A 56,172-nucleotide genomic window follows, 5' to 3' on the forward strand; every position below is an offset into this window, starting at 1 on the left:
CGCCTCCGCGTATTCCGGAGCGTCCGGAGGTGGCTTCAGACTATGAACGTCCTCCGCGGACGGAGTTCCGCTACGTTCCTGATCTGGCCTCCAGTCTGGAGCAGGGAAAGCACCAGAAGAAAAAGAAGCGGAAGAAACAGTAGCGCTCCGCCCGGTACTCACTCGTAGTGGGCGGCGATCTCCTGGGCGAAGTGGTCATGGATCACTTTGCGACGGAGCTTCAGCGACGGCGTGATCTCCTGGTAGTCGACCCCGAGGTCACGGTGCAGGATGGTGAACTTCCGGACCTGCTCCCACCGGTTGAGGTGGCTGTTGAGCTCGTCGATGTAACCCTGCACCATCTCCCTGGTCTCCGGCGCGCGGACGATCTCACGGTAGTTACCGGAGACGCCCTGCCGTCCCGCCCAGGCAGTCACGGCATCCTCATCGAGGGTGACCAGGGCGGACACGAACGGGCGATCATTGCCGACCACCACCAGCTGGCTGGCGACCGGGCACAGTCCCTTGAACTTCGCCTCGACCTGGGCAGGGGCGACGTACTTGCCGTTGGAGGTCTTGAACAACTCCTTCTTCCGGTCGGTGATCTTGACCCGGCCTTCACTGTCCATTTCACCGATGTCGCCGGTGTGGAACCAGCCGTCGGGTTCCAGGACCTCGGCGGTCGCTTCGGGGTTGTTGTGGTAGCCGTCCATCACGCCCGGTCCCTTCACCAGGACTTCACCGTCGTCGGCGATGCGGACCTCGATACCTTCCAGCGGCCTGCCGACGTAGCCGACACGGTAGATGTACGGTCGGGTCAGACAGGTCGCCGCACTGGTTTCGGTGAGCCCGTATCCCTCGAGGATCGGCATCCCGGCTGCGCCGAACCATCGGGCGATATCGGTGTTCATCGCAGCCGAACCGGAGATGAAGTAGTTCACGTTGCCGCCGAACCGCTCACGGATCTTCGACATCACCAACCGGTCGCCGATCTTCGCCTGCAGTCGGATCCACGGGCTGGCTGAGCCGACGCCGTTGTCGGCGTCGAAGACCTGGACGCCCACACGGCTCGCCCAGTGGAAGAGCTTCTCCTTCACGCCACCTTCGGTAGCCATCATCGTGGCAATGCCGTTGTAGGCTTTCTCGAAAATACGGGGGGCCGAGCCCATGAACGTCGGTTTGACGATGCCGAGGTTCTCGATGATCTTGTCGATCCGCCCGTCGATCGCGGTCTCGTACCCGATGTGAATGGGCAGGACGAGGAGCAGTTTTCCCATCACATGCGCCAACGGCAGCCAGAGGAACTGTTTGTCGTCGATGGTGAGGAGCTTCTCCGGGCCGGAGTTCGAGGTGACCTCTGAGGCGTGTGCCTCGAACACCCATACCCGGTGGGGCAGTCGGACGCCTTTCGGCCGTCCGGTGGTGCCTGAGGTGTAGATCAGCGTCGACAGGTGTTCGAGACGGGTCGCGTCGATGCGGTCGTCGACGGCTGACGGGTGGGCCTCCAGGTGTTCGCGTCCGCGTCGACGGAGTTCCTCCAGGGTGATCACCCATCCTGAGGTGCTGGTCTCGACCTCGTCCGGCACCTCGCCGCTCACCAGGACGACGGTCTGGACGCCGGGAATGCTGTCGCGGAGTCCGAGGAGCTTGTCCACCTGTTCCCGGTCCTCTGCGAACACTACGCGGGATCCTGAGTCGTCGAGAATGAACGCGACGTCATCGGCGACGGTGGTGGGGTAGACCGTCACCGTGGCGGCGGAGGCGTACATGATCCCGTAGTTCGCCAGGGCCCACTCGTACCGGGTGGAACTGGCGATAGCGACCCGTTCTTCGGCCTCGATGCCCAGTGACATCAGTCCGCCGGCCACTTCGGACGCCTGTGATCCGAGTTCCGCCCACGTCACAGACTCCCAGGTTTCCTCCGAGGCACCGTGTGACACCGGGAAGCTGTAGGCCCGTCGGTCCGGTGTCTCCCTGATCCTGTTGCGGAGCATGTGACCCACGGACTGTATCGAGGGATCGATCGGCACGGCGGTGGACGGGGTGCTGCCTGCGGACGCGGTTGTCATTTCTTCTCCATCCGGACGGTGGTGGGATCGTCTCGACGATCATCCTTTCTGTCACGATACCAAATGAATCGTGTTTCAGTTCACAGTTGTACGTGATTTACCTCGGCATCAGCAGTGCCCCCGGTGCCGCGCTCCGCCGTTTCGTGCCACCATGGCAGACATGAACACCGCATCCACCTCCCAGTCACCTGCCGTCCGTGTTGAGAATCTCCACGGTACCGGCGTCATCACCCTTGATCGTCCGAAAGCGCTCAATGCCCTGAACCACGAGATGATCAGTGCGATAGCCGCAGCGCTGGACACCTTCCGCGACGATGACGCGGTCCAGCGGGTGTTGCTGTGCTCGGCAGGGGAAAAGGCCTACTGTGCCGGCGGTGACGTGCGGTCGGTCCGCGAATCTGACCTCACCGGGGATTTCACCCCGGGAGACGATCTCTTCCGCGACGAGTATGACATGAACCACGCTCTCGCCACCTTCCCGAAGCCTACGATTGCCGTCGTGGACGGAATCGCCATGGGGGGTGGGCTGGGCGTCTCCGCCCACGCCGGGATCCGCGTGATCACCGAGAGGACCTGGGAATCCATGCCGGAGATGGCCATCGGTTTCATCACCGACGTCGGCATCTCCCACGCATTCACCCATCTGCCGCATGTCCCCGAGGAGTCGCGCACTGCCCTCGGACTGTTCCTGGCGACCACCGCTTACCGGATCACGGCCGACGATCTCCTGTGGACCGGTCTGGCCACCCACATCCTGAGGGACGGCGACACCGTCGGATTCCGGGAGTCACTCGTGAACGAAGGGCTGGAGGCGGCGCTGGGGCGAACCGGTGGACGGGACTCCGCAGGAACGTCGGCATTGGCCGAGAATCTGGAGTGGATCACCGCCACCTTCGCGGGGGAGGACTGGGCAGCGATCGAAGAGCGGATCGCAGAGGCCGAGGGGGAGTTCGCCGAAAGCGTGCGCGAGATGCTGGCTCCCGCCAACCCGCTGTCCCTGGTCGCGGCGACGGCACTGTTGAACTACTCAGCGCACAGCACACTGCGGCAGGCGCTGGACGCAGAGTATGCACTGGGGCGGCTGCTGCGTCGTCAGCCTAATTTCCCTGAGGGGGTACGTGCGGTGCTGGTCGACAAGGACCGGCAGGCGAGCTTCTCGCCGGCCGCCGTCGCTGACGCGACCCCGGCGCAGGTTGAGGAGATCAGGCGGACTGTGTCGGAGAGCTGACCCGCTCGGCCGCAGCGCGCCGCTGTACCCTCAGCCACACCACGAAACCCCAGGCGACGAAGACGCCGTAGACGAGGTAGAGCACGGCACTGGGGTAGTAGCCGGCGGTGAAGAGCAGGGGCACGCCGACGATGTCCACCGCGATCCAGATGAGCCAGAACTCCGTCCATCCCCTGGCCATGCCGAAGGTGGCAAGGAGCGACCCGGTGAAGATCCACGCGTCCGCCCACGGTCCCCAGGAGCCCAGGGCGCTGAAGACCCAGGCGAATCCACAGGTGCCGATGACGGCGACGAGGAGCATGAACAGCCGTTCCTGTCGCGTCGCCCAACGTGGTTGCACTGCCTCGTACGTGTCTGCCGGCTCGGAGAGTATCGAGCGGGACGGGTCGGTGTCTGCGGGCTCCCGCATGCCGGCGGTCGTCGCCCGGTGCCACTGCCACCATCCGTAGACGCTGACGATGAGGAACATGACCTGGCGTCCTGCCTGACCGTAGAGGTCGAGGTCCTGCGGTGTGTGGAACATGCCACCGAGGAAGACGGTGAACAGGAGGATGTTTCCCGCGATGCCTACCGGCCAGGCCCAGACGACTCTCCGCATGCCTCCGATGGCGGAGGCGATGCCGAAACCATTGCCGATGATTTCACGCCAGAGGACCGCAGAATCGCCGATCGACCACTGCGCGTTGAGGAATGTTGTGAGGGCGTCGTTGACCGACGCCAGAATTCCGGACATGAGGTGTCCAGCCTTTCTCTCCCGTCCGGACTGTAACCGTCGGCTCCGGAATTACACCGGATCTGCTTGACCCACCTGGTGGAGGTGGCGCTCGCGGGCTTTCACCGCCGGTGGGGAATTTCGCCCCGCCCTGAGAATGCGTACAGGACGTCACGTTACACCTGCCGCGACGGCGTGTCGGAGGTTAGGCTCATTCGGACTGATACTCTCTGAGAATATGTCGGCGGAATCACACGAAAAACCTCGGAAATCGGACTACCCGCCGGTAACGATGCCGGGGTACCTCTATCTTCTGGCAGTGCTGCCGCCCGTTGTTGCCGCGGTGGCACTGGTTGCGTCCTATGACGCCCTGCCTGATCCGATGCCGACGCACTGGGGCTTCACCGGGGAGCCGGACTCATGGTCCCCGAAGTCGTTGGGGACGCTGCTGTTCGGTGTACTCCTCGGCCCGGTGATATGTGTGTTGACCATGGGGTTCGTCGGACTGTTCGTGCGGGTGCACTCCGGCTCCCTGTTTGAACGTGGCGGGGCGAAGTCGACCGTGGACGCCCAGCGCAGTTGGCACGAGCTCAAGGTGATGCAGCCGCTGATGGGCTGGTACTGCGTCATGCTTTCTACGTCGATGACCGTGATGATGCTCGGTCTGAACGGGCCGTGGGGGTGGGTGAGGGGCATGTCCGGCTGGCTCCAGGCGTGTGGGATGCTCGGCATTCTCGCCGGTACTGTCTGGCTGCTCGTGGTGATGGGACGACACGGTGACGCCATCGCGGAGAGGTTCCCCCACCCGGACGGACGCCGACGCCGGTGGCTGATATTCATGGACATCCCGGCGAGTGACAGGGTGATGGTCGACACGGGATCGGGAATGAACTTCACCTTCAATGTCGCGACCCGTGGTGGACGGATCGGCGCAGCGGTCATGCTGCTTCTCCTCGCGGCCACGGCCGTGATGTTCCTGTCTATGGCGGTCACGGCGTTGTTCTGAGGGGCTGATACCGTAGATTCTTATGGATACACAGCGGACGCCCAGGGTACGGACACGATGGCCTGTGCATTTCCTGGCCTTCATCCCGCCGGTGGTCCTGGCCGTGGGGTTGTTCGCCGCCTATGGGTCCGTCCCGGATCCCATGCCTATTCACTGGGGTGCCGACGGTACTCCGGACTCTTGGGTGGGGCGGTCACTGCCGTTGCTGATGGTGGTTGGCCCTTTCGCGGCGACGGTGTGAGCTGCGCGGTCCCACAGACACGAACGACGGTTTCTGTCCGAGATTGCGGTCGAAGTGGGTCCTTCGTCCGGTGAATCCGACAGAAACCGTCGACCAGTGCGTGTCCAGTTGCCTCAGCGCCCGAAGCCGGTGCGCAACAGCGAGAACCCTTCGTCGAGGACCTCGGCCGGTGACTGGTCGGTCGATGCCCAGCTGGGGAACATGACCATGCAGTCGCTCCCTTTTTCCGCTGCCCGTGACTCCACCGCGATAGCGCCTGCGGTCAGACAGGACACCATCATCAGAGCACTGGCCTGACGGCTCATCGTCCCTCGGGCCCGCTGGTGGAGAGCATCCAGCAGACCGTCGGCGATGTGCATCACCCGCTCCTTATCACCGGGCCCGGTGATGTAGCTCAGATGGTCGGCGATGGAACGCAGGTTCAGCAGTGTGCCGGGGTCATCGGAGACCGTGCCGTCATCGTCCACACGGTCGGTCACCAGACGCTGCATGATGTCCAGCGGGTGTTCGTCCTCGGGAGCGTCTTCAACCTGCTGGCGCAGTTCGTCGATGGTCTCCTCGATGAAGAACAGCAGCGCGTCCTCCCGGCGGGGGAAGTAGTTGTGGAACGTCCGGGTGGACACCCCTGCCCGTTCTGCGACGGCGGCAACGGTCATCCCGTCGCTGCCTTCGCTGAGCAGGAGTTCCGCAGAGGCGCGGGCGAGCGCACGGCGGGTCTCCTCCTTCTTCTGCTCGCGGTGCGAGAGTGCGTCGTTAACGGCCATCTGTCGTGGGGCTGTCGTCGGACGGGTCGGTGTCGGCGGAGTGTTCGCCGTGGGTGCCGTCCGGGGTGTCGGCCCCGACGGTGGCGGGCTGCTTCTCGTGCTTGCCGGCGGTGTCGTGTTCCGGCGCCTCGAGTCCGACGAGGCCTTCGCCTTCGACGTCGACCGACGGGATGATCTTGTCCAGCCAGCGGGGCAGCTTCCATGCCCGGTCACCGAGCAGGAAGAGTACGGCAGGCACGATGGTCATGCGCACCACGAAGGCGTCGATGAGCACGGCCATGGCCAGGGCGGAGCCCATCACGGCGATGAAGGGCTCGTCCATCAGGATGAAGGCGGCGAACACCGAGATCATGATCAGTGCGGCGGCGGTGACCACACGGGCGCCGTGCTTGAAGCCGTTCGAGACGGCGTTGCCGGCGGTCTTGCCGTGGACGTACCCCTCGCGCATGCGGGTCACCAGGAAGACCTGGTAGTCCATCGCCAGGCCGAACACGATGCCGATGAGCATGATCGGCAGGAAGGAGATGATCGGCTGCGGGTCATTGGTGATACCGAGCCAGCCCCACTGCCAGATGCCCACGGTCAGGCCGAAGGTGGCGGCGACGGACAGGGCGAAGCCCAGCGCGGCGATCAGCGGGACCCACAGGGAGCGGAAGACCACGACGAGTAGGACGAAGGCGAGGACGACGACGATCGCGACGTACGGGACGAGCACGTCGGAGAGCCGGTCGGAGATGTCCTCGAAGATCGGCGTGACACCGGTGACGGAGTACTCGCCGCCGGTGTTGTCGTGGAAGGTGGACTCGGCGTCGCGCAGCGCCTGCAGGGTGTCGTTGGTGGCTTCGTCGGTGGCACCGGTGGTGGGGGTGATCATCACCTGCGCCGCCGTACCGTCCTCGGAGACCTGGGCGATCTGGGCGTTGGATACGCCGTCGATCTGGCTGATCTCCTCGACGGCGGCACCGAAGGTGGCCGTCCCCTGCTCGGGATCGTCGGCCTTCACCAGTGCGACCATGGGGGCGTTGCGACCCGGGCCGAAGTCCTCGTTGACCCACTCGGAGGCTGTGCGCTGTGGGCTGCCGAGCTTGGCGGAGTCATCGGTGGGCATGGCGAGCTGCAGGCCCAGGGCGGGGATCGCCAGGATGACCAGCAGGAGCACGGAGCTGAGCGCGAACACCAGGGGGCGCTTGCGAATCTGGCGGACCCACTTCAGGCCCATGGTGGGCTTCTCGTCTTCGGGGTCCGGGGCCTTGACGACCGGCGCACGTCCGGCGAAGGACTTCGTGCCGAAGGCGCCGAGGATGGCGGGCAACAGCGTGACGGCGACGATGACGGCGATGAAGACGGTCAGTGCTGCAGCCAGCGCCATGGCGGTGAGGAACGGAATGTTGATGATCGACAGCGCTGTCAGGGCGATGATCACCGTGAGACCGGCGAAGCAGACCGCGGAGCCCGCCTTGCCCACGGCGAGCCCGGCAAGGTGGGCCCGTTGGCGGTGACTCGTCTTCTTGATCGCCTGGGCGAGTTCCTTCGGCGTCATGTTGTTGCCGCCGGCGAAGGCGACGAGTTCATTTCTGAACCGGGACACGATGAACAGCGCGTAATCGATACCGACGGCCAGGCCGATCATGGAGGCCAGCGTCGGGGTCATGTTGTTGATCGAATCGGTCAGCGCCGTCCCGGCGTAGATCAGCATAATGCCGGTGCCGACGCCGACGACGGCGGTGATCAGTGGCAGGCCGGCGGCCACGAAGGACCCGAAGGTGATGATCAGCACCAGGGCCGCGACAGCCATACCGATAAGCTCGGCGGTGCCGCCGATTTCCTGCATCTGGAAAACGTTGCCGTTGTAGGAGACGTCCAGGTTGTCTGTCGTGGCGTTATCGAGGACGTCGGTGACGCTGGTGATGTCCTCGGCGGAGACGTCCTGGGAGGTCTCACCCTGGAAGGTCACCGTGAAGGTTCCGGTGCGCTCGTTCTCACTGACGGGGGAGAGGGCCTGCAGGTCGGCCTGGATCTGCTCTTCCGGCATGCCCTGCTGGGCCTTAGCCTCGGTGAGCTGCTGTTCCATGCCTGCGGCGGCCGTGACCGGGTCAACGATGGACTCGGGGTCGACCAGGGCATCCTGCCCCTGCAGCTCGGAGATGAGGTTGTCGAGGTCGGTCTTTGTCGCCTCGTCGGTCAGCGAGCCACCTTCTGGAGCACGAACGACCACGGTGCCCGTCGGGGCCTCCATGTCGTCGCCGCCGCCGGGGAAGAGCTCGCCCATCTCTTCCTGGGTCTCCACGGATTCGAGGCCGGGGATGGTGAAGGTCATGGACGTGGGCTTCATCATGGTCGCGGCTGCGGTGCCCGCACCGATGAGCAACAGCAGCCAGACGGCGATGAATCGCCACCTGTACAGGTATGCGGATCGTCCGATCCGGTAGAGGAGTTTAGCCATGCGCGATATTATTGCATCGCTTGCGCAATATTGCACGATCAGTGCACAGCTATGTTTTTAGCCGTGCTGGCGGACGGTATGCCTGCGCAGTCACCGTGTAGGATCAGCCGGTGTGCTGTACGTGCTGAGTTTCGCCCTTGCGGACACCGTCAACTTCCTGCTGATCGGTGTTCTTGTCGCGGTCGGAATCGCGCAGCCCCTGAAGGACAAGGGTGGCCGATACGGCGCAGTGGCCACCCGTCTCGTGTTCGGTGACTGGCTCGGAGTGCTGGTGCTTTCCCTGCTCACCATGGTCGTCTTCGACGGCCTCGGGGAGAAGATCAAGGCCCTCGTGGAATCCCCGATCCTCGGCATCCTGCTGATTCTCACCGGCGTCGTGGGGGCGGTGCTGGCATGGCGCGGCGGCGGGGACGGATCGTCCGGCCTGGTCCGACGGATCATGAAGCCACTCAAGACACCGTCATGGGCGACCGTCGGCACCGGCGTGGTCCTGGGGCTGGTGCAGTCGGTGACCTCTATACCATTCTTCACGGGTATCGCTGTGATGAGTGCCGGCGACTTCGCCACCGTCACCCGCTACGTCGGCATGATCGCCTATGCATCGGTCGCACTGAGCCTGCCGTTCCTGTGCGCCCTCGTCGTCGGGTACATCCGGATGCGTCCCTACAGTGCGGTGGGCCGTGGATTCGGGTGGATGCGTCAGAACCAGGCGACCGTCGCCCGCGCCGGGGGCTATATCGTGGCGGTGTTCCTCATCCTGCTCGGCATCATTCACATGGTGTGACGCAATGGACCTGACCTTCAGTTACCCCGGCCGTGCTGAGCACGTCTTCCTCCACATCGACGGTATGCACGACCACCACACCCCGGATCTGCACCGTATGACGCCAGACGGTGGGGGATGGACGTCCACACTCTCCGTGCCGGACGACCTCGTCTCGTCCTACCGGGTGGTCCCGCTGGACGCGAGTGCGGCGGCACGGTTCGACACCACCGCCGACCCTCGGTCACGGTGGCTGGGGCTGATGGACTCCGTCGTCCCGCACGTCCTGGACCATCCAGCCTGGTACCCGCCGATGCCCGGCAGTGGTGCCTCGGGACGGCTGATCATGCCCGGTGCCCCGGAACAACCCGGGTGGGCCGAGGATGATCCTGTCACCTGGGACGAGGCGGAACTGGACGGGCGACGGTTGTGGACCAGCGGACTCCGCGACGCGGAATGCCTGCTGGTGATCAGCGACGGGGTGACCTGGGCGCAGACGTCGCTCCCGGCAGCGCTGGAGCGGTTGCGCGCGTCCGGACGTCTTCCGCGCCTCGCGGTGGTGGCGGTGGACACTCGTGCTGACCGCGTTACCCTCCTGTCCCGCTCGGAGGCCTACCGCACCCTCATCTCCGACCGTGTCCTGCCGTGGGCGCGCACTCTGGTCGACGTCCCACCCGGTCGCACAGTCATCGCCGGCGAGAGTCTCGGCGGCCTCTCCGCGGTCGACCTCGTCCTGCGTCGTCCCGACGCCGTCCAGCTCGCTGTCGCGACCTCCGGTTCCTTCTGGTTCGACGACGTTGCCTCCGAGGTCCGGGCGTCCGGCGCACCGTCCGGCGTGCGGGTGCACCTCAGCGCGGGACGAGGTGAGGGGAGGAATATGCCCGACCATGCAGCGGCAGTCGCGGACGCACTGCGCGGGGCGGGCGTGCCGACCAGCCTCGACATCGGCACCCACGGTCACGAGATGGCCGGCTGGACTGGCGCGCTGACCCGCGGGCTGGTGGAACTGCTCAGGCGAAGTACGCGCTGACCTCGTCCTCGAACGCCTGCGGATCCTCCAGCAGAACACCGTGGGAGTAACCGTCGAGAGTCAGGAGGTCGCCGCCCATCGCGCGGTGCATGTCGGTGGCGCCGTCGGCGGTGACCGCGGTGTCGTGGGAGTAGCCGATGTTCAGCGGTGCGTGCTCCAGTTCCATGCCCGACGGGTCGGTCGGCACGGTGGTGGCGGACCATCCGTCGCAGTAGAGGCCGGAGCCGATCAGGTTCTCGTTGTACCGGATCAGGTCGCCCCCGGTGTACTGCGTGACGAGGGTCGGCACCACGAGCGAGGGGTCCGGGGCCGTGGTGTTCTCGTTGCAGATGATCGCGCGGTCGACGTAGGCCATCTGGGTCTGCATCAGTTCCTGGCCGGCGGCCTCCTCCTCAGTCAGCTGCGGTTGCTCGGCCTGTTGGGCTCCAGGGTTGCTGAGTTCCTCCCCGATGACCGGCCACAACTTCTGGCTGTAGAGTCCCTGCATCAGGCCGGACTGTCCGGCGGTCACACCGACCAGTGCACGCTCGTCGCCGAGGAGCATCCGTGTGGTGTCGGACAGGGTTCCGGCACGCCACTGGGCGTAGACGACGGCGTCGACGACCCGGGTGGCCAGTTCACCGGGGAGCGGGGTGTCCCCGTCAGTGGATGCGGGTGGGGTGGTCGGCAACTGCACACCGTAGGGTCCGGCGACGACCGTGGCCCACCGTTGGTAGACCTGCAGGGGCGTGGTGCCCAGGTGGTACTCGTCGTCGCGCTCGGCGAGCCACGAGAACATGGCGTTGAGGCCGTCCACCCGGGCCTGCTTCCGGGCTTGGCCCAGTCCGAACCAGCGCTGATCCGGGGAAGCGGAGGAATCGAGGAGGACCCGGCCGGTGTTCCCCGGGAAGAGCGTGGCGTAGGTCGCCATCAGTGGGCCACCGTAGGAGACACCGTAGAGGTTCAGCGTGTCTTCACCCAGTGCCTGGCGTGCCTCGTCGAGGTCGCGGGCGGTGTTGTCGGTGGTGATGGTGGAGGCGTATCCCGGATCGTTGGCCTCGCACCCGGCGAGCATGTCGCCTGCGGGCGCGGCCGGGCCGGCGGGTGTCGAGCAGTCCAGTGGTGTTCCCCAGGCCAGCCCGCGGGGCTCGACGGCCAGGAGATCGTAGCTTTCGCGGACATCGGCGGGCAGGACGATCCGGCCTTCGGCCTCTGCGTCGTCACTGCCGGCGAACATGCCGAGTGCGTCGCCGCCGGGACCGCCCGGGTTCCCGGCGATGATGCCCTTGCGCTCGCCGGTGGCGGCGATCCTGCTCATGGTGAGCGTGATGGTGCCGGCGTCCGGATCCGAATAGTCCCTCGGGACCTCGATGTCGGCGCATTCGGCGGCGGGGTCGGCGAAGGATCCGGTGGGGCAGATTCCCCAGTTCAGGGGATCGGGGGTCGCTTCGCCTGCGACAGCCGTGGGGGCGGTGACGGCACTGGCGACGACGACGGCGAACGCTGTTCGGAGGAGCCGGGATGACACGGGGGAGCACTACCTTTCACTGAGACGTCCCGCCGCACCTTACCTCATTTCCAGGGTAAAAGCAGGTGCTAGTCAGCCACCAGGGGCTCCATTGTGAGATCGGGGTGTTCCTTCTCCACGAAGGCGAGCTTCCACTTGTCGCCGAACAAGGCGATGAGGGCCCCGTCGGAGCGGGTGAAGATCTCGACCCCCCGCTGACGTCCGAGCTCGGCGGCACTGGCGGCGTCGGTGCGCCGGGCCACGGAGTAGGGCACGGGTTCGGTGACGGTCTCCACGTTGTACTCGGCCATCATCCGGGCCTGCATGACCTCGAACTGCATCGGGCCGACGGCTGCCATGACCGGGCTGGCGTCGCCACGGGCGTCGTTCTTCAGGATCTGCACCACGCCCTCGGAATCGAGCTGGTCCAGCGCTTTGCGGAACTGCTTGTACTTGCCCAGCGTCTTCGCACGTAGCGTACGGAAGTTCTCCGGGGCGAATTGCGGCATCGGGCGGAACTGCACCTTCCGTCCGGCGTAGATCGTGTCGCCGGGGGCGAGGGTGCCGGCGTTGACCAGTCCCACGATGTCGCCGGGGTAGGCCGCTTCGACGGTGTTGCGGTCACGGCCGAAGACGGTGAGGGCGTACTTCGTGGAGAATGACCGCCCCGACTGCGCATGGCTGACCTGCATGCCCCGGGTGAACTCGCCGGAGACGACCCGCATGAAGGCGAGCTTGTCGCGGTGATTGGTGTCCATGCCGGCCTGCACCTTGAACACCACGCCGGCGAAGGCGTCGGTGACCCCGCGCACGGTGTCGATCGCCGCGCCTGCAGAGGACGCCGCAGCCTCGACCACGGTGGGATCGGATTCGCGGGGGCCCGGCTGCGGCGCCAGGGCGCAGAGGGTGTCGAGGATCTGGTGCACGCCGAAGTTCAGCATCGCCGAGGCGAAGATGAGGGGAGAGGTCGTGCACTCCAGGAACAGCTCCTGGTCGTGCACGGCGCCGTCGGCGGCGAGGAGCTCGGCCTCCTCCGCCGCGGTGTCCCAGGCGTCGTCCTCCTTCTCCGACGCCTCGTCGGGGGAGTAACGCTCCTCGGGGGCGATGGTGGACCCGCCGGCGGTGCGCAGGAAGTGGATGTACTCCTGTACCTCCCCGTCGCGGTCGAGGCGGGCCAGCCCGCGGAAGTCGCCGGCGGGGCCGACGGGCCAGAACAGCGGGGTCGGCTGCAGACCGATCTCCGTGACGATCTCGTCCACCAGCTCGAGGGGCTCCTTGCCTGGGCGGTCCCACTTGTTGATCACGGTGATGATCGGCAGCCCGCGGGCCTTGCACACGCGGAAGAGTTTCAGGGTCTGCGGTTCCAACCCCTTGGCACCGTCGACAAGCATCACGGCGGCGTCGACGGCGGTGAGCACCCGGTAGGTGTCTTCGGAGAAGTCGGCGTGGCCGGGGGTGTCGACCAGGTTGATCATGTACGGCTCGCCGGTGTGGCCCTCCGGGGCGTACTCGAACTGCAGCGCAGAGGAGGCCACGGAGATGCCGCGGTCCTTCTCCATGTCCATCCAGTCGGAGACCGTGGATTTGCGGCCGGCCTTGCCGTGGACGGCGCCGGCCTCGTTGATGACACGGGCATGCAGCGCCAGCGCCTCGGTCAGCGTGGATTTACCGGCGTCCGGGTGGGCGATGACGGCGAAAGTACGCCGTCGCTGCGCTTCGGACGCGACGGTGGAGGTGCTGGATGGGGAGGCGGCTGCGGTGTCTGACACGTCTGGACACCTTACCTGCGTTGCAGGCGCTCCGGAAAAGGGGGACGACCTACTTGTTCACGATCTGAAACATGTTCGTCGCCGGCGTAGCGTTGAGGGCACGCGATAAAGGAGGTGTGCCGTATGGAGACTGCACAGCACGAGAAGAGGAATGTCGCACAGAAACTCATCGCCGACCACCTGGTCGGCAGTGACATGGCAGACATGGCCGGTCTGGCCCCGGGGAGTGAGATCGGCCTGACCGTCGATCAGACGCTCACCCAGGATGCCACCGGAACCATGGTGATGCTGGAACTCGAGTCGATGGGACTGGACCGGATCCAGACGGAACTCTCCGTCCAGTATGTCGACCACAATCTGCTGCAGACCGATGAGAAGAACCCCGATGACCACGTGTTTCTTCAGTCCGCGGCCCAGCGTTTCGGTCTGTGGTTCTCGAAAGCGGGGAACGGGGTGTCGCATCCGGTCCACCAGGCCCACTTTGGACGGCCCGGCGCCACGATGATCGGTTCGGACTCCCATACCTGCGCCGCCGGTGCGCTGGGCATGCTGGCCATCGGGGTCGGTGGCCTCGAGGTTGCCATGGCCATGGCGGGACAGCCGCTTTATGTGTCCATGCCGGAGGTCTGGGGTGTCGAGCTCACCGGCGAGCTTCCTCCGTGGGTGTCGGCGAAGGACGTCATTCTCGAGATGCTGCGCCGTCACGGGGTGAAGGGAGGCGTCGGGCGGATCATCGAGTACCACGGTCCGGGGCTGGACAATCTCACGGCGATGGACCGTCACGTGATCGCGAACATGGGCGCCGAGCTCGGTGCCACCGCCAGCGTCTTTCCCGCGGATGACGCGGTACGTGACTACCTCGCCGCCGTTGGACGTCCCGGTGACTTCACCCGCCTGGTGGCGGACGAGGGTGCAGAGTACGATGTCACCGAACACATTGAACTCAGCGATCTGGAACCGTTGATCGCCCGCCCGTCGTCACCCGGAAATGTCGTTCCGGTCCGTGAGGTGGCGGAGGAGAACGAGGAGGTCTCCCAGGTGGTCGTGGGTTCGTCCGCGAACCCCGGGGTCCGTGATTTTGCCGTGGTCGCTGAGATCCTGGACGGACGCCAGACGTCGCAGAGGGTCTCCGTGGACATCAACCCGACGTCCCGCGAGGTGCTGGCTGACCTGATCGCCGGCGGATGGCTGACGTCGCTGGTGACATCGGGGGCCCGTATCCACCAGTCCGGCTGCATGGGTTGCATCGGGATGGGGCAGGCGCCGGCCAGTGGACGGAACTCGCTGCGCACCATGCCACGGAACTTCCCGGGACGCTCCGGGACGGAGGAGGACGCCGTCTGGCTGTGCTCGCCGGAGACCGCTGCCGCTGCTGCGCTGACCGGGAAGATCACCGACCCGCGCGAGCTGGAGTCGTTGTACGACATGAGCTGCCCCGTGCCACAGATGCCCGAGCGTTTCAGTTCCGTCGACGACATGCTGCTGGCACCTCTGGACCCGGAGGAGGCGGCCAAGGTCGAGCTTGTCAAGGGGCCGAATATCTCGTCCCTCCCGGAGTTCGCGCCCCTGGACGACGACCTGAAGGCGCCCACGCTGCTGGTCATGGGCGATGATGTCTCGACCGACGAGATCATGCCGGCCGGCTCACGGGTACTGCCGTATCGCAGCAATATCCCGAAGATCTCGGAGTTCAGTTTCTCCCGCATCGACGACACCTACTTCGAGCGCGCCCACGCGACCGACGGGGGACACATCGTCGTCGCCGGCGAGAACTACGGTCAGGGTTCGTCCCGTGAGCATGCGGTGATCGCACCGCGGTATCTGGGGCTGCAGGCCGTGGTGGCGAAGTCTTTCGCGCGGATCCACTGGCAGAACCTGGCGAACTTCGGGATCCTGCCGCTGGAGTTCGTCGACCCCTCCGACCACGACGCGATCTCGCAGGGCGACGAGTTCGTGGTCACCGGGTTGCGTGACGCGCTCCGTGAAGGAAATCAGGTCACCGCGACGATCGGTGGTCGGGACGTGACGCTGCGCCATCGCCTGTCAGACCGGCAGGTAGAGATGCTGATCGCAGGTGGGCGTATCCCCTACACGGCGGGCGGTTCCGGTGCCTGAGCTCCCTGAGGTGGAGGCGCTGGCCGCGGATCTGGGACGTTGCATCGGCGGAAGCATGGTCGACCGTGTCGATCTGACAGCATTCTCCGCACTCAAGACGGTGGCCGCGGCTCCGTCCTCCCTCGTGGGAAAGACGGTCAAGGATGTCCGTCGCCACGGAAAGTTCCTCGACCTCCACGTTGACGACGTCCATCTGATCATTCACCTGGCGAGGGCGGGGTGGATCAGATGCCGTGACTCTGTTCCGGTAAGCCGCCCCAAGCCCGGCAAAGGACCACTCGCCGTTCGGCTGGTGCTGGGCGACCGGTGTCTGGACGTCACTGAAGCGGGGACGAAGAAGAGGCTGGCGCTCTATATCGTGAACGAGCCGTCCGAGGTGTCAGGAATCGCGGCGCTCGGCGCCGATCCACTGGGGTCGGAGTTCACCTTCGAGGCGTTCTGCGGAGTTCTGGACGAGGCGGGGCGCGCGCGGATCAAGGGGGTTCTCCGCGACCAGACGCTCATCGCAGGTATCGGCAACGCGTACTCGGACGAGATCCTGCACCGGGCACGGATGTCGCCGTTCGCGTCCGCGGCGATGCCAACTGAGGAGCGGCAGCGGCTGTACGAGGCGGTCACCGCGACGATCACCTCGGAGATCCGGCGTCTCTCGGGGCTCGACGCTGCCGACATCAAACAGGCGAAGAAGGACGGCATGCAGGTGCATGGTCGTGCCGGGGAACCCTGCCTGGCCTGCGGCGACACCGTACGGGAGGTGGTGTTCAGCGATTCGTCGTTCCAGTACTGTCCCACCTGTCAGACCGACGGGAAGATACTCGCCGACCGGGGGATGTCGCGTCTGCTGAAGTAACCGCTACTCTGCCCGGCGGAACCTGATCACCGACAGGGGAGCGAAGATCGCCACCAGCAGGATTGCCGCGGCAAAGACGGCGAGCACCGGGTTCTGCATTGTCCAGATGTCCGGGGCCGGTGCGTCCCCGGTGTTGCCGAAGAGCTCGCGGGTGGCCTGGACCAGTGCGGACACCGGATTCCACTCAGCGAAGACACGCAGGGCGGTGGGCATCGTCTCGGACGGGACGAATGCATTCGACAGGAAGGTCAGGGGGAACAGGACCATGAAGGTTGCCGAGTTCATCACCTCAGGGCTGCGCACGACCTGACCAAGCAATACCATCACCCAGGAGAATGCCCAGGAGAACAGCAGAAGCAGGCCCATCCCGGCAAGGAAGCGTCCGACCCCGTCCTCGAACCGCCACCCGACGGCGACGCCGGACAGAACCATCACGATCAGCGTGAGCGTATTGAGGACAAGATCGGCCAGCGTCCTGGCGACGAGGACGGCGGATGGTGCCATGGGCAGGGTCTTGAACCGGTCGATCAGGCCTTTCTTGCGGTCTTCGGACATGAACATGCCGGAGAACGTGGACCCGAAGACCACGGTCTGCACGAAGATTCCGGCCATCAGGAAGTCGGTGTAGTCCTGCCCGGGGACCTGGATGGCGCCGCCGAAGACCTGGCTGAACAGCAGGACGAACATGATGGGTTGGACCATGCCCCACATCAGCACGTCCGGGGTGCGGCGGAAGTGGATGAGATTGCGCAGGGTCACTGCCCGGACATCGGTGAACCAGTTGCTGAGAGTGCTCATCATGCGTCCTTCCCGGCGTCGTCTCCGGTGAGGGAGAGGAAGACATCATCGAGGGTGGGGCGGGCCAGGCCGATGTCGTGGACGTCGATGTTGTGCGACCGGATGTCGTGGACGACACGTTCGAGGGCGGCGGGCCCGTCATCGACGGCGAGGGTGAGGGTGCGTTCCTGCCGGGTGACACTCTCCTGACCGAGGGCGAGAGGCTGGAGAAGTTGTGTTGCGGCGTCCACATCGGCGGGGTCGGCCAGGGTGACGGTGACACGTTGGCCACCCACCTGGGTCTTGAGTACGTCGGCGGTGCCTTCGGCGATGACGGTTCCGTTGTCGATGACGCTGATCTCGTCGGCGAGTTGGTCGGCTTCCTCCAGGTACTGCGTGGTCAGCAGAAGCGTGGTCCCGGCGGCGACGCGTTCCCGGATTACGTCCCAGAGACTGAGACGGGCCGCCGGGTCGAGACCTGTCGTCGGCTCGTCCAGAAAGAGGATTCTCGGATTGTTGACCAGGGAGGATGCCAGGTCAGCACGCCGACGCATGCCGCCGGAGAAGCCTTTGACCGGACGGTCAGCGGCGTCGGTGAGGTTGAACAGTTCGAGGAGTTCGTCCGCCCGTTTCTTCGCCGTACGGTCACCGAGGTGGAACAGTCGTCCGATGAGCATGAGGTTCTCCCGGGCGGAGAGGTCCTCGTCGATGGTGGCGTACTGGCCGGATGCGCCGATGATCTCCCGGACGCGCGCAGACTGCTTCACCACGTCGAGCCCCGCCACGGTGGCGGTGCCGGAGGTGGGGCGGATGAGTGTGGTCAGTACTTTGACGGTGGTGGTTTTTCCCGCACCGTTAGGTCCGAGGAGCCCTCGGACGGTGCCTTCCTCGACGGCGAGGTCGAGGCCGTCGAGGGCCCGGACTTCTCCGGAGGAGGATCGGTAGGTTTTTCGGACGCCATGCAGCTCGATGAGGGGCATAGCCTCGGATAGTACTGGACGGGGCGTGTGGTGAACAGCGCTCAAGCAGGGTGCCTCACCGGGGACAGTGGGCCGGCGGCCACCGTGGTGACCCGGGCCCCGCCGGGGCCGTGCCAGTGCAGGGTGACCGCGTCATCCTGGCTGGCTGGCTCCCAGATCCCGGCGGTCTTGAGAACATGGTGGTTGCGGCACAGGCAGATTCCGTTGGACACGCTGGTCGGACCGTCACTGTCGGGGTCAGTGTGTGGCGAGTTGACCAGGTGGTCGTGTTCGCAGTTGTCGGCGGGGACCTCACAACCGGGGAACCGGCAGCGCCCGTCGCGACCTTCGATGTGCGTCCGCTGCACTGCCGTGAACCGGTAGGCCGTGGTCTCCGGGACCTGGTCGAGCGCGGGGAGTTCGCGGATATGTCGGGCGATGGCGGCGAATTCTGCGCCGGTAGCGGGGGAGACCCAACCGGAACCGAGGACGTAGGCCGGGGCGTCGTCCTGCACACGGTAGGTGTTTACGGTGACCTTCAGCTGGTCACGTCGACCGCCGAGTGCGCCGAGAGCGACGTTTCCACGGCACAGGGACATCGGTGGAGGCGCAGTTGCTTCGTCCTGGTCGGCCAGAAGGTCGCGACGCGCGTCCAGCGCCGCTGAGGTGAGCGAGGACCACAGGGAGTCTGCGACAAACTCGCTGCCGCAGTCCAACGTGAACCGGTTCCCGCGGCGGGTCAGGGAGACGGCCGCGGCCTCCTCTTTTTCTGTCGACTCGACAATCAGTGGTGCGACCGTGGCCAGGACCTCATCGGTGACGTCGGCGATCGCGGTCAGTGCGGTGATGCCGGTGGTGCGAATCCAGGTGGCGATGCCGAGGGCGACGGCGGCGTCGAGGCACTGTGGTACATCGGCCCCGGCCGCGCTGAGCGCCGTGGCGTGTCGGTTGATGCGGCTCCAGATGGCGTCGAGATGGTCGACGGAGTAGCGGCCGTCGTCCCGGAAGTGGCGGAACAACGTCGGCATGCGCTGGGCGATGTCCGCGGCATGCGCGTAGCGGTAGGCCTCGCGGGTAGTTCTGCGACGCACCGCCTGCGCAGTGGCGAGTCGGCTGTCGTCTGGGATACCCACGAGGAAAGCGACGAGTTCGAGTTCGGCGCTGTTGATCTGGACGGAATACGTTGTGGCGAGGGTGGTGTAGCTCTCGCCGGTGGTGGGTTCGGTGGTGTAAGTGCTGGTCATGGTCCCCTCCTTCTGATACGAACACTGTATCGGATGGGTTGGACATGAAAAAGGCAAAAGAGTCAAAAAACGAACAAGTGATCGAAAATAGGCGAGGGGCTACGCGGCCCGCCGCGGCTTCGCGCCGGAGAAGAACTGCCGCACCCAGGCCTCGTCCTTGTACTGTGCGGGTACCGCGCCGCCGAGAAGCTCGCGGGTGGCTACGGCGTGGGCGGTCGACCCGGCGTCCAGTAGAGGAGCGTCGGAGGCGAGCAGGATGATGTTGCCGTACCGGCGTCCCTTGAGCATCGGTGGATCGGCGATGACGGCGAGATGCTCCCACACCTCGGCCATGCCCGCGAGTTCCTCTTTCGCACCGCGCAGGTCGGAGTGGTCGCCACAGTTGGCGATGTACACGCCGCCGGGGGCCAGGCCCCGGTGGCAGTCAGCGAAGAACTCCACCGACGTCAGGTTGGTCGGGGTGACCGCGCCGGCGAACGCGTCCCGGATGATCACGTCGCGGCTGGCCGGGCTGAAGTCTGCGGCGACGTCCCTGGCGTCGTCCACCCGGATCTTCACCCGCGGGGAGCGGGGGATGTCGAACCACTCGCGCGACAGGCGGGCAAGCTCGCCGTCAAGTTCGACGACGGTACTACGCGACTCCGGGTAGACGTCCGCCACATAGCGCGCCAGCGTGCAGGCGCCCCCGCCCAGATGAGTGACCCGCAGGCTGGCCGGATCCAGGTGATCGGCGACGTGAGCCCGTAGTCCGGTGGCGATCCACTGCATGTACTCGAATGCGAGCGTCCGGGGCTCGCCGAGGACCACGTGGCTGCTCGGCACACCGTTGACGCTGATCAGCCACCCGTCGGTGATGTGCGGGTCCGGTTCGAGCTCGAGGATGCCGTAGTCTCCCTCGTATGTCCCGGCGACGGGGGACGGGAGGCGGGAGGCCTTCTTCTTCGCGTTGCTCACGCCCGGGAGTGTATCTCGTTCTGGGCTGCGGAGAGTCCGCGGGTGACCGTGATGTCGACGGCATCGGCGGCTGTGTCGGTGGCGACGTCCCAGTCGGTGTCGTCGTCGAGGGGGGTGAGGACGTGGTCGATCACGCCAGTGCCCGCGGCAGGACGTCCGATGCCGACCCGGACGCGCACGTAGTCCCGGGTACCCAGTTCCGCGGAAATCGACTTCAGGCCGTTGTGACCGTTCTCGTTGCCGCCGAGCTTCACCTTGACCTTCCCGACGGGCAGGTCAAGTTCATCGTGGATGACGATGACGTGGTCCGGACTGATCCCGTAGCTGGTGGCGAGAGGGGCGACGGCTTCCCCGGAGAGGTTCATATACGTCGTCGAGCGCACCAGCAGCACACCGTGACCGTCGATCTCCACCCGTGCGACCTGAGCCTTCGTTCCGGGGACACCGCGCAGAGCGTCGGCGTCGGTCCGCTCCACCAGACGGTCGGTGACGAGATAGCCGATGTTGTGGCGGGTTCCCGCGTACTTCCCGCCGGGATTGCCCAGACCGATGACCAGCCACTGTGCGGGTGCCAGGGCGTCGGCACCGGGGTCGGCAGGTCGGCTGCGGAACGGCGCCATCAGGCGGGAGAGCAGGCTCATGCCGCTGAGTCTACCGACCGTCCGCCAGGTCGAGAATCCGGTCTGCGGCATCGGCGAGGGTGATCGGCAGCTCTGCGCGCTCGCTCTTCGCGAAGGGTTTGAGGACGTAGGACGCCGGGGCCATGCGTCCGGGAGGGCGTCCGATGCCGACCTGTACGCGCTGGAAGTCGCGGGTGCCCAGGGATTTCGCGATGTCACGCAGGCCGTTGTGCGAGTTCAGTCCGCCGCCGGACTTCATCTTCACCGTCCCCGGGTCGAGGTCGAGTTCATCGTGCACGACGAGCACGGAGCCGGCAGGCACCCGGTAGTAGGAGGCCAGAGCCTTCACCGGACCGCCCGACTGGTTCATGTAGCTGCGCGGGACGGCGAGAATGACCTGTCGGTCGCCGATCCTGGTTTCCGCGACACGTGCATTGAGTTTCCGGTTCGTGCTGAACGTCGCCGGGCCCGCAGGTCCGCCACAGCGTCCTGCCACCTCGTCGAGGACCATGGCACCGACGTTGTGTCGCGTGCCCTCGTACTGCGCCCCGGGGTTCCCGAGGCCGACAACGAGAAAGGGAGACCGGTCAGTGTTTTTCACTGATCCAGTCTCCCATACCGCGGTGCGGCGTAAAACTACTCCGCGGACTCGGTGGACTCCTCGGACTTCGCGTCGTCCTCGGTGGTGACGGCGTCGTCGGTCTCCTCGGGCTCCGGGGCAACCTCGGGCTCGATGATGTTGACGATCAGGGTGTCGGCGTCGGACACCAGGGAGGTGTTGCCCGGCATCTTCAGGTCGCCGGCGGTGATCTGGTCACCGATCAGCTTGCCCTCGATGGAGAAGGTGATCTCCTCCGGGATGGACAGGACGTCGGCCTCGATGGTGACGGTGTCGGCGTCCTGCACGACCTGGGTGCCCGGGGCGGCCTCACCCTCGGCGACGACGGGGACGTCGACCTCGACGGTTTCGCCGCGCTTGACGGAGAACAGGTCAGCGTGGTCGATGTCCAGGGTCAGGACGTTCTGGTCGACGGCCTTGATCATGCAGAGGTTGTCCTCGCCGTCGATCTCGACCTCGAGGATCGCGTTGGCGCCGTGGTTACGGACGATGCCCTGGAACTCGAGCAGCTCGAAGCTCACGTGGATCGGCTCGTGGAAGGATCCGTAGAGGACGGCCGGGATGCGCCAGTCGCGGCGCAGACGGCGGGACGCGCCCTTGCCGAACTCGGTGCGCGGCAGGCCGCTGATGCGGGTGATGTTCGTTGCCATGGTGATCTCCTAGATGTCGGAACTGATCGGTCTCACGAAAAAAAGCCGCAGACTCTGCTGCGGCTCATGGTGCGGTGACCGTCCCGTGGTGAAAGAACACCGTGGAACGAATGCGCGCCGATAACGGCCGGTATGAACCAGCCCTCGCCGAGACGGTCAAGAGTGTATCACTCGAAGAGGGTTGTGACCGAACCGTTCTCGAAGATCTCGTGGATGGTCTTGGCGACCAGCGGGGCGATCGGCAGGACGGTGAGGTTGTCCCAGCCCTCGGTGCTCTGCGGGAGCGTGTCGGTGGTGATGACCTCGCGGGCTCCGCAGTTGTCGAGCCGCTCACGGGCGGGATCGGAGAACACGCCGTGGGTGGTGGCGATGATGACGTCGCCGGCGCCGGCCTCCCGCAGGACCTTCACGGCGCCGGCGATGGTTCCACCGGTGTCGATCATGTCGTCGAGCAGCACACAGGTACATCCTTCGACGTCACCGACGACGCGGTTGGCGGTGACGCTGTTGGCCACGTCGATGTCGCGGGTCTTGTGGACGAAGGCCAGCGGAGCGCCGCCGAGCACGTTCGACCACTTCTCGGCGACCTTCACCCGACCGGCGTCGGGGGAGACCACGCAGAGGTTGTCTTTGCCGTACTTGTCGATGATGTAGTCGGTGAGGATCGGCATGGCGTGCATGTGGTCGACCGGTCCGTCGAAGTAGCCCTGGATCTGGTCGGTGTGCAGGTCCACGGAGACGATGCGGTCGGCACCGGCGGTCTTGAGCAGGTCGGCGATCAGGCGTGCGGAGATCGGCTCACGGCCGCGGTGCTTCTTGTCCTGACGGGCGTAGGGGTAGAACGGCAGGATCGCGGTGATGCGCTTGGCGGATCCGCGCTTGAGTGCGTCGATCATGATCAGCTGTTCCATCACCCACTTGTTCAGCGGCTGGGGGTGGGACTGCAGGACGAAGGCGTCTGAGCCGCGGACCGACTCCTCGAACCGGACGAAGATCTCGCCGTTGGCGAAATCGTGTGCCGTGGTGGGGGTCAACGCGATCCCCAGCTCACGGGCGACGGCTTCGCCGAGCTCTGGGTGGGCACGACCGGAGAAGAGCATCAGGTTCTTCTGGTTGTCGATCCAGTGGGACACGGATTCTACGACCTTTCCGACTTGGGGAGGTGTGGGGTACAGGGCGTTAGTGAGCTTATCGCTGCTGTGAGTGTAAGACGGGGGCTTCGCACGAACCAATCCGGTTAACCCCGCCGGGGTCAGGACTCCCGGGGTGTCTCAGCAGCCTCGGCTGCTTCAGCGGCGGCACTTCCGGGACGCTTGCGCTGGACCCAGCCCTCGATGTTGCGCTGTTGGCCGCCGGACACGGCCAGCGCTCCGGCCGGGACGTCATCCTTGATCACGGTCCCGGCTCCCGAGTAGGCACCGTCCCCGACGGTGACGGGGGCGATGAACATCGTGTCGGAACCGGTGCGGACATGGGAACCGACGGTGGTGTGGTGCTTGTTCACGCCGTCGTAGTTGACGAAGACGCTCGACGCGCCGATGTTGGAGTATTCGCCGATCGTCGCGTCGCCGACGTAGGTCAGATGGGGGACTTTCGAGCCGCGCCCGATGGTCGCGTTCTTGGCTTCGACGAAACCGCCGAGCTTCCCCTCCTCGCCTAGTACTGTCCCGGGACGCAGGTAGGTGAAGGGGCCGACCTCGGCGTGCGCGCCGATCGTGGCGCCGACGGCATGGGTGCGCACGACGGAGGCACCCTCGCCGACCGACACGTCCTGCAGGGTGGAATCCGGGCCGACGGTGACGCCGGCGGCGATCGAGGTACGCCCCTTGAGCTGTGTACCCGGCAGTACGGTGACGTCGACACCGACGGTGACTTCGACGTCGATCCAGGTGGTGGCGGGGTCGACGATGGTGGCTCCGCCACGCATTGCGGCCTCGACCGTACGACGGTTGAGTTCCTTGCCGGCGGCGGCGAGCTGGACCCGGTCGTTGACACCGGCGAGTTCGCGGTAGTCCTCGGAGCGGTAGGCGCGCACCGGGTGGCCGTCGTGCCGGGCGATGCCGAGGACGTCGGTGAGATAGAGCTCGCCCTGGGAGTTGTCTGTGCGCAGGCGGGTGAGCGCGTCACGCAGGATCGCGGCGTCGAAGGCGAAGACGCCGGAGTTGATCTCAGTGACCTCGCGCTCGGTCTCCGTCGCGTCCTTCTCCTCGACGATGGCGGTGACCTCGTTCTCGTCGTTACGGATGATGCGGCCGTAACCGTACGGGTCCGTCAGGTCCGTGGTCAGCACTGTTACCGCCGTCGGTACCTCGGTGTGTGCGGCGTGCAGGTGACCGAGCGTGTCACCCGTCAGGAGCGGGACATCAGCGTTCGTGACGATGACCGTGCCCTCGAACCCCTCGAGCGAGGGCATGGCGCACTGGACGGCGTGGCCGGTGCCGAGCTGTTCCTCCTGAACGGCGAGGTCGACGGGGGCGGTGAGCTCGCCGGCAATCGCCTCAGCGGCGGGACCGACCTGGTCGCGGCCGTGGCCGACGACGGCGACGATGCGCTCGGGGGAGACGGTGTCGGCGGCGTGCAGACTGTGCGCCAGCAGGGTCCGTCCACCAATGGAGTGCAGGGTCTTCTGCGTGGCGGATTTCATGCGGGTCCCGGCACCGGCGGCGAGTACGACGACGGCGACCGGCTTGTTCTGTTCAGTCACGATGGGCGGTGTCCTTACACATTGGCGGTCGACTGCGGAGGTGGATCACGCGAATGACCGACAGTCTAACGCCGCGGCGGCGAGATTCAGTGCACGGGCCGCCCCTCCGGAACACAGAAAGCTCCCCCACCAGGACTCGAACCTGGAATGACGGTACCAAAAACCGCAGTGTTGCCTATTACACCATGGGGGAACATCCGGGGCTGGGGCTCAGTTGCCCGTCCCGGTCAACCGGTCACTCTACCTGATGACGGTCAGACTACGATGGTTGCCCATGAGTGTCACCCACACAACCCCGACACCTCCGCTGTCCGGGGTGCTGCGTTCTGTCGCCTCCGATCCGAAGCTGAGGGGCATGGTCACGCACGTCGGCGACCTGCGTCTGCACCTGCAGGGGCCGGAGGCGGCGTGGCCGTTCGCCGTTGGTGCGCTGGCACAGCAGGCCCCGGTGCTGCTGGTGACGGCAACGGGACGCCAGGCGGAGGACCTGACGGCTCAGCTCACCGCAATGCTGGGGGACACGGTGGCGATGGTGCCGTCCTGGGAGACGTTGCCGCACGAGCGGCTGTCGCCGGGGGTGGAGACGGTGTCGCAGCGTCGCCAGGCGCTGTACCGACTCGCCCACGGCGAGGTGCAGGTACTGGTGGCACCGACCCGGTCGGTGGTTCAGCCGGTGATGGCCGGTCTGGGCGACGTGGAGCCGGTGCGGTTGGTGGAAGGCGAAGAACTCGACTTCGCCGACGTGCAGAAACGTCTCGTGGAATTCGGTTATGCGCACTCCGATGTCGTGGGTCGACGCGGGGAGTTCGCGACCCGCGGCGGGATTCTCGACATTTTCCCGGCGACGGCGGAGATGCCGGTGCGCGTCGAGTTCTGGGGTGACGAGGTCAGCGAGGTCCGTGCGTTCTCGGTGGGGGACCAGCGGACGATCCCTGAGGCGGTCACACAGGCGGTCTCCGTCCATCCTGTCCGGGAGCTCCTGATCACGGATGACGTCGCCCGGCGCGCGGAGTCCCTGGCGCGGGAGAACGCGGGGAACCCGGAGCTGGCAGAGGCCTTCGACAAGATCAGCCAACACACTCCGGTGCAGGGCATGGAGTCGTTGATCCCGTTGCTCTACGACGGGCCGATGCAGACACTGCCCGAGCTCATGCCCGACGGCGCTCATACCGTGGTGCTCGCACCGGCCGCGGTGCAGCGGCGGGCCGAGGACCTCATTGCGACGGGGCGGGAGTTCCTTGCCGCGGGGTGGGAGGTTGCGGCGATGGGTGGTGCGGCGCCGGTGGACGTCACTGCCATTGCCGACAGTTCCGAGGCCGGGGTGCAGGACGTGGACCGGGCGGGGTACCGGAGTCTCGCATCATTGCAGAAGACGCAGGACGCTCTGGGGGTGCCGTGGTGGACATTGTCGCCGACCGGCGTCGCAGACTGGGACGACGGCGATGACGGCGATGCTGAGCCGTTGCTGCTCGATTTTGACGTCGCGCCGGCGCCGCACGGCGAGATGGAGGCCATCGGCCAGCTGATGTCCACGATCCGGCGTCGGGTGGAGGACGGTGGCAGGGTGGCGTACGCGGCACCGTCGCCGACGATCGTGGCGCGGATGCTGCGCCGGTTCCGGGAGGCAGGGATCGCCGCGGAGGCCGTGGGCGTGGACCTTGACGGCATTACCGGGCAGGGCAGGATGCGGCGCTCGAAGCGCACCCCTGACGAGGTTCCCGCCACCGGGACGGTCAGTATCTACCAGGCTGCAGCGCACGCCGGGCTGGACACCCGGGAGCTGCTGTTTGTCACGGAGTCCGATGTCACGGGCAACCGTGTCGAGGCCAGCGCGACCGGTCGGCGCAAGCCTGCGAAGAAGCGCAACCGGGTGGACCCGCTGGCGCTGGCTCCGGGCGACCTCGTCGTCCACGACCAGCACGGTATCGGCAAGTTCGTCAAGATGACCGAGCGCACGATCGGCAAGGGGCCGGACGCGTCCCGACGCGAGTACCTGGTGCTGGAGTACGCCCCGTCGAAACGGGGTGGTCCTGGCGACCAGCTCTACGTCCCGATGGACCAGCTGGACCTGTTGTCCCGCTATGTCGGCGGCGAGAAGCCGTCGCTGTCGAAGATGGGTGGGTCGGACTGGAAGAACACCAAGAAGAAGGCCCGGGGAGCGGTACGGGAGATCGCGGGCGAGCTGGTGCAGCTTTACGCGGCCCGGCAGGCGGCACCCGGTTACGCCTTCGATCCGGATTCGCCGTGGCAGCGGCAGATGGAGGAGGCGTTCCCTTTCACGGAGACCGAGGACCAGTTCAACGCCATCGAGGCGGTGAAGGGTGACATGGAGAAGCCGGTGCCGATGGACCGGGTGATCGTCGGTGACGTCGGCTACGGCAAGACCGAGGTGGCGGTACGTGCGGCGTTCAAGGCCGTGCAGTCCGGTAAACAGGTCGCTCTGCTGGTGCCGACCACGCTGCTGGCGCAGCAGCACTACCGCACGTTCATCGACCGGATGCAGGATTTCCCCACACAGATCCGGGAGTTGTCGCGTTTCACCTCGCCGAAGGAGTCCACGGAGGTCTTCGAGGGCATGGCCGACGGCACCGTCGACATCGTGATCGGCACCCACCGACTGCTGGGGACCGGTATCCGGTGGAAGAACCTGGGGCTGATCGTCGTCGATGAGGAACAGCGCTTCGGCGTGGAGCACAAGGAACACATCAAGTCGCTGCGTACCCATGTCGACGTGCTGACGATGTCAGCCACACCGATCCCGCGCACCCTGGAGATGTCGATGGCGGGCATCCGTGAGATGTCGACGATCCTCACCCCGCCGCAGGACCGGCACCCGGTGCTGACCTACGTCGGCTCACAGGACGAGAAGCACGTGGCCGCGGCGATCCGTCGGGAGCTGCTGCGCGACGGGCAGGTCTTCTACGTCCACAACAAGGTCAAGAGCATCGAGGACACCGCCTCGCGGATCCGGCAGCTCGTTCCCGAGGCGAGGGTGGTCGTTGCGCACGGGCAGATGAGTGAGGAGCAACTGGAGACCACGGTGCAGGGGTTCTGGGACCGGGAGTTCGACGTGCTGGTGTGCACGACCATCGTGGAGACCGGGCTGGACATCGCCAACGCCAACACCCTGATCGTGGAGAATGCCCACCATATGGGCCTGTCCCAGCTGCACCAGCTGCGAGGTCGGGTCGGGCGGTCGCGTGAGCGGGCTTACGCCTACTTCCTCTACCCGAAGGGGGAGACGCTCACGGAGACGTCCTATGACCGGTTGACCACCATCGCGCAGAACAACGACCTGGGTGCGGGTATGGCGGTGGCGATGAAGGACCTGGAGATGCGTGGTGCGGGCAACGTCCTGGGTGCCGAGCAGTCCGGCCACATCGCCGGGGTCGGGTTCGACCTCTACGTCCGGCTGGTCGGTGAAGCTGTCGAGGCTTTCCGTGCGATGGCGGACGGGGAGACGGTGGATGGTTCGGATACGGCGGAGCGTCGGGAGATCCGTATCGACCTGCCCGTCGACGCCCACATTCCGGTGACGTACATCGCCAGCGAGCGGCTGCGGCTGGAGGCCTACCGTAAGTTCGCCGAGGCCACCGACGATGAGGCGCTGGAGCAGGTCCTCGAGGAACTGCGGGACCGTTACGGTGACATCCCCGAGGAGGTGCAGCGTCTTGTGGTTGTCGCACGCCTGCGGATGGTGTGCCGGGACCTGGACGTCACTGAGGTCATTCAGACCGGGGCGAAGATCAGTTTCTCCCCGATCGCGCTGGCGGACTCCGGGCAGGTGCGTCTCAAGCGGCTGTTCCCCGCGGCGACCTACCGGGCGACACCGAAAACGGTGCTGGTCCCGGTGCCGAAGGAGGGATCCGGGATGCGGGCCGTCGCCCTGCGTGACCTCGACCTCGTGCAGTGGTGTGCCAATGTGCTGACCGACCTGGCAGGTGTGCCGCGGCGCGATGTCACAGCAGTGGCCGGACACACGGAGCCGGTTACCCGCTGAGACCGGACGGTGACCCGGTACACTGACCTCCATGTCAGTCGTGCTGCTGGATCCCAGGTTCCCCGCGATGCTGCCTGTGGAGGCGGTACCGCTGCTCGGTGATGACGTCTGCTACACCGAGGAGGTGCCGGTACGGATCCGTTGGGTCATCGCCGACCTCGGCGGGCATACGGTCGACGACACGGAGGTGATCGTCACCACCGACCTCACCAATGACGCTGTCATGGTACGCCTTGAGCGCGGGGACAAGCTGGTCAAGGCGCCGAGCCTGCTGATGGAGATGGCCGGGGACAGGGAGATCGAGGCGCCGTCGGACACGGCGCTGACTGGGCAGCAACCGGCAGCCGTGGACTACTCGGGTGGCGGCGTCGTGGACGGGGAGATCGTCGGCACGGACGACCACACCGCCGCGGTTGCAGGACTGCGACGCACCTCGCGCACCGAGGTGCCGTCGTCGGTGATGGACGAGGTCGAGGATGCCGTGGCGCTGATGACCCGGGCGATGCGGCAGGGGGAGTGGGAGCAGTCCCAGACCCACCACTCCTTGCTGGCCTACCTGCGGGAGGAGACCGAGGAACTGGCTGAGGTTATCGACCAGGTCGAACCCGGTGAGGACGAGTCCGGCATCGACCAGCAGGAGCTGTGCACGGAGCTGTCGGACATTCTGCTGCAGGTGCTCTTCCACGCTGAGATCGCCAACCGGCGCGGCGCGTTCGACATCGGGCACGTCGCCGGCGCGTTCGTGGCGAAGATGCGCTCGCGGGCTCCGTACCTCTTCGAGGACGTGGAGCGTCCGGTGTCCCGTGACGAGCAGGACCGTCTGTGGGCGGAGGGACGGGTGAACGAGGGCAAGCCGGCGTTCAAGGAGGAGGCGGTGGCAACGCCTCCGCACCGTGAGGAACCGCACGCGACGACGTTCGCGGCGGTGACGAACCCGACGGACGCCCCTTCGGCACCATCGGCACTGGCGGCGGCCGAAGAGGTCATCATCCTGGCCCGTCGGAACGGGCTGCACGACTCCGAAATTCCGACGGACATCCGGTTCCCGATGATCGGGTTGGAACGCGACAACGTCGGCGACTCCGACAACCGACTGATTACTGCGGTGGAGACGTTCCGCCGTGAGCTGGAGCACCGCTTCGGAGAATCCTCCGACAGCTGGGGGAAGTAGCACGACGGCGTCGCAGCACCGCCGTGGTCACCAGTCCTTCGCGGGGGGCGAAGAGATAGACCAGCAGGAAGATTCCGGCCTGTACCAGCACGATCGCGCCGCCGGCGGAGATATCCTCGTAGAAACTCAGCCAGATCCCGGCCACTGAGCTGCACCATGCCACGGCTGGTGCGATCAGCATCATCCGGCTGATCCGTCGGGTGAGCAGGTAGGCCGTCGCGCCCGGGGTGATGAGCAGGGCGACGACGAGGATCACGCCCACGGCCTGCATCGAGGCCACGACAACCAGTGCGAGACAGACCATCACCGTCCAGCGGATCGCGCCGGTGTGCATCCCGATGATGCGGGCGTGGTCGGGATCGAAGGCCCAGGCGGTGATGTTGCGGCGCATGACGAGCATGATCATCAGGGCAAGCGCGCCGAAGACGAGCACCTGGACCAGCGACTCCTGGGAGATGCCCAGCAGATTGCCGAAGAGGATCTCCTGCAGGTTCGTCCCCGCCGGGGTGACCGAGACCAGGACGAGTCCGAGCGCGAACAGTGCCGTGAAGATGACGCCGATGGCGGTGTCGCCCTTCAAGGTGGTGCGTTGGCCCACCGCTCCGACCATGCCGACCGCGAGCAGTGCGGCGATGAGGGCACCGATCGCGAACGGCCAGCCGAGGATATAGGAGACCACCACGCCGGGCAGGACGGCGTGGGAGACCGCGTCACCCATCAACGACCAGCCGATGAGTACGAGCCAGCAGGACAGCAAGCCTGCGATCACGGCCGTGACCGTGGCCACGACCAGGGCACGTTGGATGAACCCGTAGTCGAGGGGTTCGAGGAACCACAGAATGTCGGACATTATGCCTCCGTTCCTGGAGTATGTTCAGGAGTGCTGAAGGTCGACAGGAGGTTCTCGGTGGTGAGGACGTCCGCTGGGGAGCCGTGGGCGACGACGGTGCGTTGCAGCATGGTGACGGTGTCGCACAGCTCCGGGACCGAGCCGAGGTCATGGGTGGAGATCAGGACGCAGCGTCCGTCGTCGGCCATGGCGCGCAGCAGGTCGCTGATCGTCGACTGGCTGACCGTGTCGACCCCGGCGAACGGCTCGTCGAGCAGCACGACGCCGGCATCCTGCGCCAACCCACGTGCGACGAAGGTCCTTTTCTTCTGTCCACCGGAGAGCTGTCCGATCTGACGGTCGGCGAGGGTGGTCAGATCGGTGCGGGCAAGGGCATCGTCCACCGCGTGACGGTCGGTGTCACGGGGACGTTTGAGCAGACCCATGTGCCCGTAGCGGCCGGTCATCACCACGTCGCGCACACTGACCGGGAAGGTCCAGTCGACCTTCTCCGACTGGGGGACGTAGGCGGTGCTGCCGGTGACGGTGACCGTCCCGCTGTCGGGGCGGACGCCACCGGTGAGGGTGTTGAACAGGGTGGACTTGCCGGACCCGTTCATGCCGATCAGTCCGTGGATGGCTCCGGCGTCCAGTTCCAGGGAGACGTCCTTGAGGGCACGGACCGTGCCGTAGCTCACCGACACGTCCCGCAGGGTGATGGCGTGTCCCACTAGCTGTCGCCCCGCATGCCCTCGACAATGGTGTCGACATCGTAGCGGATCAGGTCCAGGTAGGTCGGGGCGTCGCCGCCGTCCTCGGTGAGGGAGTCGACGTAGAGCGTGCCACCGTCGCGGGCACCGGTGTCCCGGATGAGCTGCTCCTTGGGGCCCGGGTCCACGGTGGATTCACAGAAGACCGCGGGGACGTCATTGTCGTCGACGAAGGATGCCGCCGTACGGATCTGGTCGGGGGTGATCTCCGCGTCGGAGTTCACCGGCCAGATGTAGCTCTCGGCCATGCCGGCATCCCGGGTGAGGTAACTGAACGCACCCTCGCAGGTCTGCAGGGCGCGCTGGTTCTCCGGCAGGTGGGACAGTCCGTCGGTGAGGTCGTCCTGGACGTCGTCGAGCTGGCTCTTGTAGTTTTCGGCGTTGTCCCGGAAGGTGTCGGCATTGTCCGGGCTGTATTCGCTGAGGGCGTCGACGATGTTGTCAACGTAGATCTTCGCCAGGGTGGGGCTCATCCAGGCGTGAGGGTTGGGTTCGTCGGTACCTTCGATCGGGATGGGGTCGATCCCCTCGGTGACGGTGACGCGGGTGGCGTCCGAGTCTGCAGTGAGTTTGTCTACCCAGTTCTCCAGGCCGAGGCCGTTGCTCAGGATCACCTCGGCGCCGGCGGCGGTGCGGATGTCCCCGGGGGTGGGGTCGTAGCCGTGGATCTCAGCGCCGGGCCGGGTCAATGAGGAGACCTCGAGGCTGTCCCCGGCGACCTCCTGCGCCATGTCGGCGAGGATGGTGAAGGTGGCGAGGACCTCGGGGGTGTCGTCCCGCGCGTCGTCGGACGAGCAGGCGACGAGGCCGCCGGCAAGGAAGATCGACGTCGTTGCTGCGGTCGTTCTGCGGATGTTCCTGATCACAAGAGTTCTCCCACGTCTATAGATTGAGTTCAATGATCCGAACTCTATACTTCAGGCTGTGTCAATCGCAACGACACCGGTCAGGCCGATGCCGTGGAGCACAGGGGGAGTTGGGGTAGACTCACCGCCATGCATGTCACCGATCTGCCGGACCGGTCGCAGGACTACCTCAAAAAGATCTATGATCTCCAGGAGTGGGACCGCAGCGGCGCGTCCCTCTCCGTCCTCGCCGATGAGTTGGGGCAACGCCGCTCCACCGCGTCGGAGGCGGTGAAAAGACTTGTGGCCGAGGGGCTCGTCGTCCACGCGCCCTACGGGGACATCACTCTCAGTGAGGACGGTCGACAGCTGGCGCTGCAGATGGTCCGTCGCCACCGACTTATCGAGACCTACCTGTTGCGCGAACTCGACTACGGTGTGGACGAGGTCCACGATGAAGCCGAAGTCCTCGAACACGCGGTGTCTGACACCTTCATCGCCCGCATTGACGCGGCGATGGGACACCCTGCCCGCGACCCTCACGGCGATCCGATTCCTGACGGAGAAGGAAAAATCGCCGTCCCGGACACCGCACCGCTCTCGGAGGCATCGGTGGGCCAGCGACTCCTCGTCGACCGGATCAGCGACCGTGACGGTGCGCTGCTGCGCTACCTGCAGGACAACGGCATCGCACCGGGAGCTCACCTCATCGTCGGGGAACGTCCCTATCCGGACATGGCGGTGCTCACGGTGGAGGGGCGCGACGTCCAGCTCTCGGTCGCCTCGTTGTCGGCCATCCTCTGCCTCGCGGAGGAGCAGTGACGGTCAGTCCTGACGAGGTGGACCGGCGCCGCCCCAGCGGTCGTGCCGGGTGCGGCGGATTCGTGGGCCTGATCGCCACCGTCCTGCTGGTCGTCATTGTCGTCGGCGTGTTTCTCGTCGACGAGCAGGAACCGGAGGCGGAGCGCGTCCCGGTACCGGAGGACGTGCCACCGGCACGGGCCTCGACCGTGCACGATCTTGCCGCGACCGCCGAGTCACTCTCGATGCCGGAGAACCATCTCGCCGGCTATATCAGTGGTGCCCAGACGGCGGCGTCGGAGTTCCCGTCCTGCAATATCGCCTGGAACACCCTGGCCGGTATCGGCTTCATCGAGTCGCACCACGGCACCTACGGGGCAGGGGAGGACGGCGGCCGCATCATCGGTCCACGGTTGGACGGCTCGGGTGAGTTCATGGAAGTCCCGGACACCGACAACGGCGAACTCGACGGTGACCCGGAGTACGACCGCGCCGTCGGGCCGATGCAGTTTCTTCCCGAATCCTGGGGGATCTACGGAGCCGGGGGAGACCCGCACGACATCGGGGACGCCGCTGCCGCCGCCGGACGTCTCCTCTGCGGGCATGACCGGGACCTGGACACCGCCGACGGGTGGAGTCGGGCCCTGTTCAGCTATAACCGCTCCGAGGAATACATGATCTCGGTGCGGGACGCCGCCGCGAATTACGCGCTGGGACAGGCGGCCTGACCGGCTGCCTGACGGACGCGGTGCCGATAGGGCAGAATGGTGGTGACTGATTATTCCACCGACTTCTCCAGCCGAGGAGGCTGACACCCACATGGCCGAAATCATGCAGATCATCGCCCGCGAAATCCTGGACTCCCGTGGTAACCCGACAGTCGAGGTCGAGGTCGGTCTGGACGACGGCTCCGTCGGACGGGCCGCCGTGCCCTCCGGCGCCTCGACCGGTGTGCACGAGGCACACGAACTGCGTGACGGTGGCGACCGCTACCTCGGCAAAGGCGTGCTCGAGGCCGTCAGCAACGTCATCGGCGAGATTGACGAAGCCCTGGCAGGTATCGAAGCCGACGACCAGCGCCTGGTGGACCAGGCCATGATCGAGCTGGACGGCACGCCCAACAAGTCCCGCCTCGGTGCCAACGCCATTCTCGGTGTCTCCATGGCTGTGGCCAAGGCCGCCGCCGAGTCCGCCGGCCTGCAGCTCTTCCGTTACGTCGGCGGCCCCAACGGCCACGTCCTGCCGGTGCCGATGATGAACATCCTCAACGGCGGCGCCCACGCCGACTCCGGGGTGGATGTCCAGGAATTCATGATCGCCCCGATCGGCGCGGAGACCTTCAGCGAGGCCCTGCGCATCGGAGCGGAGGTCTACCACTCCCTGAAGAAGGTGCTGAAGGACAAGGGGCTGTCCACCGGGCTGGGTGACGAGGGCGGTTTCGCCCCCTCGGTCGACTCCACCCGTGCCGCACTGGACGTCATCGACGAGGCGATCTCCGCCGCCGGCTACACCCTCGGTACCGACGTGGCCCTGGCACTCGACGTCGCCGCCTCCGAGTTCTACGAGGACGGTCACTACAACTTCGAGGGTGGCAAGCGCACCGCCGAGGAGATGGCGAAGGTCTACGGCGAACTCGTTGAGGAGTACGCGCTGGTCTCCATCGAGGACCCGCTGCACGAGGACGACTGGGAGGGCTGGGCCAAGCTCACCGCCGAGATCGGCGACAAGGTCCAGCTCGTCGGCGACGATCTCTTCGTCACCAACCCGGAGCGCCTGCGCCGCGGTATCGACGAGGACGTCGCCAACGCCCTGTTGGTCAAGGTCAACCAGATCGGAACACTCACCGAGACCTTCGACGCCGTCGCCCTGGCACACAACAGCGGCTACAAGTCGATGATGTCCCACCGCTCCGGCGAGACTGAAGACACCACCATCGCCGACCTGGCTGTCGCCCTGAACTGCGGTCAGATCAAGACCGGTGCCCCGGCCCGTTCCGAGCGTGTGGCCAAGTACAACCAGCTGCTGCGCATCGAGAGCTACCTGGAAGGTGCCGCGGTCTACGCCGGTGCGTCCGCCTTCCCGCGGTTCACTGCGAAGTAGTCCCGGGGCAACGGGCTAGAATCGGTCCCCATGGGTACACGTGACCGGAGGGACCGGGAAGACATGAGGCCGTCGGACGAGCGCGACAGCGCCCGTGCCGACGGCCCCGGTCTGCCACGGCCACGGTCGGTGGAGAAACGGGACCGGCGCCAACGTGAGGTGCGTCAGGCGCCGCGCAAGTTGGCGCGCTCCTTCGTTGAACTTCCGAAGAAGATGAATCCACTGGTCACCGTCGCGGTGATCCTGGTGGTGGCCTTCGTCGCCCTGTCCGTGGCCACGCCGCTGCGCAATTACTTCCAGCAGCGCGCCGAACTCGCCGAGGTCAACGCCACCATTGAACGGCAGCTGGCGGAACGCGATGACCTCAACGCCGAACTCGACCGGTACAACAGTGAGGCCTATGTCCGGGAACAGGCCAGGACACGCCTCGGGGTCGTGGAGCCGGGCGAGTCCGCCTTCCGGCTGATGGACCCGCGCATCGACACCAGTTCGCCGACCGACCCCGGCGTGGAACACGATGATTCGGAACCCGATCCCTGGTACACCCAACTGTGGGGTTCCATCGCCACCCCCGGCGACGAAGACGGCGACACCGACGGGGCCGGTGAGCCGGGGCAGGACGGTGGCCGTAACGGGGAGTCCGGTAATCTCCCGATTGACCCGGACCAGCCGGAGGCACCTGCCCAGGAGGGTGACCCGGACCTGCAGCGCGAACTGCAGGAACAGCAGCAGCAACAACAGCAGGGAGCACAGTAGTGTCTGAGAGCACCGGCAGCACCGTGAGTGACGCCGACTACGAGACCATGTCCCGCCAGCTCGGACGCAAAATCCGTGGTGCGATCGAGGTCTCCTACCGCACCCCGGACGGGGCGCCGGCCGTGGTCAAGACCGCCCCGCGCCTGCCGGACGGCACGCCGTTCCCCACGCTGTACTACCTCACCGATCCGCGGTTGACCGCGGAAGCGTCCCGCCTGGAGGTGGCCGGGGTGATGCGCACGATGCAGGCGCGCCTGAGGGAGGACGCCGACCTCGCCGCCGACTACCAGGCGGCGCACGAGCATTATCTCGCCGAGCGTAACGCCATCGAATCACTGGGAACGGACTTCTCCGGCGGCGGTATGCCCGACCGGGTGAAATGCCTGCACGTGCTGATCGCCTACGCGCTGGCCGAGGGGCCCTCGCGCGTCCGCCTGGGTACGGAGGCGGTGGCGCTGGCTGCAGCACACACCCCGAAGCTCTCCGGCACCGCCATCCCCGCCGATTGGCCCACTCCGGAAGATCTCGGTACATCCATCGAGGCTGCGTTCGACGAGCACGTCGACGAAATGACCTACGACCGTTCTGACGAGGAGGACCAGTGACCGGCACCTACGCCGCCATCGACTGCGGTACGAACTCCATCCGCCTGCTGATCAGCGAGGTCCTTGACGACGGGACGTTGCGGGAGATCAACCGCGACAACATCATCGTCCGTCTCGGCCAGGGCGTGGACGCCACCGGACGCTTCGCCGACGCTGCGCTCGACCGCGTCGACGAGGCGCTGGGCATCTACGCCGACCGCATGATCATGAACGGTGTCACCGACGTGATGATGGGGGCGACGTCCGCCACCCGCGACGCAGAGAACCGTGAGGACTTCTTCGCCATCACCCGACGCCATCTGGGCCGCGTGGCCCCGGGCGTGCAGGCCGAGGTCGTCACCGGTATCCGGGAGGCGCAGCTGTCCTTCGCCGGGGCGGTCGCCGACATGGAGTCGACCGACGGGCACATCTGCGTGATCGACCTGGGCGGAGGATCCACCGAGTTCGTTGTCGACGCCTACGGGGAGGGCAGTGGGCAGGCGTACTCAGCGGACATGGGCTGCGTGCGGCTCACCGAACGCTACCTGCACACCGTGCCGCCCACCGACGAGGAGATCGCCGAAGCCCGGGGTTACGTCGATGGTCTGATGGCCACCGTGGAGGAGAACGTGGACCTCGACAGTGTCACCCGCGTCGTGGGTGTCGCAGGCACCGTGACGACCGTGGCGGCAATCCAGAAGGGGCTCACCGAGTACAACCCGGAGAAGACCCACATGTCCGAGATCGACCTGGCGGACTTCCGGTCCACGGCCCGCTCTCTGCTGGGCGAGACGGTGGAGCAGCGCCGGGAGCACCCGGCGATGCACCCGGGGCGCGCCGACGTGATCGGTGGTGGTGCGATCGTGATCGACGCCTTCGCCTCCCGGTTCCTGGACAAGGGGCTGACGTCGATCACCGTCAGTGAGAAAGATATCCTGGACGGTATCCTGGCTGAGGTCATCGAGCGCAACAGCTAGACGACCCAGGCAGTACGCCCCTATAGCCCAATTGGCAGAGGCAGCGGACTTAAAATCCGCGCAGTGTCGGTTCGAGTCCGACTGGGGGCACTCTTTGTCCGGGCGTGCCGCCGGCCTACTCGGTGGCCGCGACCTCGCCACCCCGCGACCCGGCGGCGGTCTCGCGCAGGTTCGGGATCACCGCGGCGAACTGGCCGAGCAGCTTGGTCAGGTCCTGGCCCTCGCCGACCATGGTGAGGTTCGCTCCGGTGAGTCCCTCCGCCATGGCGGAGAAGATCTCCGGAAGCTGATCGACAACCTGCTTGTCCAGGATCACCCCGTTGTGGGAGGCGACAGCCTCCGCCTCGGTGCGCAGGGCCGCCGCCTTCGCCTCGGCGTTGATCCGGGTACGCTCGGCCTCCGCCTCGGCGGGCTTGATGACCTCAGAGACCAGCTCCTGTTCACGCAGCGTGGCCTGCGACTCTGCCAGACGGGCCTGCTCCTCGGCGACCTCACGGTCGGTCTCGGCACGGCGACGGGCCAGGGCGGCCTGTGCAGCGATGACCTGCTCCTGGGCCTCAGCCTCAGCACGTGGGCCCGCGGCATTGGCCTCGGCCTTGGCGGCGGCGATCTCCTTGGTGTTCTCCGCGACCTTGGTGTCCGTCTCCCGCTGGAAGTCGGACTTGCGACGCTCGGACTTCTGCTGCTCCTCAGCGATCTCGGCGTCGCGCTGGGCCTCGGCGACAGCACGCTCACGCTGGACGCGGGCGAGTTCCGGGGCGGACAGCGCCTGGATGTAGCCGTTCGGGTCGCTGATCGAGTTGATCTGGAAGCTGTCTATCTGCCAGCCGAACCGCAGCATGCGTGGCTCGGCGTTGGAGAGCACCTGGCTGGCCAGCGCCGTGCGGTCGGAGATCATCTCCTCGACGGTGAGCTGGCCGATCATCGCGCGGGTCTCGCCGGAGAAGATGTCCTGGGCGGTGGATACGATCTGGCCGGTGTCGACGCCCAGGAACCTGTTCGCCGCCTCGACCACACTGTTCTTGTCCGCGGTCACGGAGAACACCACCGAGGCCTCGACATCGACGTCCACGTTCTGCTTCGACTGGGCACGCACCGCGATGTTCACGGTATTCGCGCCGATATGGAAGCGCTGTACCCGGTGCAGCACCGGGACGGACCAGGCACCGCCACCGATGACGACACGGTAGGGGTTGTCGGGTTTACGCGCGATCATGCCACCCGTGATCAGGAGGGCTTCGGTCGGCTTCGGGACATCGTAGAGCATTCGTTCTTCTTTCTGTCGCAACGGGGAACGGGCAGGAGAACACTTAGTACACCCTGAGCATATCGCAGAGGCTGTGCCTTTCTCAGGGCGGTCGCGGAACGAGCGGGCGCGTCCGGTGAGCCCGCTGCAGTAGTGCTCTGCTCAGGGTGTTTAAGCTCGACGATTGTGTCCACCGTCGCGATTGTCCTGATACTCGCTGTTCTTGCCGGAGCCGTGCTCCAGCGCATCACCGGCATGGGCGTCGGACTGGTGGCTGGACCCGTACTGTCCGTGGCGCTCGGTCCGGCAGCCGGTGTCACCGTCGTCAACGGCCTGTCCACCGTCAACGCGGTGAACAACGCCTGGGCGGTGCGGGCGAAAACCGACTGGCGACGCTTCTGCTTCCTCGCCGGTGGACTGGTGCTGGGATCACTGCCGGCAGTATTCGTCGTGTTGGTGATCGACGGCCCCTGGCTGCTGGTCACCGTCGGCGTGCTGGTCCTCGCGGCGCTCGGGGTCACGCTGTTCCAGCCGGACAAAGCGAGACTGTCGGAACGGTCCGTCGTCCCCATGGTGCTGGCCGGAGCCGCGGGTGGGTTCATGAGCACCGTTGCCGGCATCGCCGCGCCTGCGTTCACCGTGTACGCGCGGTTGACCGGCTGGGACTACCGCGACTTCGTGGCGACTCTGCACCCGGTGATCGTGATCGCCAACCTGCTGTCTTTCGTGCTCAAGATTGTCATCTTCGGTGGCGTCGATGTCGGCGGACTGCCCGTCTGGTTGTGGATCATCGCCGTCGCTGCGATCTTCGTCGGAGCCTGGTTCGGTGACCGGTTGTACGACAGGATTTCCAGTGAAGGCACCCGCAAACTCGCGACACTGCTGGCTTTCGCTGGTGCAGTGACACTGGTCATCAATGGTGTCGTAGCCATGCTCTGAGCAGCGCTGAGTGTTGACCGATTGCAGGTGCTGTGCCGCCGTGGTAGGCATGAGGCGTCCACACGGGTGCCCCACGAGGGGCTGAGACCGGACTGCGATCGTCCGGGACCGTCGAACCTGATCCGGTTGATACCGGCGTAGGAAGTGAGGAGCGTAGCTGTGTCTACTCCGTCTGCCCCGTCCCCCCCTGTCCAGCAGCACCCCGCGCACCGTTGCGGATGGATCGAAGACCACGGTATCCGGGTCCCGGTCACCGAGATCCACCAGGAGAACTCCCCGGACGGCAGCCCCAACCCGCCACTGCAGGTGTACCGGACCGCCGGGCCGGGCAGCGTTCCGGAAGAGGGCCTGGACCCCTGGCGTGATGAATGGATCCGAGCACGCGGCGACACCCGGGTCCAGCGAATCCGTGAACGACAGTTGATCGACGACGGCCGGGCCGCCGTGCGCCGCGGCGCACCGTCCCAGCAATGGCAGGGACGACGTCCCGAACCCCGTTGTGCGGCACCGGGCCGCACGGTGACGCAGATGCACTACGCACGTCGGGGTGTCGTCACCCCGGAAATGCGGTTCGTCGCCCTGCGGGAGAACTGCGACGTGGAACTGGTGCGCAGCGAAGTCGCCGCCGGTCGCGCGATCATCCCGCTCAACATCAACCACCCGGAAGCCGAACCGATGATCATCGGTCGGGCGTTCCTGGTGAAGATCAACGCCAATATCGGCAACTCAGCGGTGACCAGCTCAATCAGCGAGGAAGTGTCGAAGCTGGAATGGGCCGCCACCTGGGGTGCCGACACCGTGATGGACCTCTCCACCGGCAACGACATTCACACCACCCGGGAGTGGATCATCCGGAACTCGCCGATCCCCATCGGCACCGTCCCGATCTACCAGGCACTGGAGAAGGTCGACGGCAACGCAGAGGCACTGACCTGGGACATTTACCGTGACACGGTGGTCGAACAGTGCGAGCAGGGCGTGGACTACATGACCGTGCACGCCGGCGTGCTGCTGCGCTACATCCCGCTGACCGCCGAGCGTGTCACCGGGATGGTGTCACGCGGCGGATCGATTATGGCGGGTTGGTGCCTGGCACACCACGAGGAGAATTTCCTCTACACGCACTTCGATGAGCTCTGCGAGATCTTTGCGGCCTATGACGTCGCCTTCTCCCTCGGCGACGGTCTGCGCCCGGGGTCGATCGCGGATGCGAACGATGCCGCACAGTTCGCCGAACTCGACACCCTCGCCGAACTGACACGCAGGGCCTGGGAGCACGATGTCCAGGTCATGGTGGAAGGTCCCGGGCACATCCCGTTGCACAAGGTTCGCGAGAACGTCGAACGTCAGCAGGAGTTGTGCGACGGGGCGCCGTTCTACACACTCGGGCCGCTGGTCACCGACATTGCGCCGGGGTACGACCACATCACCTCGGCCATCGGGGCGACCGAGATCGCCCGCTACGGCACCGCCATGCTCTGTTACGTGACTCCCAAAGAGCATCTCGGTCTGCCGAACCGGGACGACGTGAAGACCGGTGTCATCACCTACAAGATCGCCGCACACGCCGCCGACGTGGCCAAAGGGCATCCGGGTGCCACCGCACGCGACGATGCCCTGTCCACGGCCCGGTTCGAGTTCCGGTGGCGGGACCAGTTCGCCCTCGGACTGGACCCGGTGACCGCACAGGACTTCCATGACGAGACGTTGCCCGCCGAACCGGCAAAGACGGCGCACTTCTGCTCGATGTGCGGACCGAAATTCTGTTCCATGCGCATCTCACAGGATATCCGTGACACCTACGGCACTGCGGAGGCCCAGGCGGCGATTGCCGGGATGCAGCGCAAGAGCAAAGAATTCCTCGCCACCGGCGCGCAGGTATACCTCCCGCACCCCACGGTGGGCGATCAGAGCTGACTGCGCAGCTGCTGCAGGGCCCGGTGCGTCGCGGAGTCCTCCGCTGCGGTCCAGATCACCAGCTGCTGTTCCGGGTCGTCGGCTTTGACCAGTGTGTCCCAGTCCAGGACAAGCTCGCCGACGTCGGGGTGGACCAGGGTTTTCGTGCCCGTCGTCAGACTCGCCACCGTTCGCGCCGCCCACCAGGAGGCGAACTGCGGGTCGCCCACGGAGAGTTCCCCGACCAGGCTGGCAAGACGGGCATCGTCCGGATACTTTGCGGCCTCCATGCGCAACTGGGCGACAGCGGTACGGGCCACCGTCTCCCAGTCCTGGTACAGAGAGCGCATCCGAGCATCCGTGAACAAGAGCCGGACATAATTCCGACGGGACTCCGGTACCTCGGCGAAGTCGATCATCATCGCCGCGGCCAGGGCATTCCACCCGAGGACGTCCATTCTGCGCCCCATGACGATCGCCGGGATCGTCTCGAGGTCGTCCAGGAGCCGCCGTAACTGCGGCAGAACCTTCTGGCGGGCACGACGAGGCGTCCGGACCTCCTGTTTTCCTGACAGACTCACGAGATAGGACCGCTGGTCCTCGTCGAGCTGCAGGACATCCGCCAGGACGGTCAGGACCGGTGCGGACACCCGTATGCGTCCCTGTTCGACACGCGTGTAGTAGTCGGTGCTGATGTTGGCCAGCGCGGCCACCTCTTCCCGGCGCAACCCCGGAACCCGCCGCGGCCCCGGGGTTTCTGCGGCACCCGCCTGGCGCGGTGACAGTTCGCTGCGCCGTGCCTTGAGGAAGGTCCCGAGTTCGCTCATCCTGGTGTCGCCACTCATAGATGTCAGTATTCCAGTGGTGGACAAGGGTTGTGAGGGGGAGGGATTTGTCCCAGGATGTTTTTCTCCGCTGTGAGGGCCGGGGTGCGGGACGATCATGGTGTGCAGTCAACAGATGAAGGAGATGACGATGCGTGCACTGATCGCGGGACGGGGCCCGGAGTGGATCCTCGACGATGTCGATGTGCCGACCCCTGGTCCGGATGACGTCCTGATCCGTAACCACGCGGCCGGGACGAATAATGCTGACCTGCCCATGCTGGCCGAAGCGGACCCGACAACCGGAGGGCACGGCAGAGAATTCATCGCGGGTTTCGAGTACGCCGGCGAGATCGTCGCCGTCGGAGAGAACGCAGGGCGCTGGGCTGTCGGGGACTTTGTTATGGGATCGATACCGGCGTCATTCGCGGAATACGTCGTTGTCGACCACCGGTTCGTCCTGCCCCGTCCGGACGGCCTCTCCTCAGAGAGCGCCTGTGCGCTCCCCACCGGGCTGCTGACTGAGCACGGTGCGCTTACTGTGGCAGGCTTCACGGCAGGCCAGAACGTGCTGATCACGGGAGCCACCAGCGGCATCGGGATGATCGGGGTACAGATGGCGAAGGCGCTCGGAGCGTCCTCCGTCATCGCGACGACCAGGACTCCTGCTGCACGCCAGCGGCTCGCAGCGTTGGGTGCCGACACCGTCGTCGTCACTGACGAGGAGAATCTCACCGACGCGGTCCTCGACGCCACGAACGGGCGCGGGGTGGACGTGGTGCTCGACCACGTCGCCGGGCAGACGTTCGCCGACTGCCTGCCCGCCACCGCAGAGGACGGTCACGTGGTGAATGTTGGGCGCCTCGCCGGTGCTGCGTCGACTATTGACCTGGACGCGCTGTCCTACCGGCACCTCACGGTTCATGGTGTGTCCTTCGGATTCACCCGGGACACGGAGATGGCCGGCATCATCGCCGGGCTCCTGCCGGATGTCCTGCCCGCCGTTGCCCGTGGTGAGGTCCGCCCCGTTATCGATACGACGGTGGATATCACCGATCCTGTGCATCTTGTCGACCGACTTCGCTCCGGCGACGCCAAGGGAAAGACCGTTGTGACCATCACTCAAGGAGGACAAGAATGACCGACACATATGAACCGACGTTTCCGATGGGCGGGCCCAATACCGCCTACGCAGAGAACTTCGTGGGGCAGAGCTTCCTGACCATGCTCACCACCGCTGACGGCGACGGCGTCACGGTCGGGAATGTGACTTTCGAACCGGGATGCCGGAACAACTGGCACATCCATCACGCGTCGTCCGGCGGTGGCCAGATCCTGCTGTGCACCGATGGCAGCGGCTGGTACCAGGCGGAGGGGGAGAAGCCGGTGAGCATGGCCCCGGGCAGCGTGGTGAGCATCCCTGCCGGGGTGAAGCACTGGCACGGCGCGAAAGCGGATTCCTGGTTCACCCACCTCGCCATTGAGGTACCGGGTGAGGAGACCCGCAACGAGTGGCTTGAACCGGTCACTGACGAGCACTACAGCACACTGGCGTAGGAGGACGAACACATGACGTACAACGAGACCCGCACCCTGTCCAACGATGTGACGATCCCGACGTTGGGACTCGGTACCTGGTTCATCGACGATGACAAAGCCGCTCAGGCCGTCCGGGACGCTGTGAAGGCCGGCTACCGCAACATCGACACCGCCCAGGCCTACGGCAATGAGCGCGGCGTCGGCGAAGGGGTCCGCACCAGTAGCGTGGCACGTGGGGACCTGTTCGTCTCCACGAAACTCGCCGCCGAGATCAAAGACTACGACGGTGCCGTTGCTGCGATCGACGGCTCCCTGGAAACCATGGGGCTGGACTACCTCGACCTGATGCTGATCCACAGTCCGCAACCCTGGGACGATTTCCGGGGCGGTGACTACGCTGACGGCAACCGTGAAGCGTGGCGCGCACTGGAAGAGGCCTACCAGGCAGGCAAGTTACGCTCCATCGGGGTCTCCAACTTCCTAGAGAACGACCTGGACAACATCCTCGAGCATGGCTCGGTGGCGCCCCACGTCAACCAGATTCTTGTCCATGCCGGAAATACTCCGAGCGACCTGATCGACTACTGCGCATCGAAGAACATCGTGGTCGAGGCTTATTCGCCGATCGCGCACGGTGAGATCCTCGACAACGAGGGAGTCGCGTCGATCGCTGAGAAGTACGGAGTGAGCGTGCCACAGTTGTGCATCCGCTACACCCTTCAGCTGGGCGCGGTGTCCCTGCCGAAGACCGCGAACCCCGAGCACATGCGCTCCAACGCTGAGGTCGAGTTCGAGATCTCCGCAGAGGACATGGAGGCCTTGCGGAACCTTGATGAGAAGGATTACGGCGAGTCCAGCGCATTCCCCGTCTACAGCGGGAAATAGCGGACGTACCGAAGAAGGAGGCTAACGCAATGGCAGACAGAGTAACGGCAGGCAGGGACGTCCTGGGAGAGTTCGCGCCGATGTTCGCCGAACTCAACGATGACGTCCTGTTCGGGCAGGTCTGGAGCCGCGAGGAACAGCTCTCCACACGCGATCGAAGCCTGGTCACCGTGACGGCGGTCATGGCCAGCGGAGTGCTGGACAGTTCCCTGCAGGCACACATTGAACGAGCCAGGGCAAACGGGGTGACGGCCGAGGAGATGGCGGAAATCTTGACCCATGCGGCGTTCTACGCCGGATGGCCGAAGGCCTGGGCGGCGTTCCGTATGGCCAAGGAGGTCTATGGGGAGGACCCACGGGCCTAAGCTCTACACCATGGCACTTCAACGCATGGACCATGTCACTATCGTCGTCCGGGATCTCGGTGCGGCAGTCGACTTCTTCCGGGAGCTCGGGATGGAGGTCGACGGGAGAACCCAGGTTCACGGTGAGTGGGTGGACCGGATCTGCGGCATTGACGGGGTGACCGCAGACATCGCGATGCTGCACACTCCCGACGGTCACGGGCGTATCGAGTTGACGAGGTATCTGAGCCCGGAACCCGATCCTGCGGCGCGGGCACCGGAGCCGGTGGAGGCGCCGGGACTGCGTCAGATCATGTTCGCCGTTGACGACGTGGATGACACCGTACATCGGCTCGTCGAGCACGGTGCCGAGATTGTCGGCGACATCGTCCAGTACAAGGATGCGTATCGACTGTGTTACCTCCGGGGGCCGGAGGGAATCATCGTCGCGCTGGCGGAGGAAGTTCGCTAAGACGCGTATCCTGGGGTGCGCAAGGTATCCGACACGTGGACCAGAGACAAGGGAAGTGGAGGTTACGATGAGTGACGACAAGAAGCGCGACGACCGCGACGACGTCGACCCGGACCTGAAGAAGGTCGCGGACGACGAGTCGGAACGTCCCGGTTCCGGCAAGGAAAGCGCGGAAGCCGCCGAGCGCCGTGTGGACCAGTGGGAGGAAGAATCCTTCCCGGGCAGCGATCCGCCCGCCCACTACTGACATATCTTTCAGAGTCCCCGCCACCCCGTCCTCGCGGACGAGGTGGCGGGGACTCTGGCACGATAGGGGGATATGTCCCTCAATGATCAGCAACGTCGCCAGACGGCATCAGAATTTGCTATGAACGTGACCCGCTCCGGGTTGAGCCGGGACCAGGTCAGGGAGCGTGCAGCATTGCCGCTAGAACGCTTCAGCGCAGCGTTGGGTGTCACTCCGGACGCTCACCCTGCAGATGTGTGGCAGGTGAGGGACACTCTCGAGCAGGTGGTGCGTGAGGCGGGAGTCACCCCGGTGCCTCATACAGTGCTCACCGAGGAGATGCGGGGCGCTGCCGCGGTGTGGTTCGGGGTAGGGGAACGACCGTGAGATGCCCAGGTCGACGGTCGGTGCGGGGGTAGTGCCCCAGGGGGTATGGAATACCGCGGTGTTACGCCTTGTTCTCTGACACATGCGTGCCATGACTTACCCGGAATACGGAAATCCTGACATTCTGCAGCTCACTGATGTGCCGGCGCCCAAAGTAGGCCCCGGGGGCATCCTGATCCGGGTCGAACGCGCCGCCGTGAACCCCGTCGACTGGAAAGTGATGGCCGGTGGTCTTGATCCCATGCTGGAGGCCGTCTTCCCCGTCATTCCTGGGTGGGACGTCGCCGGCACCGTTGAAGCGACCGGTCCGGACACCCCTGAGTTTTCGGTGGGAGACCGGGTTGCAGCCTATGCCCGTAAAGAGGTCGTCCACGGTGGAACCTACGCAGAGTATGTCTCCGTCCCCGCAGAATCGGCAGCTGTCATCCCTGCAGACGTGGACATCGACACCGCCGCCAGTCTTCCACTGGTGGGAGGCACCGCACTCCGCGCCCTCGAGACCGTGCAATTGTCACCTGATGACACACTGCTGATCCACGGAGCGTCCGGCGGGGTTGGTCATATCGCGGCCCAACTCGCCGTTGACTACGGGACCACGGTGATCGGTACGGCATCGCCGAAGAACCATGATCGGCTCCGTGAGATGGGCGTGACGCCGGTCGCCTACGGGGACGGACTCGAAGACCGGGTACGCGAGATCGCGCCGGGTGGTATCACCGCCGTCGTCGATTTCGTCGGCGGTGTGCTGGACCAGAGTCTCGCGCTCCTAGGGGAGGAACGTGGCAACCGTCTGGTCTCCATCGCCGACAGCGAGGTTGAGGAGCACGGTGGGCGCTGGGTGTGGGTGCGCCCGGACGGCGGGCGCCTGCACTATCTCCTGGAGAAAGTCTCAGAGGGAGCCGTCTCGGTGCACATTGACCGGACATTCGCACTGGAGGACGCCGCCGAGGCACTGGAGGTGTCGAAGTCGGGGGAGGCCAATGGCAAACTCGTCATCGACGTGACTCGCTGACAGGAGGGCTGTCGTCGACCGTCAGGTCTCTGTGGTCTGAGCAGCATCTTGGGCAACTCCGGTATCGCCGGCAGCGTCCGGAGGCCCGCCCATGCCACCGCCTCCCATGCCCATTCCGGTACTGGGTTCGGGAACATCTTCGGAGAGTGACTCCAGGGTGGACCGGATCGACTCCGCGAGTGCCGTTGCACCGGTGTCTCCGGCGGCCTCTGCACGGGTGGTGAGCTCATCGAGAGTGTTGGCGGCGTATCCGCTGGCGATCAGCTGGTCGTAAAACTCGGTGTAGGCGCTCTCGTACATGGCATAGAACTCGTTGTTGTCGAGGAACCGTTCCTTGAGGATGCTGCTGTCACTTCCACCGCCGGGACCACCTTCCTGGCTGTCACCGCGGTTCGGCATCTGCGGCATATTCTGGCCGCCGCCGGTGTCACCGGTGCCATCAGATGTACCGCCGTCAGGCATCTGTCTGCCCTGCGGCATCTCGCCACCCTGAGGCATCTGGGGCATTCCGTCGGTAGTGCCTTCATCACCTTGGGTGGCATCGTCGCCGGTGCCCTCCGCTGTGTCGCCGCCCACTCCTCCCATGCCGCCCATCATTCCTGACAGGGCCATGTTCAGGTCCCACGACAGGATCGTGAACTTCTTTTCGGTGGTGTCGTACCAGAGGTAGTAGTTGTTCCCGGGGCCGTCCATCGCATCATTGTTCGACAGGATCTCCTGCATGGCGAGATACTCCGCGAAAGACTCGGTGTCGATGTAATCGTCCAGTTCCTCGGCAAACTCCTCGTCGGAGGACTGGTTGAGGAACTTCATCAGGGTCATCACCGGTTGCAGGTCATAACCACCTTCGCTGTTGAGCTGGTTGAAGGACTCCTCGTAGTCCGTCGGGTCGTCACCGATGTAATCGAGGGACCCGCCGGCCCGTGCCTTGTACAGCACACCGTCACCGAGTTCATCGGCCCATGCAGCATCCGGGGTATCGACGACCAGACGCGAGGCGGACTCTTCACCGTTCACGGACACCGAGGAGAAGCTGTAGTCCTGGGTGGTCTGTCCGCTCTCCGCCGTCATCTCAAGGGCGAGCGCCTCGTTGAGGGCCACGTCTGAACCACTGGCGGCGGGACGCAAGGCGATCTCGGTCATTCCCTGGTAGGCCCGACCTTCCGCGTACTCGTCGAAGCTGATCAGCCAGGGTAGCTCCTCGGGAGCGTCCTCGGAGAGCTGGGTCATCATGCCGCCCATGCCGCCCATGCCTTCGGGCATCTCCATGCCCTCTGGAGCCTCGGGCATCTGGCCCTCCTCACCTTCCCGCCCGTCACCGGGCCCCATGCCGTTGCCGCTCAGCGACGACAGCGTGGAGTTGCCCTTGAGCCGGAGCGCCACATCCTCGATCAGGGTGCCGTCGATGGTGATGTCGGCACTGATGAAGTCCTTCTCACCCTCCTTCTGGAAGGTCGAGATCATGTCGTCGTACTCGGCCTGGTTGACGGTGATCTCAATGGTGTGGTCGCCGTCGTCGAAGAGGTCGGACTCGCCCTCGATGTTGTTGGTGATCACGGTCTCCGAGACCAGGCTGGAGGTGATGTAGGGACGCACCATGCTGGCTCCGAACACGAGGGCGATGGCCACGCACACCGCCACCGCTGCGACGAGCAGCTTCCAGTGGTGCCGCAGTCGCACCGGCAGGCGGTGACGCAGCGGCGTCCGTTGCGTGTTGGTGGGCTGGGTCATGTCACATGTCCGTCTGGTCGTACCCGGTCAGGACGGTGGCCTTCTGACCTGCGTTGACGACCCGTAGCTCGTTGATGAGGTCGGACGCCTTGACGTTCTTCTTGAGTTTGGCGGTGTAGCTGTACTCCACCAGCGAACCACCGCGTACGCTTTCGGTGCTGATCAGCTCGTACTCGGTGGTGTTGCGGATCAGGATGTCATCGATCATCGGGGCGTAGTCGTCGCCGTCGGCCGGGACCTGCAGCTTGACCACCTGACGCTGGACGTCCAGGGCGAACCAGTTGAACCGGTGCATGACCAGGATGACCGCGCAGATCACGACGGTGGCCAGGATCGCCAGTGTGTAGAAGCGGGTGCCGCAGGCCATGCCGATGCCCATCACCAGGAAGATGAATCCCACGTCGCGGGTCTCCTTGATGGCGTTGCGGAAGCGGACCACGGACAAGGCGCCCACGAGGGCGAAGGCCCGGGCCACGTTCGAGCCGACCACCAGCATGATCAGGGAGATCAGCATGCCGAGGATGATCAGGGTCTGCACGTAGCCCTGGCTGTAGCTGATGTTCTTGTGGGTGTTGCGGTAGACCCAGGCGACGACGAGACTGCAGACAAACGAGAGGGTGAGGGACAGGAGCACGTCAGCGACGCTGAAGGTGCCGGAGAGGTCGGTGAGACCGAAATCGAGATCCATGGAAGAGGTTCTTTCTCAGTTGGAGCGGACGAGGGCGGAGGGGTTGACGTGCTCGTCCTCCGGTGCGTGAAACAGTGACCGGGGCGCCAGGCCGTGGGCCTCGACGCTCTGGCAGTACTTCGAGATCCGTTGGACCTGCATGTCGTGCCGGGCGGCCATGTCGGTCACCCAGTACGGGGCACGCTCGTTGACCTTGACCTCCATGACCGCCAGGTCGGGTCGGATGATGTAGCGGCTCTCGGACTCCGAGCGCAGGTCGAAGTCGCGGTCACGTCCGCGGACACGGTGGTCGAGGGTGACCCGCAGGCCGAGGTCCGCCTCCGTCCCGATGTACGGCTCACGCCGGTACCCCGTCATCGCCGTCGGACGAAGGTCGAGTCTGATCACCAGGTCGAGGACCTCGTCAATGAAACTCTGGTCGGCACCCGGGTACTCGACCCGCAGGCGGCGGTCGCACAGGTCCAGTGCCAGGTGGTAGGGGAGCATGACCCGCCGCTTCTGGGTGACCCGGTTGACCCGTTGCTTGATTTCCACCGAGACCATCGAGTCGGCGGACACGGATTCGTCGGCACCGCCGGTCTCGCCGTAGCGACGAATCCGCAGCTTGCGTCGGAACTTCAGCCCCTCGATCTTCTCGTAGTAGAAGCGCAGCTTGTCGGTGTCGTAGTAGACGCTCCACACTCCGTACCCGTCAGGGCCTGCGTGTGGGTCGCGTTCCATACGTTCGGTCAGTTCGCCGCGGATCGCCGGGATCTGCTCTGCAGGTACCAGGTACTTCAACTCGTAGCGGTTGAAGGCATGGAGTTTTCCCGGCGCACGCAGCTGGTGGCTGACGTTGTTCGGTCGATTGGTCATGAGACCATTGTTTCGGGACCGGCCAGGGTCCGAATCCCGCAGACATGGGATCTTCACGTACCGCAGTCGTGGTACGTCGTGCGTGCCCCCGCCCCCTGTCTACGGAAATTTTTTCCTAGACCAGTACGGCGATGGTCGCGTTGACCAGTGTCAGCAGACCTGCCGACCAGAAGAGCGCCGGAGGGACGGCGCCCTCCCGCTTCTGTCGTGCGGCGCCAATGCCGAGCACGGCACCGATGGCGATGAGGACGATGAGTTTGATGCCGATCTTCATGTAGTTCAGGTCGCCGTCGAGACCCCACGGCGCAGCGAGGGCAAGTCCGGAGACGAGAGCCACGGTGAGCCCGATGTGCATGGTGGAGGTGATGCGGATCCGCCGGGCGAGGGCTTCGACGGCCCAGGAGCCGAAGAGGAGGGCGAAGCCGACGAGGTGAAGCACGATGACAATGTCGCGCAGAAGTTCCATGGATAGTCAGTCCTGTCAGTCGGTCGAAGTGGATCAGACACCGACGGAACACTGCATGTCAGCATGGTGAAAGTGGCGGCCCGCCGGGCATACTCAGACTAACAGCGCACCTATCGTGAACGTAATTTACCTGTACAGGTCGCGGAGCAGGCATACCTCGGACAGGTGGTGGATCATTTCACGGTGAATATGCAGGACCAGGCGTGCCAACGGATCGTCGGAGAAAAGTCCCTCCGACGATCCGCAAGGTCGGGAGAGCCCGTCCTCACCGAGGGACGCCACTCCGGCCTTCCACACCCGGTACTGCTCATCGAGCTGGGCCAGAGCGTCCTGTGCCGTGGCGGCGTAGGTGAAGGAGTCGTAGTCGACGGGCGGAGCGCCGAAGTGGGAGGCGTTGCGCATACCGAGGACACCGACAATGACATGTCCGAGCCGCCAGGCGATCGTGGTCACCGGAGGTGGGGTCGGCTCGGGGAATGCGAAGTCGATGGTCATGGATCCTGCGCCTGCCTGCACCGGCGCAGTGCCGGTTCCCCGGGGCCGGATACTCCAGCAGCCGGCGACGGGCTCCCGGAAGTACTCGTCGTCGGTGAGGCCGTCGAGCCGTGCCCGGAGCTGGTGCGTCCAGTGCCAGTCCATCTGGTCGAGGAGCAGCGAGTTCCAGCTGTATGTGGTCATGTCGCCCATGATCCTCCGGTTCCCGGGAAGTTTCCACGACGAACTGTGATACTGGGGCAGTCAGGCACGGTTCGCAGAGACGACAACCAGGAGAGATGCCATGGGCAACAACGACAGCGAGCGCGAACTCAGCTCGTCGATCACTATCGACGCACCGGCCCGGGATGTCTGGTCGGTGATCACCGACGTCCGGAACCTTGCGGCGGCCAGCCCCGAACTCGTCACCATGGTGCCGATCCTGCCCGGCGGGCTTCGGGAGGGACAGAACTACATCGGGATCAACCGGCGGAAAGTGGTGGTGTGGCCGACGCGGAGTCGTATTCGCACCGTGTCTCCGGACCGGGAACTGTCCTGGGACACCGTGACCAGCGGGGCGAGGTGGGTGTACGAGCTCGAGGAAACCGACGGCAGGACCGAACTCACTCTCCGGCGGCCCGTTCCGGGAGCACTGACCGGCATCAGCAATCTTTTCGCCCGCTTTCTCCTTGGCGGAACAGACGGTCACGCTGATGAGCTCGACCGAGGAATACGGCAGACCCTGGATGTGCTCAAGCGGCGGATCGAGAAAAACTGACCTCAGATGTCGATGTCGAAGTCATCGGCCTCACTGAAGGAACGTCCCTCTGCCTGGTAGGCGGCCGCAGCACGCAAGCGCGCCAGATCCGCCTGGGTACCGGTTCTGCCACGTCGCCAGTAACCGAACACCTGGACCTGTTCTTTCGGCAGGCGCAACGTACGCAGGCAGTGGTGACGCACACCACGGATGTCTTCACGTTCACCAGCAGCCCAGAACACGGTCGAACCGTTCGCGGGTAGCGAGCCGACCACATCGGCGAGAGGCGTGGGCGAGGAACTGTCAACGAAACGGAGAGTCGCGCCGGGAAAGTCACCGGCATAGCGGTCGGCGGCTCCGGCGTCGGGAAGAGCCAAAGTGACGGTGTCCACCGGTACCGCTCTGGCGATCGCACTGGCGGCCGGGTACGCCGAGCCGTCGGCGAGAAGATGGATGCGTTGACCGTCGGCACGCCCGGATGGCGCGGGATGGGGGCGTGGGCCGGCGAAGGCGACGCGGTCACCGGGGACAAGATCGCGCAACCAGCACATCATCGGGGAGTCAGAGCCGTGCACCACGATGTCGATCGCCACCGTGGATGAACGCTGATCGAACTCTGCGATGGTGTACACGCGCCGGCACATATCGGGTTGGCCGGTAAGTGCACCGATGTCGTCGCCCGGATCGGGGATGGACAGCCGCACCGCCAGGTTGGGGTGTTCCCAGGCGGTCGTGTCGGTGATGTCGGCGACGTGGCCGGTGACCCGGGCCAGCCACGGGTAGCGGCGGCTCACTGAGGTGACGCTCAGCACCAGTTCACTGAGTCCCTTCTTGTGTTCTTTGCTGTTGAGGACGGATGTGACGTTCCGAACGTCCTGCGTGGTGCGGTCTGCAGCGTGGTTCATATGGTGCTCCTTCCGGAGTGTGGTGTCAGAGGTTGGCGAAGTAGGGGGTGAGCTGGTCGAGCAGCCAGGGGATGCTCAGCGCCGTCGGGGCACCCAGGGCGGTGGCTGCCGGCGAGTCCAGTTCGGCAGCGGTACGGTGTTCCACCGACGGCAGTGCCGACCAGCCTGCGATGTCGTCGGGACTGTCGGCGCGGACCCACAATGCCAGCAGATCCATGTCGAGCAGACTGATGTTCTCCGCGGACACCGAGATGCCACGGTTGGTTTCGGTGCCGGAGATGTCATCTGCGGCCAGGGTCATGCCCAGGTCGGTGAAGAACCGGTTCGCCGCGTCCTCGGGCGACGAGATCACGCTGAAACTGCCCTCGGCGTACGCGGCATAGGCGAAGGTCGCACCGTCCACCGCGGGGTGGTCCTCACTGACTTTGTGCATCAGGTCATCGACCCCGGAGATGACCTCCTCGGCACTGTCCGCGTCCCCGACGATGTCGCCTGCGGCCGTGGTGACCTCACGCCAGTCATCGACCTTTCCGGTACCGACCGTGGCGACCGTCGGGGCGATAGCGGAGAGGGCATCAAAGGTCTCCTGGTCAGGGACATAACCGGCGAAAATGACATCCGGATCCTTCGCAGCGATCTCCTCCACCCCGAAGGAGGAGATGGCGTCTGCACCGCCACCGGAATTCGTGATGGATTCCCCGGCGGCGTCGGTGGACCAGGGCACCCCGGCCTCGAAGAGGGTGCTGACGACCTCTGTGGCGACAGGATGTCCGAGGGAGGCGAAGGCATCCGTCCATGCCTGGCTGAAACTGATGGCACGTTCGGGTTGAACAGGAACCTCGGTGCTGCCATAGGCGTGCTCGACAAGCACCGACGCCTCCGCGGGCCGCGATGCTGTGCTGGTCGCGGTGCTGTCTGGTCGGTCGGATCCGCCGGTCCCTGTTGTACATGACGCCAACCCCGCTGCACACGCACATGCGATGGCGATCGAGACACTACGTCGTGTCCACCCCGGTGTTCTCACAATTCTTCTCCTGTAGCTAAGCCTGACCTTCTTTACGGTGGATAAGTGTACGGTCACTCACATGGCCTCGATTGACCGTATGACGCATGCTGTTGAACTGAGATCCCCGATCTTCTTCTGGACGGTATCCGGATCCGCGCAGGTTGTTGTGCGAACTGGAGCAGCTGGCGCAGACGGTGTTCTCCGAGTGGGTGGGGGCCAAGGAATCTGGATTGACCAGGGGGCCAGGGTGCGGGTCGATCGCGCGCCGGACGCGGTGGTCGTCGGCTTCCGGTGCAGTGACGCTGATGTCCTGCCGTTTTCGGTGAGCGGTACGGTGTCCACCGGCCCGGTCGGGGAACGGTGGCGGAGCAGTCTCGTGGACCAGTTCGCCTCGAGCCTCGGCTACCTGCGCGAGTCCCGTCCGTCGGCGACCATGACGGCGGGAATTGCTCGACCGCCGTTACCGACCTCAACGGGCGGGCGCGCCGCAGCGAATCTCATCCTGGATGCTCCGGAATCCTCCTGGACCGTGTCGTCCCTGGCGGATGCGGTCCACGTGTCTCCGGCGACCTTGAACCGGCAGTTCCGTAGGGAGACGTCTCTGTCTGTCGGGCAGTGGAGGGCAAGGGCACGGATCGCGACGGCGGAAGTGTTGCTGAAGGACGGTGACGGTAAGGACGGTAAGGACAGTGAGGTCACACTGGAGACTGCAGCCCACCGTGTCGGGTTGTCTTCGGCGTCTGCTCTGTCGCGGCTCTTCCGGCGCGCGGCGGGAATGACCGCCATGCAGGTGCGGTCGTCCGGGAGTCCGTGGCCCGCTGCCTCGCAGGTGCTCTGCGAGGGACGTGAGAGGTCCACCTGGCCACGGACCAACAGGATGCATGTCCTGGTCTGGGTCTACCAGGGTTCTGCCTGGGTTTCCGCAGGCGACAGGACCCTGGATCTGGAGGAAGGCGACCTGGTATGGCTCCCTGCGGGGATCCCGAACACCGTGCGCATGGGGAGCGGTAGTCTCGTTCTCCCGGTCGGGGCGCGAGTCGGGAAGGCGCGGCACACCGCAGGGCCGGTCCGTCTGCGTGCAGGGGATCTGGATGCAGACGCACTCCTCGGGGCGGCGGCACAGGAGTATGATCCGCTCTTCGCCCGACAGACAGCACTGGTGGACGGCCTTTTTTACACGTATCTGGCCAACGTGGGTGACGAAGATCTGCAGCACTCCCGTTTGATGACCCGTCTTCTGGAAGCGTTCCGACAGGAGCCGTCATCGGACCGAACAGCGGAGGAGTGGGCGGAGCATTTCGGATGTTCCCGGGCAGCGCTGCGGGGAGCGTTGGCGGCGGACGGCGTGGGGGACTTCCGGCAGTGGCGGACGTCGACACGGATGGGAATTGCCCGCCAACTTCTCTTTGCTGGAGTGCCGGTGACCAGGATCGCCCAGCATCTGGGATATTCCACCACCAGCTCCTTCAGCCACGTTTTCGCCCGGCATCACGGCGTCCCGCCGAGCAGGTACCGGGGCTATGTGTGAGGATCAGCTCTTTCGTGCATAGGTGATGACGGCCAACGGGCAGAAGACGACGAAGATAATCGCCGACCAGATCAGCGTCCAGGTCACCGAGTTCCCGAGGGGATAGTCGCTCAGCAGGCCGCGGGCGGCATCCATGGCATGGTTGACGGGATTGACATTCGCCCATGCCTGCAGCCA

56 protein-coding genes, 2 tRNA genes and 2 riboswitches (2 of these 60 cut by a window edge) are annotated in these 56,172 nt (G+C 65.5%); of the genes, 29 read left to right on the forward strand and 29 right to left on the reverse strand.

Annotated elements, in window-relative coordinates:
* Positions 1–143, forward strand: partial view of a polyphosphate kinase 2 gene (gene ppk2, locus CGLY_RS05025; protein WP_038546903.1) — the 3' portion only. The gene continues 751 nt to the left of window position 1, outside the view; only the last 143 of its 894 coding nucleotides appear in the window; its start codon lies beyond the left edge, outside the window; it ends in the stop codon at positions 141–143.
* A gap of 15 nt (positions 144–158) precedes the next feature.
* On the opposite strand, the gene CGLY_RS05030 is transcribed toward ppk2, so the two are convergent.
* Complete coding sequence (locus CGLY_RS05030; protein WP_038546906.1) at positions 159–2,048, reverse strand: AMP-dependent synthetase/ligase; 1,890 nt, start codon at positions 2,046–2,048, stop codon at positions 159–161.
* Positions 2,049–2,208: 160 nt separating this feature from the next.
* Between CGLY_RS05030 and CGLY_RS05035 the strand changes: the two genes are divergently transcribed.
* Entirely contained in the window at positions 2,209–3,276 is a 1,068-nt protein-coding gene (locus CGLY_RS05035; RefSeq protein ID WP_144313631.1) for a 3-hydroxyisobutyryl-CoA hydrolase, read from the forward strand.
* Here CGLY_RS05035 and CGLY_RS05040 read toward each other — a convergent pair.
* Positions 3,251–4,009: a nicotinamide mononucleotide transporter family protein gene (locus CGLY_RS05040; RefSeq protein WP_038546910.1), complete on the reverse strand. Its 759-nt coding sequence runs from the start codon at positions 4,007–4,009 to the stop codon at positions 3,251–3,253. The genes CGLY_RS05035 and CGLY_RS05040 overlap by 26 nt on opposite strands.
* Before the next feature lie 9 nt (positions 4,010–4,018).
* Positions 4,019–4,151, reverse strand: a riboswitch (FMN riboswitch).
* Between the two features lie 75 nt (positions 4,152–4,226).
* On the opposite strand from CGLY_RS05040, the gene CGLY_RS05045 reads away from it, so the two are divergent.
* Both CGLY_RS05045 and CGLY_RS17085 read left to right on the forward strand, forming a co-directional pair.
* Positions 4,227–4,994, forward strand: a complete 768-nt coding sequence (locus CGLY_RS05045; RefSeq protein WP_158407373.1) for a DUF1648 domain-containing protein — start codon at positions 4,227–4,229, stop codon at positions 4,992–4,994.
* Positions 4,995–5,016: 22 nt separating this feature from the next.
* Positions 5,017–5,235 (forward strand): DUF1648 domain-containing protein, encoded by a 219-nt coding sequence (locus CGLY_RS17085; protein WP_081803778.1) that lies wholly within the window; start codon positions 5,017–5,019, stop codon positions 5,233–5,235.
* Between the two features lie 113 nt (positions 5,236–5,348).
* On the opposite strand, the gene CGLY_RS05050 is transcribed toward CGLY_RS17085, so the two are convergent.
* Positions 5,349–5,999 carry a TetR/AcrR family transcriptional regulator gene (locus CGLY_RS05050; RefSeq protein WP_038546915.1) on the reverse strand — a complete coding sequence of 217 codons (651 nt, stop codon included), beginning with the start codon at positions 5,997–5,999 and terminating at the stop codon, positions 5,349–5,351.
* Positions 5,989–8,442, reverse strand: a complete 2,454-nt coding sequence (locus CGLY_RS05055) for an MMPL family transporter (RefSeq protein ID WP_081803779.1) — start codon at positions 8,440–8,442, stop codon at positions 5,989–5,991. Before CGLY_RS05055 ends, CGLY_RS05050 begins: the two co-directional genes overlap by 11 nt.
* Positions 8,443–8,554: 112 nt before the next feature.
* On the opposite strand from CGLY_RS05055, the gene CGLY_RS05060 reads away from it, so the two are divergent.
* On the forward strand, positions 8,555–9,226 hold the full coding sequence (locus CGLY_RS05060) for a membrane protein (protein ID WP_038546918.1): 672 nt from the start codon (positions 8,555–8,557) through the stop codon (positions 9,224–9,226).
* A 4-nt stretch (positions 9,227–9,230) separates the two neighbouring features.
* Positions 9,231–10,235: an alpha/beta hydrolase-fold protein gene (locus CGLY_RS05065; protein WP_038546921.1), complete on the forward strand. Its 1,005-nt coding sequence runs from the start codon at positions 9,231–9,233 to the stop codon at positions 10,233–10,235.
* On the opposite strand, the gene CGLY_RS05070 is transcribed toward CGLY_RS05065, so the two are convergent.
* Both CGLY_RS05070 and CGLY_RS05075 read right to left on the reverse strand, forming a co-directional pair.
* The gene (locus tag CGLY_RS05070; RefSeq protein WP_038546924.1) at positions 10,216–11,742 is read right to left on the reverse strand and encodes an alpha/beta fold hydrolase; all 1,527 of its coding nucleotides are present in this window, start codon (positions 11,740–11,742) and stop codon (positions 10,216–10,218) included. The two genes, CGLY_RS05065 and CGLY_RS05070, sit on opposite strands and share 20 nt — an antisense overlap.
* 68 nt (positions 11,743–11,810) lie before the next feature.
* The gene (locus CGLY_RS05075; protein ID WP_038546928.1) at positions 11,811–13,490 is read right to left on the reverse strand and encodes a peptide chain release factor 3; all 1,680 of its coding nucleotides are present in this window, start codon (positions 13,488–13,490) and stop codon (positions 11,811–11,813) included.
* A gap of 123 nt (positions 13,491–13,613) precedes the next feature.
* Here CGLY_RS05075 and CGLY_RS05080 point away from each other — a divergent pair, with 123 nt between their 5' ends.
* Positions 13,614–15,605 carry an aconitate hydratase gene (locus CGLY_RS05080; RefSeq protein WP_038546931.1) on the forward strand — a complete coding sequence of 664 codons (1,992 nt, stop codon included), beginning with the start codon at positions 13,614–13,616 and terminating at the stop codon, positions 15,603–15,605.
* Entirely contained in the window at positions 15,598–16,455 is an 858-nt protein-coding gene (locus CGLY_RS05085; RefSeq protein ID WP_038546934.1) for a DNA-formamidopyrimidine glycosylase family protein, read from the forward strand. Before CGLY_RS05080 ends, CGLY_RS05085 begins: the two co-directional genes overlap by 8 nt.
* Before the next feature lie 3 nt (positions 16,456–16,458).
* Here the strand turns inward: CGLY_RS05085 and CGLY_RS05090 are convergent, their stop codons facing one another.
* From CGLY_RS05090 to CGLY_RS05135, 10 genes are all read right to left on the reverse strand, one after another.
* Positions 16,459–17,253, reverse strand: coding sequence for an ABC transporter permease (locus tag CGLY_RS05090; RefSeq protein ID WP_169736917.1), 795 nt, complete (start codon positions 17,251–17,253; stop codon positions 16,459–16,461).
* Positions 17,253–18,212, reverse strand: a complete 960-nt coding sequence (locus tag CGLY_RS05095; RefSeq protein WP_038546953.1) for a daunorubicin resistance protein DrrA family ABC transporter ATP-binding protein — start codon at positions 18,210–18,212, stop codon at positions 17,253–17,255. Before CGLY_RS05095 ends, CGLY_RS05090 begins: the two co-directional genes overlap by 1 nt.
* Positions 18,213–18,253: 41 nt before the next feature.
* Positions 18,254–19,435 (reverse strand): HNH endonuclease signature motif containing protein, encoded by a 1,182-nt coding sequence (locus tag CGLY_RS05100; protein ID WP_052539693.1) that lies wholly within the window; start codon positions 19,433–19,435, stop codon positions 18,254–18,256.
* A gap of 99 nt (positions 19,436–19,534) precedes the next feature.
* Positions 19,535–20,389: a spermidine synthase gene (locus CGLY_RS05105; protein WP_038546956.1), complete on the reverse strand. Its 855-nt coding sequence runs from the start codon at positions 20,387–20,389 to the stop codon at positions 19,535–19,537.
* Positions 20,386–21,030: an aminoacyl-tRNA hydrolase gene (gene pth, locus CGLY_RS05110; RefSeq protein WP_038551447.1), complete on the reverse strand. Its 645-nt coding sequence runs from the start codon at positions 21,028–21,030 to the stop codon at positions 20,386–20,388. Before pth (CGLY_RS05110) ends, CGLY_RS05105 begins: the two co-directional genes overlap by 4 nt.
* Before the next feature lie 10 nt (positions 21,031–21,040).
* Complete coding sequence (pth, locus tag CGLY_RS05115; RefSeq protein WP_038546960.1) at positions 21,041–21,610, reverse strand: aminoacyl-tRNA hydrolase; 570 nt, start codon at positions 21,608–21,610, stop codon at positions 21,041–21,043.
* Positions 21,611–21,645: 35 nt separating this feature from the next.
* Positions 21,646–22,278, reverse strand: coding sequence for a 50S ribosomal protein L25/general stress protein Ctc (locus CGLY_RS05120; protein WP_038546965.1), 633 nt, complete (start codon positions 22,276–22,278; stop codon positions 21,646–21,648).
* Between the two features lie 167 nt (positions 22,279–22,445).
* The gene (locus CGLY_RS05125; protein WP_052540694.1) at positions 22,446–23,378 is read right to left on the reverse strand and encodes a ribose-phosphate diphosphokinase; all 933 of its coding nucleotides are present in this window, start codon (positions 23,376–23,378) and stop codon (positions 22,446–22,448) included.
* 152 nt (positions 23,379–23,530) lie between these two features.
* On the reverse strand, positions 23,531–24,922 hold the full coding sequence (gene glmU / locus CGLY_RS05130) for a bifunctional UDP-N-acetylglucosamine diphosphorylase/glucosamine-1-phosphate N-acetyltransferase GlmU (protein ID WP_052540697.1): 1,392 nt from the start codon (positions 24,920–24,922) through the stop codon (positions 23,531–23,533).
* A gap of 181 nt (positions 24,923–25,103) precedes the next feature.
* Positions 25,104–25,175 (reverse strand) — tRNA-Gln (locus CGLY_RS05135).
* Positions 25,176–25,256: 81 nt separating this feature from the next.
* Between CGLY_RS05135 and mfd the strand changes: the two genes are divergently transcribed.
* Together mfd and CGLY_RS05145 are read left to right on the forward strand one after the other, a co-directional pair.
* On the forward strand, positions 25,257–28,982 hold the full coding sequence (gene mfd, locus CGLY_RS05140) for a transcription-repair coupling factor (protein WP_265101960.1): 3,726 nt from the start codon (positions 25,257–25,259) through the stop codon (positions 28,980–28,982).
* 31 nt (positions 28,983–29,013) lie between these two features.
* Positions 29,014–30,153, forward strand: a complete 1,140-nt coding sequence (locus CGLY_RS05145; RefSeq protein WP_038546975.1) for a MazG nucleotide pyrophosphohydrolase domain-containing protein — start codon at positions 29,014–29,016, stop codon at positions 30,151–30,153.
* Here CGLY_RS05145 and CGLY_RS05150 read toward each other — a convergent pair.
* Genes CGLY_RS05150 through CGLY_RS05160 form a run of 3 tightly spaced genes read right to left on the reverse strand, consistent with a single transcriptional unit; the run spans position 30,080 to position 32,618 of the window.
* Entirely contained in the window at positions 30,080–31,003 is a 924-nt protein-coding gene (locus CGLY_RS05150; RefSeq protein WP_038546978.1) for a metal ABC transporter permease, read from the reverse strand. The genes CGLY_RS05145 and CGLY_RS05150 overlap by 74 nt on opposite strands.
* Entirely contained in the window at positions 31,003–31,713 is a 711-nt protein-coding gene (locus tag CGLY_RS05155; RefSeq protein WP_052539695.1) for a metal ABC transporter ATP-binding protein, read from the reverse strand. Before CGLY_RS05155 ends, CGLY_RS05150 begins: the two co-directional genes overlap by 1 nt.
* Positions 31,713–32,618 (reverse strand): metal ABC transporter substrate-binding protein, encoded by a 906-nt coding sequence (locus CGLY_RS05160; RefSeq protein ID WP_227590388.1) that lies wholly within the window; start codon positions 32,616–32,618, stop codon positions 31,713–31,715. The genes CGLY_RS05155 and CGLY_RS05160 overlap by 1 nt, the downstream gene beginning before the upstream one ends.
* A 129-nt stretch (positions 32,619–32,747) precedes the next feature.
* Here CGLY_RS05160 and CGLY_RS05165 point away from each other — a divergent pair, with 129 nt between their 5' ends.
* From CGLY_RS05165 to CGLY_RS05195, 7 genes are all read left to right on the forward strand, one after another.
* Positions 32,748–33,419, forward strand: a complete 672-nt coding sequence (locus CGLY_RS05165) for a metal-dependent transcriptional regulator (RefSeq protein WP_038546981.1) — start codon at positions 32,748–32,750, stop codon at positions 33,417–33,419.
* Positions 33,416–34,126, forward strand: a complete 711-nt coding sequence (locus CGLY_RS05170) for a lysozyme family protein (protein ID WP_227590389.1) — start codon at positions 33,416–33,418, stop codon at positions 34,124–34,126. Before CGLY_RS05165 ends, CGLY_RS05170 begins: the two co-directional genes overlap by 4 nt.
* A gap of 91 nt (positions 34,127–34,217) precedes the next feature.
* Positions 34,218–35,498: a phosphopyruvate hydratase gene (gene eno / locus CGLY_RS05175; protein ID WP_038546984.1), complete on the forward strand. Its 1,281-nt coding sequence runs from the start codon at positions 34,218–34,220 to the stop codon at positions 35,496–35,498.
* 30 nt (positions 35,499–35,528) lie between these two features.
* The gene (locus CGLY_RS05180) at positions 35,529–36,254 is read left to right on the forward strand and encodes an FtsB family cell division protein (RefSeq protein WP_227590390.1); all 726 of its coding nucleotides are present in this window, start codon (positions 35,529–35,531) and stop codon (positions 36,252–36,254) included.
* Positions 36,255–36,301: 47 nt separating this feature from the next.
* Positions 36,302–36,859: a DUF501 domain-containing protein gene (locus CGLY_RS05185; RefSeq protein ID WP_038551465.1), complete on the forward strand. Its 558-nt coding sequence runs from the start codon at positions 36,302–36,304 to the stop codon at positions 36,857–36,859.
* Positions 36,856–37,815 (forward strand): Ppx/GppA phosphatase family protein, encoded by a 960-nt coding sequence (locus tag CGLY_RS05190; RefSeq protein WP_038546987.1) that lies wholly within the window; start codon positions 36,856–36,858, stop codon positions 37,813–37,815. Before CGLY_RS05185 ends, CGLY_RS05190 begins: the two co-directional genes overlap by 4 nt.
* A gap of 16 nt (positions 37,816–37,831) precedes the next feature.
* Positions 37,832–37,905: transfer RNA gene (locus tag CGLY_RS05195), tRNA-Leu, on the forward strand.
* Between the two features lie 25 nt (positions 37,906–37,930).
* Here the strand turns inward: CGLY_RS05195 and CGLY_RS05200 are convergent.
* Positions 37,931–39,082 carry an SPFH domain-containing protein gene (locus CGLY_RS05200; protein ID WP_038546990.1) on the reverse strand — a complete coding sequence of 384 codons (1,152 nt, stop codon included), beginning with the start codon at positions 39,080–39,082 and terminating at the stop codon, positions 37,931–37,933.
* A 165-nt stretch (positions 39,083–39,247) separates the two neighbouring features.
* Here CGLY_RS05200 and CGLY_RS05205 point away from each other — a divergent pair, with 165 nt between their 5' ends.
* Both CGLY_RS05205 and thiC read left to right on the forward strand, forming a co-directional pair.
* Complete coding sequence (locus tag CGLY_RS05205) at positions 39,248–40,000, forward strand: sulfite exporter TauE/SafE family protein (protein WP_038546993.1); 753 nt, start codon at positions 39,248–39,250, stop codon at positions 39,998–40,000.
* A 52-nt stretch (positions 40,001–40,052) separates the two neighbouring features.
* Positions 40,053–40,161, forward strand: a riboswitch (TPP riboswitch).
* A 61-nt stretch (positions 40,162–40,222) separates the two neighbouring features.
* Positions 40,223–41,917, forward strand: coding sequence for a phosphomethylpyrimidine synthase ThiC (gene thiC, locus CGLY_RS05210; RefSeq protein WP_320406906.1), 1,695 nt, complete (start codon positions 40,223–40,225; stop codon positions 41,915–41,917).
* On the opposite strand, the gene CGLY_RS05215 is transcribed toward thiC, so the two are convergent.
* Positions 41,908–42,741, reverse strand: a complete 834-nt coding sequence (locus tag CGLY_RS05215) for a helix-turn-helix domain-containing protein (protein ID WP_038547000.1) — start codon at positions 42,739–42,741, stop codon at positions 41,908–41,910. The genes thiC and CGLY_RS05215 overlap by 10 nt on opposite strands.
* A gap of 130 nt (positions 42,742–42,871) precedes the next feature.
* On the opposite strand from CGLY_RS05215, the gene CGLY_RS05220 reads away from it, so the two are divergent.
* The 8 genes from CGLY_RS05220 (at position 42,872) to CGLY_RS05255 (ending at position 47,585) form a co-directional block, all read left to right on the forward strand.
* Entirely contained in the window at positions 42,872–43,861 is a 990-nt protein-coding gene (locus tag CGLY_RS05220; protein ID WP_081804029.1) for a quinone oxidoreductase family protein, read from the forward strand.
* Positions 43,858–44,277: a cupin domain-containing protein gene (locus tag CGLY_RS05225; RefSeq protein ID WP_038547002.1), complete on the forward strand. Its 420-nt coding sequence runs from the start codon at positions 43,858–43,860 to the stop codon at positions 44,275–44,277. Before CGLY_RS05220 ends, CGLY_RS05225 begins: the two co-directional genes overlap by 4 nt.
* A gap of 12 nt (positions 44,278–44,289) precedes the next feature.
* The gene (locus tag CGLY_RS05230; protein WP_038547005.1) at positions 44,290–45,144 is read left to right on the forward strand and encodes an aldo/keto reductase; all 855 of its coding nucleotides are present in this window, start codon (positions 44,290–44,292) and stop codon (positions 45,142–45,144) included.
* Positions 45,145–45,173: 29 nt separating this feature from the next.
* Positions 45,174–45,509: a carboxymuconolactone decarboxylase family protein gene (locus CGLY_RS05235; protein WP_038547008.1), complete on the forward strand. Its 336-nt coding sequence runs from the start codon at positions 45,174–45,176 to the stop codon at positions 45,507–45,509.
* 10 nt (positions 45,510–45,519) lie between these two features.
* Positions 45,520–45,960, forward strand: coding sequence for a VOC family protein (locus CGLY_RS05240; RefSeq protein ID WP_038551470.1), 441 nt, complete (start codon positions 45,520–45,522; stop codon positions 45,958–45,960).
* 67 nt (positions 45,961–46,027) lie between these two features.
* Positions 46,028–46,207 carry a hypothetical protein gene (locus CGLY_RS05245; protein WP_038547011.1) on the forward strand — a complete coding sequence of 60 codons (180 nt, stop codon included), beginning with the start codon at positions 46,028–46,030 and terminating at the stop codon, positions 46,205–46,207.
* Between the two features lie 72 nt (positions 46,208–46,279).
* Positions 46,280–46,573 carry a DUF2316 family protein gene (locus tag CGLY_RS05250; protein ID WP_038547014.1) on the forward strand — a complete coding sequence of 98 codons (294 nt, stop codon included), beginning with the start codon at positions 46,280–46,282 and terminating at the stop codon, positions 46,571–46,573.
* Positions 46,574–46,664: 91 nt separating this feature from the next.
* Positions 46,665–47,585, forward strand: coding sequence for an NADP-dependent oxidoreductase (locus CGLY_RS05255; RefSeq protein ID WP_227590391.1), 921 nt, complete (start codon positions 46,665–46,667; stop codon positions 47,583–47,585).
* A gap of 21 nt (positions 47,586–47,606) precedes the next feature.
* On the opposite strand, the gene CGLY_RS05260 is transcribed toward CGLY_RS05255, so the two are convergent.
* The 5 genes from CGLY_RS05260 to CGLY_RS05280 all read right to left on the reverse strand — a co-directional run bounded on the left by CGLY_RS05260 (position 47,607) and on the right by CGLY_RS05280 (position 52,003).
* Entirely contained in the window at positions 47,607–49,316 is a 1,710-nt protein-coding gene (locus CGLY_RS05260) for a CotH kinase family protein (RefSeq protein WP_081803781.1), read from the reverse strand.
* Position 49,317: 1 nt separating this feature from the next.
* A complete protein-coding gene (locus tag CGLY_RS05265; RefSeq protein ID WP_038547021.1) occupies positions 49,318–50,004 on the reverse strand; it encodes a DUF4956 domain-containing protein in 687 nt (228 codons plus the stop codon).
* A 15-nt stretch (positions 50,005–50,019) separates the two neighbouring features.
* The gene (locus CGLY_RS05270) at positions 50,020–50,859 is read right to left on the reverse strand and encodes a polyphosphate polymerase domain-containing protein (RefSeq protein ID WP_052539704.1); all 840 of its coding nucleotides are present in this window, start codon (positions 50,857–50,859) and stop codon (positions 50,020–50,022) included.
* A 115-nt stretch (positions 50,860–50,974) separates the two neighbouring features.
* Positions 50,975–51,325, reverse strand: coding sequence for a hypothetical protein (locus tag CGLY_RS05275; RefSeq protein WP_038547026.1), 351 nt, complete (start codon positions 51,323–51,325; stop codon positions 50,975–50,977).
* Between the two features lie 126 nt (positions 51,326–51,451).
* Positions 51,452–52,003: a DinB family protein gene (locus CGLY_RS05280; protein WP_038551479.1), complete on the reverse strand. Its 552-nt coding sequence runs from the start codon at positions 52,001–52,003 to the stop codon at positions 51,452–51,454.
* Between the two features lie 100 nt (positions 52,004–52,103).
* Here CGLY_RS05280 and CGLY_RS05285 point away from each other — a divergent pair, with 100 nt between their 5' ends.
* A complete protein-coding gene (locus CGLY_RS05285; protein ID WP_038547063.1) occupies positions 52,104–52,577 on the forward strand; it encodes an SRPBCC family protein in 474 nt (157 codons plus the stop codon).
* A 2-nt stretch (positions 52,578–52,579) separates the two neighbouring features.
* Here the strand turns inward: CGLY_RS05285 and CGLY_RS05290 are convergent, their stop codons facing one another.
* Positions 52,580–53,461, reverse strand: a complete 882-nt coding sequence (locus tag CGLY_RS05290; RefSeq protein ID WP_038547066.1) for a siderophore-interacting protein — start codon at positions 53,459–53,461, stop codon at positions 52,580–52,582.
* A gap of 25 nt (positions 53,462–53,486) precedes the next feature.
* Positions 53,487–54,332 carry an ABC transporter substrate-binding protein gene (locus tag CGLY_RS05295; protein WP_227590392.1) on the reverse strand — a complete coding sequence of 282 codons (846 nt, stop codon included), beginning with the start codon at positions 54,330–54,332 and terminating at the stop codon, positions 53,487–53,489.
* A 214-nt stretch (positions 54,333–54,546) separates the two neighbouring features.
* Here CGLY_RS05295 and CGLY_RS05300 point away from each other — a divergent pair, with 214 nt between their 5' ends.
* Complete coding sequence (locus tag CGLY_RS05300; RefSeq protein WP_081803782.1) at positions 54,547–55,995, forward strand: helix-turn-helix domain-containing protein; 1,449 nt, start codon at positions 54,547–54,549, stop codon at positions 55,993–55,995.
* 3 nt (positions 55,996–55,998) lie between these two features.
* Here CGLY_RS05300 and CGLY_RS05305 read toward each other — a convergent pair whose 3' ends face one another.
* Positions 55,999–56,172 carry the end of an ABC transporter permease gene (locus CGLY_RS05305; protein WP_038547072.1) on the reverse strand. 639 nt of this gene lie beyond the right edge of the window, so only the last 174 of its 813 coding nucleotides appear in the window; the start codon falls outside the window, past its right edge; it ends in the stop codon at positions 55,999–56,001.

Source organism: Corynebacterium glyciniphilum AJ 3170 (assembly GCF_000626675.1).
Classification (GTDB): domain Bacteria; phylum Actinomycetota; class Actinomycetes; order Mycobacteriales; family Mycobacteriaceae; genus Corynebacterium; species Corynebacterium glyciniphilum.

Bases quoted from the DNA above. Each gene is read 5' to 3' on its own strand.
- CGLY_RS05030 (WP_038546906.1), bottom strand. From the start codon at position 2,048: ATGACAACCGCGTCCGCAGGCAGCACCCCGTCCACCGCCGTGCCGATC.
- CGLY_RS05035 (WP_144313631.1), top strand. From the start codon at position 2,209: ATGAACACCGCATCCACCTCCCAGTCACCTGCCGTCCGTGTTGAGAAT.
- CGLY_RS05040 (WP_038546910.1), bottom strand. From the start codon at position 4,009: ATGTCCGGAATTCTGGCGTCGGTCAACGACGCCCTCACAACATTCCTC.
- CGLY_RS05045 (WP_158407373.1), top strand. From the start codon at position 4,227: ATGTCGGCGGAATCACACGAAAAACCTCGGAAATCGGACTACCCGCCG.
- CGLY_RS17085 (WP_081803778.1), top strand. From the start codon at position 5,017: ATGGATACACAGCGGACGCCCAGGGTACGGACACGATGGCCTGTGCAT.
- CGLY_RS05050 (WP_038546915.1), bottom strand. From the start codon at position 5,999: ATGGCCGTTAACGACGCACTCTCGCACCGCGAGCAGAAGAAGGAGGAG.
- CGLY_RS05055 (WP_081803779.1), bottom strand. From the start codon at position 8,442: ATGGCTAAACTCCTCTACCGGATCGGACGATCCGCATACCTGTACAGG.
- CGLY_RS05065 (WP_038546921.1), top strand. From the start codon at position 9,231: ATGGACCTGACCTTCAGTTACCCCGGCCGTGCTGAGCACGTCTTCCTC.
- CGLY_RS05080 (WP_038546931.1), top strand. From the start codon at position 13,614: ATGGAGACTGCACAGCACGAGAAGAGGAATGTCGCACAGAAACTCATC.
- CGLY_RS05090 (WP_169736917.1), bottom strand. From the start codon at position 17,253: ATGAGCACTCTCAGCAACTGGTTCACCGATGTCCGGGCAGTGACCCTG.
- CGLY_RS05095 (WP_038546953.1), bottom strand. From the start codon at position 18,212: ATGCCCCTCATCGAGCTGCATGGCGTCCGAAAAACCTACCGATCCTCC.
- CGLY_RS05100 (WP_052539693.1), bottom strand. From the start codon at position 19,435: ATGACCAGCACTTACACCACCGAACCCACCACCGGCGAGAGCTACACC.
- pth (WP_038551447.1), bottom strand. From the start codon at position 21,030: ATGAGCCTGCTCTCCCGCCTGATGGCGCCGTTCCGCAGCCGACCTGCC.
- CGLY_RS05120 (WP_038546965.1), bottom strand. From the start codon at position 22,278: ATGGCAACGAACATCACCCGCATCAGCGGCCTGCCGCGCACCGAGTTC.
- CGLY_RS05125 (WP_052540694.1), bottom strand. From the start codon at position 23,378: ATGCTCTTCTCCGGTCGTGCCCACCCAGAGCTCGGCGAAGCCGTCGCC.
- glmU (WP_052540697.1), bottom strand. From the start codon at position 24,922: ATGAAATCCGCCACGCAGAAGACCCTGCACTCCATTGGTGGACGGACC.
- mfd (WP_265101960.1), top strand. From the start codon at position 25,257: ATGAGTGTCACCCACACAACCCCGACACCTCCGCTGTCCGGGGTGCTG.
- CGLY_RS05145 (WP_038546975.1), top strand. From the start codon at position 29,014: ATGTCAGTCGTGCTGCTGGATCCCAGGTTCCCCGCGATGCTGCCTGTG.
- CGLY_RS05150 (WP_038546978.1), bottom strand. From the start codon at position 31,003: ATGTCCGACATTCTGTGGTTCCTCGAACCCCTCGACTACGGGTTCATC.
- CGLY_RS05165 (WP_038546981.1), top strand. From the start codon at position 32,748: ATGCATGTCACCGATCTGCCGGACCGGTCGCAGGACTACCTCAAAAAG.
- eno (WP_038546984.1), top strand. From the start codon at position 34,218: ATGGCCGAAATCATGCAGATCATCGCCCGCGAAATCCTGGACTCCCGT.
- CGLY_RS05180 (WP_227590390.1), top strand. From the start codon at position 35,529: ATGGGTACACGTGACCGGAGGGACCGGGAAGACATGAGGCCGTCGGAC.
- CGLY_RS05185 (WP_038551465.1), top strand. From the start codon at position 36,302: ATGTCCCGCCAGCTCGGACGCAAAATCCGTGGTGCGATCGAGGTCTCC.
- CGLY_RS05200 (WP_038546990.1), bottom strand. From the start codon at position 39,082: ATGCTCTACGATGTCCCGAAGCCGACCGAAGCCCTCCTGATCACGGGT.
- CGLY_RS05215 (WP_038547000.1), bottom strand. From the start codon at position 42,741: ATGAGTGGCGACACCAGGATGAGCGAACTCGGGACCTTCCTCAAGGCA.
- CGLY_RS05220 (WP_081804029.1), top strand. From the start codon at position 42,872: ATGCGTGCACTGATCGCGGGACGGGGCCCGGAGTGGATCCTCGACGAT.
- CGLY_RS05225 (WP_038547002.1), top strand. From the start codon at position 43,858: ATGACCGACACATATGAACCGACGTTTCCGATGGGCGGGCCCAATACC.
- CGLY_RS05230 (WP_038547005.1), top strand. From the start codon at position 44,290: ATGACGTACAACGAGACCCGCACCCTGTCCAACGATGTGACGATCCCG.
- CGLY_RS05235 (WP_038547008.1), top strand. From the start codon at position 45,174: ATGGCAGACAGAGTAACGGCAGGCAGGGACGTCCTGGGAGAGTTCGCG.
- CGLY_RS05240 (WP_038551470.1), top strand. From the start codon at position 45,520: ATGGCACTTCAACGCATGGACCATGTCACTATCGTCGTCCGGGATCTC.
- CGLY_RS05245 (WP_038547011.1), top strand. From the start codon at position 46,028: ATGAGTGACGACAAGAAGCGCGACGACCGCGACGACGTCGACCCGGAC.
- CGLY_RS05250 (WP_038547014.1), top strand. From the start codon at position 46,280: ATGTCCCTCAATGATCAGCAACGTCGCCAGACGGCATCAGAATTTGCT.
- CGLY_RS05255 (WP_227590391.1), top strand. From the start codon at position 46,665: ATGACTTACCCGGAATACGGAAATCCTGACATTCTGCAGCTCACTGAT.
- CGLY_RS05260 (WP_081803781.1), bottom strand. From the start codon at position 49,316: ATGACCCAGCCCACCAACACGCAACGGACGCCGCTGCGTCACCGCCTG.
- CGLY_RS05265 (WP_038547021.1), bottom strand. From the start codon at position 50,004: ATGGATCTCGATTTCGGTCTCACCGACCTCTCCGGCACCTTCAGCGTC.
- CGLY_RS05270 (WP_052539704.1), bottom strand. From the start codon at position 50,859: ATGACCAATCGACCGAACAACGTCAGCCACCAGCTGCGTGCGCCGGGA.
- CGLY_RS05275 (WP_038547026.1), bottom strand. From the start codon at position 51,325: ATGGAACTTCTGCGCGACATTGTCATCGTGCTTCACCTCGTCGGCTTC.
- CGLY_RS05280 (WP_038551479.1), bottom strand. From the start codon at position 52,003: ATGACCACATACAGCTGGAACTCGCTGCTCCTCGACCAGATGGACTGG.
- CGLY_RS05285 (WP_038547063.1), top strand. From the start codon at position 52,104: ATGGGCAACAACGACAGCGAGCGCGAACTCAGCTCGTCGATCACTATC.
- CGLY_RS05290 (WP_038547066.1), bottom strand. From the start codon at position 53,461: ATGAACCACGCTGCAGACCGCACCACGCAGGACGTTCGGAACGTCACA.
- CGLY_RS05300 (WP_081803782.1), top strand. From the start codon at position 54,547: ATGGCCTCGATTGACCGTATGACGCATGCTGTTGAACTGAGATCCCCG.